This is a genomic window from Gilvibacter sp. (assembly GCF_965601605.1).
GTDB lineage: Bacteria > Bacteroidota > Bacteroidia > Flavobacteriales > Flavobacteriaceae > Gilvibacter.
In genome coordinates this window covers 1-57,671 of record NZ_CBFCWJ010000041.1, presented here as the reverse complement: position 1 = coordinate 57,671, position 57,671 = coordinate 1, and the positions used below count along the sequence as shown (strand labels likewise).

The 57,671-nt window shown below is 44.3% G+C and carries 31 protein-coding genes and 5 tRNA genes (1 of these 36 running past the window's edge); 33 read left to right on the top strand and 3 right to left on the bottom strand.

Going from position 1 to position 57,671, the window contains the following annotated elements; all coding sequences use genetic code 11:
• A protein-coding gene (locus ACSLP7_RS11950) for a DUF2059 domain-containing protein (protein WP_435579509.1) crosses the window boundary here: on the top strand, positions 1-132 show its 3' portion. Its footprint begins 372 nt before the window's first position; only the last 132 of its 504 coding nucleotides appear in the window; the start codon falls outside the window, past its left edge; it ends in the stop codon at positions 130-132.
• Here ACSLP7_RS11950 and ACSLP7_RS11945 read toward each other — a convergent pair.
• A complete protein-coding gene (locus ACSLP7_RS11945) occupies positions 119-832 on the bottom strand; it encodes a class I SAM-dependent methyltransferase (protein ID WP_435579508.1) in 714 nt (237 codons plus the stop codon). The two genes, ACSLP7_RS11950 and ACSLP7_RS11945, sit on opposite strands and share 14 nt — an antisense overlap.
• 11 nt (positions 833-843) lie before the next feature.
• On the opposite strand from ACSLP7_RS11945, the gene ACSLP7_RS11940 reads away from it, so the two are divergent.
• On the top strand, positions 844-1,347 hold the full coding sequence (locus ACSLP7_RS11940) for a YkgJ family cysteine cluster protein (protein ID WP_435579507.1): 504 nt from the start codon (positions 844-846) through the stop codon (positions 1,345-1,347).
• On the opposite strand, the gene ACSLP7_RS11935 is transcribed toward ACSLP7_RS11940, so the two are convergent.
• Positions 1,335-2,621 carry an exo-beta-N-acetylmuramidase NamZ family protein gene (locus ACSLP7_RS11935; protein ID WP_435579506.1) on the bottom strand — a complete coding sequence of 429 codons (1,287 nt, stop codon included), beginning with the start codon at positions 2,619-2,621 and terminating at the stop codon, positions 1,335-1,337. The two genes, ACSLP7_RS11940 and ACSLP7_RS11935, sit on opposite strands and share 13 nt — an antisense overlap.
• 9 nt (positions 2,622-2,630) lie before the next feature.
• On the opposite strand from ACSLP7_RS11935, the gene ACSLP7_RS11930 reads away from it, so the two are divergent.
• The 26 genes from ACSLP7_RS11930 to ACSLP7_RS11805 all read left to right on the top strand — a co-directional run bounded on the left by ACSLP7_RS11930 (position 2,631) and on the right by ACSLP7_RS11805 (position 27,295).
• Positions 2,631-3,869, top strand: a complete 1,239-nt coding sequence (locus ACSLP7_RS11930; protein WP_435579505.1) for an ABC transporter permease — start codon at positions 2,631-2,633, stop codon at positions 3,867-3,869.
• A 77-nt stretch (positions 3,870-3,946) separates the two neighbouring features.
• Positions 3,947-4,927 carry a PLP-dependent cysteine synthase family protein gene (locus ACSLP7_RS11925; protein ID WP_435579504.1) on the top strand — a complete coding sequence of 327 codons (981 nt, stop codon included), beginning with the start codon at positions 3,947-3,949 and terminating at the stop codon, positions 4,925-4,927.
• A 75-nt stretch (positions 4,928-5,002) separates the two neighbouring features.
• Positions 5,003-5,230, top strand: a complete 228-nt coding sequence (locus ACSLP7_RS11920) for a PspC domain-containing protein (protein WP_435579503.1) — start codon at positions 5,003-5,005, stop codon at positions 5,228-5,230.
• Between the two features lie 33 nt (positions 5,231-5,263).
• Positions 5,264-6,295: a potassium channel family protein gene (locus tag ACSLP7_RS11915; RefSeq protein WP_435579502.1), complete on the top strand. Its 1,032-nt coding sequence runs from the start codon at positions 5,264-5,266 to the stop codon at positions 6,293-6,295.
• A gap of 89 nt (positions 6,296-6,384) precedes the next feature.
• Positions 6,385-8,034, top strand: coding sequence for an alanine/glycine:cation symporter family protein (locus tag ACSLP7_RS11910; protein ID WP_435579501.1), 1,650 nt, complete (start codon positions 6,385-6,387; stop codon positions 8,032-8,034).
• Positions 8,035-8,083: 49 nt separating this feature from the next.
• Positions 8,084-8,938 (top strand): helix-hairpin-helix domain-containing protein, encoded by an 855-nt coding sequence (locus ACSLP7_RS11905; RefSeq protein WP_435579500.1) that lies wholly within the window; start codon positions 8,084-8,086, stop codon positions 8,936-8,938.
• 75 nt (positions 8,939-9,013) lie between these two features.
• On the top strand, positions 9,014-10,180 hold the full coding sequence (locus ACSLP7_RS11900) for an acyl-CoA dehydrogenase family protein (protein WP_435579499.1): 1,167 nt from the start codon (positions 9,014-9,016) through the stop codon (positions 10,178-10,180).
• A 72-nt stretch (positions 10,181-10,252) separates the two neighbouring features.
• Entirely contained in the window at positions 10,253-11,686 is a 1,434-nt protein-coding gene (locus tag ACSLP7_RS11895) for a carboxypeptidase-like regulatory domain-containing protein (protein ID WP_435579498.1), read from the top strand.
• A gap of 75 nt (positions 11,687-11,761) precedes the next feature.
• On the top strand, positions 11,762-11,956 hold the full coding sequence (gene rpsU / locus ACSLP7_RS11890) for a 30S ribosomal protein S21 (protein WP_087523086.1): 195 nt from the start codon (positions 11,762-11,764) through the stop codon (positions 11,954-11,956).
• A 68-nt stretch (positions 11,957-12,024) separates the two neighbouring features.
• Complete coding sequence (locus ACSLP7_RS11885) at positions 12,025-12,918, top strand: tyrosine-type recombinase/integrase (RefSeq protein WP_435579497.1); 894 nt, start codon at positions 12,025-12,027, stop codon at positions 12,916-12,918.
• Positions 12,919-12,953: 35 nt separating this feature from the next.
• Positions 12,954-13,256, top strand: a complete 303-nt coding sequence (hpf, locus tag ACSLP7_RS11880; protein WP_291184306.1) for a ribosome hibernation-promoting factor, HPF/YfiA family — start codon at positions 12,954-12,956, stop codon at positions 13,254-13,256.
• A gap of 103 nt (positions 13,257-13,359) precedes the next feature.
• Positions 13,360-13,433, top strand: a tRNA-Thr gene (locus ACSLP7_RS11875).
• Between the two features lie 35 nt (positions 13,434-13,468).
• Positions 13,469-13,551: transfer RNA gene (locus ACSLP7_RS11870), tRNA-Tyr, on the top strand.
• A gap of 360 nt (positions 13,552-13,911) precedes the next feature.
• Positions 13,912-13,984, top strand: a tRNA-Gly gene (locus ACSLP7_RS11865).
• A 112-nt stretch (positions 13,985-14,096) separates the two neighbouring features.
• Positions 14,097-14,168, top strand: a tRNA-Thr gene (locus tag ACSLP7_RS11860).
• A gap of 126 nt (positions 14,169-14,294) precedes the next feature.
• Complete coding sequence (gene tuf, locus ACSLP7_RS11855) at positions 14,295-15,482, top strand: elongation factor Tu (RefSeq protein ID WP_291184309.1); 1,188 nt, start codon at positions 14,295-14,297, stop codon at positions 15,480-15,482.
• Between the two features lie 68 nt (positions 15,483-15,550).
• A tRNA-Trp gene (locus tag ACSLP7_RS11850) sits at positions 15,551-15,623 on the top strand.
• Positions 15,624-15,638: 15 nt separating this feature from the next.
• Positions 15,639-15,827, top strand: coding sequence for a preprotein translocase subunit SecE (secE, locus tag ACSLP7_RS11845; RefSeq protein WP_087523082.1), 189 nt, complete (start codon positions 15,639-15,641; stop codon positions 15,825-15,827).
• Positions 15,828-15,837: 10 nt separating this feature from the next.
• Positions 15,838-16,392, top strand: coding sequence for a transcription termination/antitermination protein NusG (nusG, locus tag ACSLP7_RS11840; protein WP_291184313.1), 555 nt, complete (start codon positions 15,838-15,840; stop codon positions 16,390-16,392).
• A gap of 74 nt (positions 16,393-16,466) precedes the next feature.
• Positions 16,467-16,904, top strand: a complete 438-nt coding sequence (gene rplK, locus ACSLP7_RS11835; protein WP_087523080.1) for a 50S ribosomal protein L11 — start codon at positions 16,467-16,469, stop codon at positions 16,902-16,904.
• 20 nt (positions 16,905-16,924) lie between these two features.
• A complete protein-coding gene (rplA, locus tag ACSLP7_RS11830) occupies positions 16,925-17,620 on the top strand; it encodes a 50S ribosomal protein L1 (RefSeq protein ID WP_435579496.1) in 696 nt (231 codons plus the stop codon).
• Between the two features lie 15 nt (positions 17,621-17,635).
• Complete coding sequence (rplJ, locus tag ACSLP7_RS11825) at positions 17,636-18,157, top strand: 50S ribosomal protein L10 (protein ID WP_291184321.1); 522 nt, start codon at positions 17,636-17,638, stop codon at positions 18,155-18,157.
• A 54-nt stretch (positions 18,158-18,211) separates the two neighbouring features.
• Positions 18,212-18,589, top strand: coding sequence for a 50S ribosomal protein L7/L12 (gene rplL, locus ACSLP7_RS11820; protein WP_087523077.1), 378 nt, complete (start codon positions 18,212-18,214; stop codon positions 18,587-18,589).
• A gap of 138 nt (positions 18,590-18,727) precedes the next feature.
• Positions 18,728-22,540 (top strand): DNA-directed RNA polymerase subunit beta, encoded by a 3,813-nt coding sequence (rpoB, locus tag ACSLP7_RS11815; protein ID WP_435579495.1) that lies wholly within the window; start codon positions 18,728-18,730, stop codon positions 22,538-22,540.
• Between the two features lie 68 nt (positions 22,541-22,608).
• Positions 22,609-26,910, top strand: a complete 4,302-nt coding sequence (gene rpoC, locus ACSLP7_RS11810) for a DNA-directed RNA polymerase subunit beta' (RefSeq protein WP_291184328.1) — start codon at positions 22,609-22,611, stop codon at positions 26,908-26,910.
• A 67-nt stretch (positions 26,911-26,977) separates the two neighbouring features.
• Positions 26,978-27,295, top strand: a complete 318-nt coding sequence (locus ACSLP7_RS11805; RefSeq protein WP_272832613.1) for a DUF3467 domain-containing protein — start codon at positions 26,978-26,980, stop codon at positions 27,293-27,295.
• On the opposite strand, the gene ACSLP7_RS11800 is transcribed toward ACSLP7_RS11805, so the two are convergent.
• Positions 27,292-28,890, bottom strand: a complete 1,599-nt coding sequence (locus ACSLP7_RS11800) for a peptide chain release factor 3 (protein WP_435579494.1) — start codon at positions 28,888-28,890, stop codon at positions 27,292-27,294. The genes ACSLP7_RS11805 and ACSLP7_RS11800 overlap by 4 nt on opposite strands.
• A 394-nt stretch (positions 28,891-29,284) precedes the next feature.
• Between ACSLP7_RS11800 and ACSLP7_RS11795 the strand changes: the two genes are divergently transcribed.
• From ACSLP7_RS11795 to ACSLP7_RS11775, 5 genes are all read left to right on the top strand, one after another.
• Complete coding sequence (locus ACSLP7_RS11795) at positions 29,285-29,785, top strand: hypothetical protein (protein ID WP_435579493.1); 501 nt, start codon at positions 29,285-29,287, stop codon at positions 29,783-29,785.
• Between the two features lie 99 nt (positions 29,786-29,884).
• A complete protein-coding gene (locus ACSLP7_RS11790) occupies positions 29,885-44,878 on the top strand; it encodes a DUF7507 domain-containing protein (RefSeq protein WP_435579492.1) in 14,994 nt (4,997 codons plus the stop codon).
• A gap of 57 nt (positions 44,879-44,935) precedes the next feature.
• On the top strand, positions 44,936-45,883 hold the full coding sequence (locus ACSLP7_RS11785) for a PorP/SprF family type IX secretion system membrane protein (RefSeq protein ID WP_435579491.1): 948 nt from the start codon (positions 44,936-44,938) through the stop codon (positions 45,881-45,883).
• 11 nt (positions 45,884-45,894) lie between these two features.
• Positions 45,895-47,865 (top strand): OmpA family protein, encoded by a 1,971-nt coding sequence (locus ACSLP7_RS11780; RefSeq protein WP_435579490.1) that lies wholly within the window; start codon positions 45,895-45,897, stop codon positions 47,863-47,865.
• Positions 47,866-48,527: 662 nt separating this feature from the next.
• On the top strand, positions 48,528-57,671 hold a 9,144-nt coding region (locus ACSLP7_RS11775), incomplete at its 3' end, for an Ig-like domain-containing protein (RefSeq protein WP_435579489.1).

Sequence of the window (57,671 nt, the reverse complement as noted above, 5' to 3'; positions counted from 1 at the left end):
CAAAAACTGGTTGCGGTGCAACAAAGTCTGATCCAGAATATTTCTGCAGCCTCTGAATCCTGGAGTCGAGATTTATATCTCGCCACTTTAGATGAGTTAAAGGGAATGGGTTTTACCCCTAAACAGCAGTAAGCCGAGCGAGATAGTCGAAGTTTTCTCCCTCTTCAATCAGTTCAAAATGCAAACCCGCTAATTGGGCTAAGATCCCAAAGGTTTCGGGGTCAAGATATAACCAGTAGTAAGGTTCTGATTGTTGGTCTTTATAATGCAATACGCACTCCAGCTCTCCGTAGTATTTTAAATATTCAGGCACCATCAGCACTCCAGCCTCGTCGTAATCATACATATACTGCAAGTCACTAGAGTCTACAAGGATTTGCCCGTTGGCCGCTAATAAGGAGCGTAAATGTTCCAACGCTTTTTTAGTCTGATCCAAACGTCCAAAGAGCCCGGTGCCGTTCATCAGCAATAATAAAGTATCGAACTTCTCGTGCTCTAAATCGTAGATGGATTCACAGCGTGTTTGTTTTACCCCTCGGGCTTGTGCCACTTCAATATTGTCTGCGCTTCTGTCTAACGCGGTCACTTCATGACCTTGCTTTTGGAGGTATAAACTGTGGGAGCCTGCTCCGCAGCCAACGTCCAAAATTTTACCACGAGCCAGCTCCAAGGCCTTTTGCTCAATTAAGGGCATAGCATCAAAGCCGCGGAACAAATGTTTTAAGGGCAAAACATCCTTTTCACTAATGGAGGTCTCGTTCCAGAGGTCTTCTGTATCTTTACCCGCAAAGTGGTCTTTTATGGCCTGGCCCATGAGATCGGTTACACGCATCCGCAGAAACTATGAATAAGCAGCTCGAACAGCTGGCAGAAAAAGCCAAAGTTAACCATAAAGCGAACAAGAAGTTCTTCGCCAAGCTCAAAAAGCGTCCGCCCAAGCAGTTGGACAGTTTAATGCAAGAGCTGCATGCCGATGAATTTACGCGAACCGATTGTTTGGAGTGTGCCAACTGTTGCAAGACCACCGGCCCATTGTTTACCGATAAGGACATTGATCGCTTAGCCAAGCTGTTTAAAATGAAGCAGCAGCAATTTATTGAAACCTATTTGCGGATCGATGAAGACAACGACTATGTTTTGCAATCGGTTCCCTGTCCTTTTTTAGGAGCTGATAATTACTGTTCCGTTTACGACCATCGTCCTAAGGCCTGTAGAGAATTTCCACATACGGATCGTAAAAAATTTCAGCAGATCTCCAATCTAACTTTAAAGAATGTGGCCATTTGCCCGGCAGCGTACAACATCGTGGAGGAAATGAAAAAGCGCCTGCCCAATTACTCTTCGTAAAGCAAGTATTTAGCGCGGATCTTTTTAAAGGCCTCGATCTCAGGCTGCCAGCTCGCGCGAATTTCTTCAGCACTTAAACCCTGCTGAATTTGCTGTTGCAATAGCGGCGTACCTGCGTGAGTAGTGAAATTGGCTGTATTGAAGAATTCGTCTTTTTTGGTGTGATTGCGATACGCTTGTACGATCCATTGTAGATCCACCATGCTTAAATAGGGCTCTTGCCCTAAGAACAAACCGTTGCAGTCTGTATCTTGATGTTTTGGGTATTTGGATCCAAAATTGGGTTGAGGCGTATATTGATAGGTGTATTTTTCCTGAGGTAAATAAGGCGATCCCAGAAGTTGAAACTGATAATCGGTTCCACGCCCTGCATTGAGGTTGGTGCCTTCTAACAGGCCTAAACTGGGATATAGATTAACTGCCGTGGCATTCGGCAAATTGGGTGAGGGCCGTACGGGTAGTACATATTTAGAACGGTGGTTGTAATAGGTGTTTTGAATAACCGTTAAATCTGCTTTGACCCCGTCTTTTAACCAGCCTTCTCCATTAACCATTAAAGCGTATTCGCCTATGGTCATACCGTATACTAGTGGAACGGTATGCATGCCCAAAAAACTGGTGTGTTCTGCAAGCATGGTCGGGCCGTCAATATAATGTCCGTTGGGATTGGGTCGGTCCAAAACAATTATTGGAATGCCTGCTTCTGCCGCCGCTTCCATAACCAAACTCATGGTAGAGATGTAGGTGTAAAAACGCACGCCCACATCTTGAATGTCAAAAACAATGATATCCACATCCGTCAATTGCTCTGGCATTGGTTTTCTGTGTTTGCCGTGTAAGGACAACAAGGCTAAGCCTGTTTTTGTATCTACTCCGTCTTTAACAGATTCTCCTGCATCTGCTCGGCCTCTAAAACCGTGCTCCGGAGCAAATACCTTTACAATATTAACGCCTCTGGCTAGTAAGCTGTCCACTAAATGGGTCCGCTCAGTTCTCTTGTTAAATATGGTGTCACCCGTGACTGTATCAGTAGCACGTATTAAATATATCTTACCGTCATTGATACCGCTGGTTTGATTGGCGACTACAGCCACGCGTTTGCCTTCAAGTAGCGGTAAATAGGCTTCGGTTTTATTGGCTGCCGGAATTGGAGTGATCTGTGGCTTCGGGTTTTCCTCCGGGCAGCAATCCTCAGATTCTTGCGATTTGGATCCGCAGGAGCACATAACAATCAGAAGGAATAAAAGCGTATTTTTGAGACTTAGAACAGTCATAGATCTGGAGTGAATTTCGAATATTTTATAGCCCGCCGCATTGCGCGTTCCAAGGATCATAAAAGTAGCGTATCGGGTCCAATTATAAAAATAGCCATAGCCGCAATTGCCATTGGCACCATAGTGATGCTTATTGCTATTGCTACGGGTATTGGCCTTCAACGCAAGATCAAGGAAAAGGTCTCTGCCTTTCACGGGGATATCATCATCTCCAATTATGATACCAACTTTTCTTTTGACTCTCAGATTCCCATAAGCATTAATCAAGAGTTCTATCCGGAGTTCAATTTAGTTTCGGGCATTAAGGATATTCAGGTCACGGCTTTAAAAGGAGGAGTGATCCGTACGGAAGAAACCTTTGAAGGCATTGTGGTCAAAGGGGTAGATGCCGATTACGACTTCTCACATTTTGAGGAGTACCTCAAAGAAGGTCGTCTACCAGATTACAGCGGTAATTTAAATGCAGAAATTCTCATTTCAGAATACCTGGCCAATCGATTGGATCTCAAAGTTGGAGATAAAGTGGCGACCTATTTTGTCAATAACGACAGCGAGCGCCCTACTAGAACTCGTGGCTTTGATCTGGTTGGTATTTACAACAGCGGCTTTCAGGAATTTGATGAGCAATTCTTAGTAGCGGATATTCGCCACATTCAACGCTTGAACAAATGGGAGCCGGATCAGATCGGAAGCTTTGAAGTCTTTGTGGAAGATTTTGACAAGCTTTCTGAAACCAGCGCAGCGGTTTATGAAAATATTGATTCTGAACTCAACGCCATCAGCATTAGAGAAAAATACTTCTCCATTTTTGAATGGCTGGACCTTTTTGATTTTAATATTTACCTCATTATTGGAATCATGATCGTGATTGCTGGGATCAACATGATCACCGCTTTGTGGGTGCTTATTTTAGAACGCACCCAAATGATAGGAACCTTGAAAGCCTTGGGCAGTTCTGACTGGAGCATCCAAAAGGTTTTCTTGTACAATGCGGGATACATTATTCTTCTCGGTTTGTTTTGGGGGAATTTGATCGGTTTGGGACTCATAGCCATTCAATGGCAATTTGGTGTTTTTGAATACCCGGACCCAGAGATCTACTACATGAAAGAAGCGCCTGTTTATCTCAATGCATTTTACATTTTAGCGCTCAATGCCGGAACACTAGCGCTGTGTTTGCTAATGCTTTGGGGAGCTTCTTATACCGTAACCAGAATTGCGCCTATCAAGGCCATCCGCTTTCAATAATCCATTTGGAATTAACAAGGCCTTAGGGATTTAAAATCTGAGGGGTTTTGTACCTTTGCACTGTCTTAAACACACAGATGGAATACGCAGAAAATATATTGGGAACCATAGGGAATACACCTTTGGTAAAGATCAATCACCTGGCCAAAGAACTGCCTTGTTTGGTACTGGCGAAGTATGAAACTTTCAATCCTGGAAATTCAGTGAAAGACCGAATGGCTCTTAAGATGGTAGAAGATGCTGAGGCCGACGGACGCCTGCAACCAGGAGGAACTATCATTGAGGGAACTTCTGGGAATACGGGAATGGGCTTGGCACTTGCAGCCGTGGTAAAAGGTTACAAAAGCATTTTTGTCACTACTGATAAGCAGTCTAAAGAAAAAGTAGACGTGCTTAAAGCTATGGGGGCAGAAGTGATTGTTTGTCCTACGGATGTGGCTCCTGATGATCCTCGATCTTACTATTCTGTTTCTAAGCGTTTGGGAGAGGAAACCCCGAACAGCTGGTATGTGAATCAATACGACAATCCGAGCAACGCGGTGGCGCATTATGAAAGCACCGGTCCTGAGATCTGGAAGCAAACCGACGGTAAGGTCACACATTTTGTAGTAGGTGTTGGTACTGGCGGAACCATTTCTGGAGTTGGGAAATATTTAAAAGAACAAAATCCGAATGTAAAAGTTTGGGGAATCGATACCTACGGAAGTGTATTTAAGAAATACCACGAGACCGGAATCTTTGATGAGAAAGAGATCTATCCTTACGTCACAGAAGGAATCGGTGAAGACATCTTGCCAGAGAATGTAAATTTCGATGTTATTGATGGCTTTACTAAGGTCACTGATAAAGACGCAGCCGTTTACACCCAACTCTTGGCCAAGATAGAAGGGATGTTCTTAGGGAACTCTGCGGGTGCTGCCATGAAAGGACTGTTACAGCTCAAGGATGAATTTAATGAAGACGATGTGGTGGTGGTTCTGTTCCACGACCACGGCAGCCGTTATGTGGGCAAAATGTTCAATGACGATTGGATGCGAAAAATGGGCTATATCGAATAAGTCCACGACTGAAAAAATACAAACCCTCGACCTAAAAATCGGGGGTTTTCTTATCTTGCATTAAGGCAGAAAGCTATGAAATGGGTTTATGATTTAAGACACTATTTTGAGCGACGCGGATTCTACGTTTCTTCGCGTTTGGCGGAGCGTTTAGGGATGCGTGCTAAGAGTGTCCGACTGTTTTTTATCTATGTGAGTTTTGCAACCCTCGGTGCGGGTTTTGCTATTTATCTCACCCTGGCTTTCTGGCTTAAATTAAAAGACTTAATTTACACCAAGAGAAGTTCTGTTTTTGATTTATAGCAGGCTTTGATCGTATCAGATTTAAATCAGTAAATGCCCAGAGTTACTTTATTCAGAAGGTACTTTAGATCCAAAATGGCCGTTGCCTTGGTCCTTTTGCTGGCTGTGTTTATGACTGGAGTTCTCGGCTTTAAGTTTTATGCAGATTACAGCTGGATCGATGCGGTCTACATGACCATCATCACCATTACTACGGTTGGTTTTCAGGAGGTTCAACCCCTTGGGCCAAGTGAAAAGATATTCACTTCAATATTGATCCTATCCAGTATCTTTATTGTTGGATATGCCATCACGGTCATCTCTGAATACCTCTTGGGCAAGAGCAATATTGGTAACATTAGACAGAAAAGAGTGAAAAAGCAGATCGAATCATTGAACAGACACGTCATTGTCTGCGGTTACGGAAGAAACGGAAGACAGGCCGTGCAAAAGCTTAAGGCGTATAACAGACCATTTGTGGTTGTTGAGATCGATGAGGAGATTGTGGCACGAGCACTTTTAGACGATGATATTTTGATTATCAATGGCAATGCCGATGAAGATGAGGTTTTGTATCAAGCCGGAATTGAGCGCGCCGCAACAGTGATTTGTGCCTTGCCGAGTGATGCCGACAATTTGTTCATTGTACTTTCTGCCAGACAGATCAATCCCAAACTACGCATAATAAGCCGTGCTACGGAAGAGACCAGTTATCAAAAACTCAAATTAGCGGGTGCGGATAATGTGATCATGCCCGATAAGATCGGTGGCGATCATATGGCCTCACTAGTAGTAGTTCCTGACTTGGTTGAATTTCTAGACAACCTAACCGTTTCTGGTGAAGAGGACAGCATCAATGTAGAGCAAGTTTCCTTTGAAAATATTTGCCCCGATGGCAAAGAAATGGCCATTCGCGATCTGGATCTGCGCAAGCGAACGGGCTGTTCCATTATCGGATACAAATCCCCTAATGGTGAGTACATTGTGAATCCAGAACCGGAAATGGTCCTCCAGAAACAATCCAAACTTATCCTCATTGGCAGACCGCCTCAAATCGAGCGTTTAAAGGAGGTTTACAAGGTTTAAGCCCAGACTTTTTAACGGCTAAAAATTTGAATTCGCTATTTTTTTTAGCATCTTGTGAGCTGGAAAAATCGCAAACTAAAACAATTCTTATGTACAAAAAAGTACTTCTGTTAGCATTAGCAGTATTATCACCCTTATTTTCTTTTGCTCAAGACGCTCAAGAAGCTGGTCTAGATGAAAAGATCAACGACGCGGTAATGCCTGCCGCGGTTTGGTGGGAAAACCTAGTTCTTACTACGGTCCCCGTGGGCGAATTCAATATACCTGTAGTGGTGATTCTATTGGTTATAGGAGCTACTTTCTTTACTATTTATTTTAAAGTACCGAGCATCAGAAGATTTCCTTTGGCGATCAATACGGTGCGTGGAAAATATGACGACATTGAAGGCGCAGAAGGTCACGGTGTTGAAAAATCTGACGTAAACATCGTAGATGGCGATTTGCCAGATACCATTCGTGACGAGAGTGAGGAAGGGGAAGTATCTCACTTCCAAGCTTTGGCAACTGCAGTTTCTGGAACCGTTGGTTTAGGAAACATTGCCGGGGTTGCTGTAGCTATCGCTTTGGGTGGTCCTGGAGCTACCTTTTGGATGATCGTTTGTGGTCTTATTGGAATGGCTACTAAGTTTGTCGAATGTACTTTGGGTGTTAAATATCGTGATGTGGGTCCTGATGGAACCGTTTACGGTGGACCTATGTACTATTTATCTAAGGGGCTAAAAGAGCGCAATATGGCTGGGCTAGGAAAAGTATTGGCTGTTGTGTTTGCAGTGCTTTGTGTGGGAGCTTCTTTTGGTGGAGGTAACGCCTTCCAATCCAACCAAGCTACAGTTCAATTGCTTTCACTGATCCAGATTGAGGGTGGAGCTACCAAAACTATCATCGGTATTATCCTAGCTGTTTTAGTAGGTATTGTAATTATTGGTGGAATTAAGCGTATTGCTAAGATTACTGAGAAGATCGTTCCATTTATGGCAGGTATCTATGTGTTGGCTGCCTTAGTGATCATCTTTGCTAACTTCTCTTACATCGATGACGCATTCGGACTGATCTTTAAAGGAGCCTTTACGCCTATGGCAGGACTTGGAGGTTTCCTTGGAGTACTGATCGTCGGATTCCAGCGCGCTGCTTTCTCTAACGAGGCTGGTGCAGGATCTGCAGCTATTGCGCACTCCGCAGTAAAAACAAAATATCCAGCCAGTGAAGGTGTTGTTGCCTTGTTGGAGCCATTCATTGATACTGTAGTGATCTGTACAATGACTGCCTTGGTGATCATCTTCTTCAATATTGACGGAACCAACTTGCAAAGTGTGTTTGAATACGGAGCTGTAGAAGGATCCAACGTGATCCTCAACGGAACCGGAGAGCAACTCGGTGGAGTAGATTTGACCTCTCGAGCATTTGATTCGGTGATCCCCGGATTCTCATATGTGTTGACCATTGCGATTGTACTGTTCGCATTCTCAACAATGATCTCTTGGTCTTACTACGGATTACAATCTTGGAAATATTTGTTCGGTAAAGGAAAAGCTGCCGATCTTACTTATAAAATCATGTTCCTATTGTTCGTGATCATTGGAGCGGCTGCTACTTTGGATGCGGTGATCAAATTCTCCGACGCGATGATTCTCGCTTTGGTATTCCCGAACATGATCGGACTGTTCTTCTTGTTCCCTAAAGTACGAGATGAAATGAAGAAATACCTGGACGCTATTAAAGGATTAAAGTCTTCTAACTAGACGACCAGACTAACTTTTTTACTAATACCCCTATGCAAAACTATATGACATGGGGGTATTTTTTTTGGCCAAAAGGCTGCTACTATTTTACGCGAAGGATCACCTAAGCATTTTTCTATTTTTAAGTTCGATTTTGGGCATTATTGCATTGAGTCTCTTCCGGAGTCCAAAGTATAATACCACGGCAGAAGCAGTGCTTGAGACACGCGCAACAGAATTGGCGCTTATCGATTCCTTGAGAGCCGTTGCGGCTCAACCCAAACGTTACCGTTTTAATCCTAATTTTTTAAGTTCGTACAATGCATACCTCTGGGGTTTAAGCGACTCTTCTTTAACGGCCTTGGAACAATTTAGAGCGAAGAATCTCTGGTTGCGTTCTGCAGCCGACTTTCAAAGAGTTACTGGAGTTTCTGATTCTCTTTTAGAGGCAATGGCACCTTACTTTAAGTTTCCTGCTTGGACGCAGCAAGCAAAGAAAGTTTCCAGTTTTAATAAAAACATAGTCAAAAAAGATCTCAATAAAGCCAGTGCCGCAGCGCTTGATTCTGTTTATGGAATTGGCCCGGTCTTAGCTGGGCGAATACTGGGTTTCAAAGAGCGTTATGGAAATTTTGGCGATAGCTTGCAGCTGCGATTGATCTACGGCTTAAAACCCAAAACTCGAGCTGAACTTTTAAAGCACTTTTATATTGAGGAATCCGTTGTTGAGCCGCAGTTGAACTTTAATGAAGTTGCTGCATCAGACTTGGCTACATTACCAGGGATCAACTTTGAAATGGCAAAAGAGCTGGTGATTTTCAGAAGGTTACGTGGAAGGGTCTCTGAGCCTACAGAATTGCTCAAGTTGGATGGGGTCACTGCGGATTGGTTAGCGGGAATTGCCGTATATTTGCAATTCAATTAAGCACCCGATTTGGTCTTTTTTTAATAGCGAACTCAAACGTTTGAGTTCTGGAAAAACGAAAGCATAATACAATCCATGAGTACAACTTATTTTACCGAAGAACACGATCTTTTTAGAGCCAGTCTCCGCGATTTCTTGCAAAAGGAAGTTGCGCCTCATATTGAAGCCTGGGAGGCTAGTGGAACTATTGACCGATCCATTTGGGGTAAAATGGGGGAGATGGGCTTTTTTGGGATTGCCTATCCAGAAGCTTATGGAGGTATGGGCTTGGACTTTTTCTACACCGTGATCTTCCTAGAAGAACTGCAACGTGTGCAGTCTGGTGGTTTTGCAGCCGCCATGTGGGCACATGCTTATTTGGCTATGACGCACCTCAATGCAGAAGGAAACGAAGAACAAAAGCAGCACTACCTCGCCAAGAGTATCACGGGTGAAATGATAGGTTGTTTATGCGTGACCGAACCTTTTGGAGGATCTGATGTTTCTGGAATGCGTTCTACGGCCGTAAAGCAAGGTGATCATTACATCTTAAACGGGTCCAAGACATTTATCACCAATGGTGTCTACAGCGACTATTTGATTGTTGCAGCCAAAACGGATCCGTCTTTAGGTAATAAAGGGATCAGCATGTTTATTGTTGATCGTGATTGGGATGGAGTAGCGGCCACCAAGTTAGACAAACTGGGTTGGCGTGCCAGTGATACCGGTGAGATCTCTTTTACCGATGTGAAAATTCCTGCTACACATCTTTTGGCAGAAGAAAACAAAGGTTTTCAATACATCATGCAGCACTTTGCCAGCGAGCGGTTGATCATGGGAATCAACGCCCACGCACGCTCAGAATGGGCTATTGAATACACCATTCAATACATGAAAGACCGCAAGGCCTTTGGTAAGTCAATCTCCGAATTTCAAGCCTTGCGCCACAAAATTGCACAACTGGCCTCTGAGGTGGAAGTGTGTAAAACCTTCAACTACGCCATTGCCAAACGTTTGGGTGATGGAGAATACGTGGTAAAAGAAGCTAGTATGTCTAAGTTGATCTCTACCAAGATCGCCGATGAAGTAGCTTATGACTGTTTACAGATGTTAGGCGGATACGGTTATATGGAAGAATATCCAATGGCACGTTTGTTGCGTGACAGCAGACTGGGCCCTATTGGTGGCGGTACTTCAGAGATATTACGTGAGATCATCGCAAAAATGGTCATTGACGGTAAGCAGTACAAACCGGCTACATAATTCGCCGATTTATGTAACTTTGAGCTACAATAGGTCTCCCTTAGAATAAATTGGAGATTTAAACCTACATGCATGCAGCTCAATCTATTTAAAAAATTACTTTTTGCAGGCGTCTTCTTGGCCTGTGGATTCACTTACGCGCAACAAGAGAAAGTTCTCAATGGAAAGATCGTGGATTTTGCCACCTTCATGCCTATTGAGAGTGCCAGTGTTTATGTTCAGGATTCCTATATCGGAACCGTGAGTAATAGCGATGGTAAATTTTCTTTGGTAGTCCCGCCTAAGCACGTTAATGATACTTTGGTGATCTCTTCCATCGGATTCAAGAGTTTTAAAACGGCCATCGCAGACTTTGATCCGGCAGAAGACATCTTTTTAGAAGAAGACATTGCCTCATTAGATGAAGTAGTTGTCGTGGCAGACCCAAGACCCACTACTGGGAACGATATTGTGATCCGTGCCTTGGAGCGTTTGCCTCGTAATTTACCAGACAGCTCATACATTCAAAAAGGATTCTTAAGACATAAAGAACGCAATCAGATCGAATATAAATGGCTTATTGAAAGTGCCATCAGCCTTTATGACTCCACATATGTGGCAGGCGGTTCGGAATACCTCAAAGTCAATGTCGATGAAAACCGAAAGAGCTATGACCTGCGAGACGTAGATAGTTTGTTTACGTACTACTCCTATCTGCGTGATGAAAAAGGGATGCGCATTAAAGCCGATAACTTAAGACGAGACACCATTAAAACGGCTTCATTGGTAGAAGCTATTAAGTGGAATGACAACCGCGTGAACGGTTTGGGCAACCTCTTTAACGGAAAGCTCAATATGGTGCGCAACGCTGGAGACCGTTTTGCGATCTTGGGCGACAAGATGTTGGATCGTCATCAGTTTACTTTGGATACTGTCTTGGTAGACGATGGGCGGAAGGTCTATAAAATCAGAATTGAGAAGGGTGCGGATTACGTCGGACTCAATACTCCTGGGATCTACAATGAAGGCTTTGAGCCCAAGGGATGGATCTATATAGACTGGAAAACCTATGCCATAAAACGTATTGAATACGAACTGATCGCTGCCTCTGATGCTCAGCGAAGACGTTCCAAAAGTTTGTTCGGCACCACCCTCAATCACAAACTGGTGATCACTTACAAAGAGTTTGAGGACAAGTGGTATCCCAACTATATTTATTACGAAACACCCAAACTGGTCAATATTGGGAATCGTTCCTCAGATCAACAAGAGAAGACTGCTGAACAGATCAAAAAGGAGCGGGAAGAGCAGTTCTATTATACGGTTCAAGAAATTGTCTTTACGGAGATTATACGTGATGACATGGTTATCGACCAAGCGCTCAGTAAAGAGTGGTCCGATGATATCTTCATCCCGAGACCCTATAACCAAGCCTTTTGGAAGACTTACAATGTACTTTTAGAAAGTGAGGAGGAGGAAAAACTCATTCGCGATCTCAGTACGCGAGCATCGCTATTCAAGGAATAATTTTAGAAAGAAGTTGCAGATATAAAAATTAACTTTCTATCTTTGCATCCGCAAAAGAGAGGAGGTGATGACACTATGTTAATTATACCAGTTAAAGACGGAGAAAATATTGATAGAGCGCTAAAGCGTTTCAAGCGTAAGTTTGACAGAACAGGAACTATGCGTGCACTACGTTCACGTCAGCAGTTTACAAAACCTTCTGTAAAGCGCAGAGCGCAAATCCAAAAAGCGCAATACATCCAACATCTTAGAGATCAGGAAGAGATCTAGATCGTTAGGATCACCACATAAACAATCCGCTGGAAAGTGTACCTTTACATTGATCAGCGGATTTTTTTATGGCCCTTACCGAATTCATCGCCTACCTCAGTCTGGAGAAGAAATACTCCCAGCATACCCTTACCGCTTATACAAGAGATTTAGAGGCCTTCGCCATTTTCTTGGATGCGGAGTATGGTCAGCAAGATTTTGCAACAGTACATTATCCGCAAATCAGAAGTTGGATCGTCTCATTAGTTGATTCCGGCATATCTAATAGATCTGTAAATCGGAAGGTCGCTTCATTAAAAGCTTACTACAAGTTCCTTTTAAAAACGGGTACTATATCTGTGAGTCCATTGGCGCAGCATAAGGCCCTAAAAACTCCTAAGAAATTGCAGGTGCCATTTTCGCAAGCAGAGATTGCAGCCACCATTGAAGCGCTAAATAGCCAAGACGGTTTTGAAAGTGTGCGAGACAAGTTGATTGTGAGCCTATTTTACGCCACGGGAATGCGTCGCAGTGAGCTCATTAATCTCAAGGTCTCTGATATCGATTTTGGACAAGCAGCGGTCAAAGTATTGGGAAAGCGCAACAAGGAGCGCATTGTGCCGCTTTTGCCTGGGGTGCTCAATGATCTGAAGTCTTATTTGGATGGTGAGCGCGCTGAGGTTGTAAATCAGCCAGATACACCTTGGCTGTTTCTTACCGCTAAGGGTGCTAAATTATACGAAACGCTTGTTTACCGAATTATAAATTCGTATTTTAGTATGACGTCCTCCAAGGTAAAGAAGAGTCCACATATATTGCGGCATTCCTTTGCAACTCACTTATTGAACGAAGGTGCAGACCTCAATGCTGTTAAAGAACTGCTCGGACATGCCAGTTTGGCTTCCACCCAAGTCTACACACACAACAGTGTGGCAGAATTAAAGAAAATCCACAGCAAGGCGCATCCGCGGAATAAATCTTAGAGGACAAATCTTTGTCTAACTTAAATTACCCGTGTATGAAAGTTAATGTGCAAACTCCAAACTTTGACGCAGACATCAAGCTTATTGAATTCATCAAAAAGCGTTTGTCAAAACTCGAAACTTTTTACGACAAGATCATCTTTGCAGATGTGTTTTTGAAAGTGCAAAACACTAGTCAGAAGGAGAATAAGATCGTTGAGGTCTTGCTCAGTATCCCTGGTGATGATGTCATTGTAAAAAAGGAGTGTAGGAAATTTGAAGAAGGTATTGACGAATGTGCAAATTCTTTAGAGCGCCAGCTCAAAAAGCGAAAGCAAAAACAACGTGCCCATCTTTAGGGTAAATTTTCTCAAAAAGTTTTTTTCAAAAGAAAATTATTATACATTTGCAGTCCGTTAGAAATAGCGGACTTTTTTTTGATCAAAAAGGAAGTATAAAAGCGCCGATGTAGCTCAGCTGGCTAGAGCAGCTGATTTGTAATCAGCAGGTCGTGGGTTCGAGTCCCTCCATCGGCTCTTATGTTCTTTAAAATCGATGTTTTAGAGCTATCGGGGAGATACTCAAGCGGCCAACGAGGACAGACTGTAAATCTGTTGGTTTTTACCTTCGCAGGTTCGAATCCTGCTCTCCCCACTTTATTTTTTGAAAGTCGGCGTCAAAAGCTCGCTTTTGTAAGCCGACGAAAAAAAAATAAAGATGGTTCACCACCGAGGATCAGCGAGCGAGAGCGAGCTAATCCGAATGGTGAAACATGAAAGTGTTTCAATAGGATATCAGTGAACGAGAGTGAGCTAATCCGAATGGTGAAACAAAAAAGTGTTTCAGAAGGATAATGCGAGGCGACGGCCAAGTAATCTTTAAGGAAAACACAGCGCAAAATAAAGTCGCAATGAAAACTCATTTTGCTTGTTTTATTTCTAGTAAAATTTCATTAATTTTGCAGCACTAAAATTTCGACGTACTGAAAACCAATCTTGCATAGCAAGAAAAAACGCGGGAGTAGCTCAGTTGGTAGAGCGTCAGCCTTCCAAGCTGAATGTCGCCGGTTCGAACCCGGTCTCCCGCTCAAAAGTCAAGCCGAAATCGCATCTTCATTAGAGGGTGCGATTTTTGCTGTACTTATCGGTCAGTAAAATGATGGATAAGGCAGGCGGGGCTAGACGGCCCAACCCGCATAAGCCGATGTAGCTCAGGGGTAGAGCGTTTCCTTGGTAAGGAAGAGGTCACGGGTTCAATTCCCGTCATTGGCTCTAAGTAGTTTGAAAGAACTGCTTCTTTGGATTAGTCAACAGGATACACTGTGTATCGGAAGGTCTTAATTCAACAGTAAACAAGAATTTGAACACTAATATAATTAAGATTAAAAATTAATAAACATGGCAAAGGAAACTTTTGATCGTTCCAAACCGCACTTGAACATCGGTACTATTGGACACGTTGATCACGGGAAAACTACCCTTACTGCCGCTATTACAACTGTACTAGCCAACGCAGGATTGTCTGAGTTGCGTTCTTTCGACTCTATCGATAACGCTCCAGAAGAAAAAGAAAGAGGTATTACTATTAACACCTCTCACGTAGAGTATCAGACGGCTAACCGTCACTACGCACACGTTGACTGTCCAGGTCACGCCGACTACGTTAAGAACATGGTAACTGGTGCTGCACAAATGGACGGTGCTATCCTTGTAGTAGCTGCTACAGATGGTCCAATGCCACAAACACGTGAGCACATCCTTCTAGGACGTCAGGTAGGTATTCCACGTATCGTTGTATTCATGAACAAAGTGGATATGGTAGACGATGAGGAACTACTTGAACTAGTAGAGATGGAAATCCGTGACCTATTGAGCTTCTACGAGTATGACGGAGACAATGGTCCTGTTATCGCTGGATCTGCTCTTGGTGCACTTAACGGTGAGCAAAAGTGGGTTGACACTGTAATGGAGCTTATGGAAGCTGTAGACAACTGGATTGAGCTACCTAAGCGTGACGTAGATAAAGACTTCTTGATGCCAATCGAGGATGTATTCTCTATTACTGGTCGTGGTACTGTTGCTACGGGTCGTATCGAGACTGGAGTTGCCAACACTGGTGACGCTGTAGACATCATCGGAATGGGAGCTGAGAAATTGACTTCTACTATTACTGGTGTTGAGATGTTCCGTAAGATCCTAGATCGCGGTGAAGCTGGTGATAACGTTGGTATCCTTCTACGTGGTATTGAAAAGACTGAGATCAAAAGAGGTATGGTAATCTGTAAGCCAGGTTCTGTAACTCCTCACGCTAAATTCAAAGCCGAGGTTTATATCCTTAAGAAAGAAGAAGGTGGACGTCACACTCCATTCCACAACAACTACCGTCCTCAGTTCTACGTACGTACAACTGACGTAACTGGAAACATTGTACTTCCTGATGGTGTTGAGATGGTAATGCCGGGTGATAACCTTACCATTACTGTTGACTTGATTCAACCTATCGCACTTAACGTTGGATTGCGTTTCGCTATCCGTGAAGGTGGTAGAACTGTTGGAGCTGGTCAGGTTACTGAAATCATCGACTAAGTACACAGTAGATAAACATAAATAAGTCAAAGGTGTCCCGTTTTCGCGGTACACCTTGACTTTTATCTACGGGTTTAGCTCAGTTGGTAGAGCACTGGTCTCCAAAACCAGGTGTCGGGAGTTCGAGTCTCTCAACCCGTGCAAAACACAAGAACAATGATAGAATATATTAAAGAGTCGTATAACGAGCTAAGAAATCACGTCACTTGGACACCTTTATCTGAGGCTCAACGACTTACTGTTATTGTTGCAGTTTTTTCTGTTGTATTGGCATTGGCCACTTGGGGAGTAGACACAGTCTTCTCTGGAGTGATCGAGCAGTACTTTAAACTAATCAAGGGATAAACGCTGCAGAATGACGGAGACAAAAAATACTAAGAAGTGGTATGTTGTTCGTTCGGTTAGCGGACAAGAGAACAAGATCAAGAACTACATCGAAAGTGAAGTGGTGCGCTTGAATCTGCAAGATTATATCGAGCAAGTTCTGGTTCCAACCGAAAAGGTTATTCAGATCCGCAACGGAAAAAAGATAAGTAAAGAGCGTGTGTACTTTCCAGGATATATCATTATCAATGCGAATATCACAGGAGAGATTCCACACATCATTAAATCCATAAACGGTGTTATTGGTTTCTTAGGAGAGACCAAAGGGGGAGACCCAGTGCCGTTAAGACAGTCTGAAGTGAACAGAATGTTAGGTAAGGTAGACGAATTGGCTATCGAAGATGAAAACCTAAACATTCCTTATGTAGTAGGAGAGACTGTAAAAGTGATCGATGGTCCTTTCAACGGATTCAACGGAACCGTAGAGAAGATCAACGAAGAAAAACGCAAGCTAGAAGTAATGGTGAAGATCTTCGGTCGTAAGACTCCACTTGAGCTCAGCTATATGCAAGTAGAAAAAATTTAGTAAAAAACTGTTACGCGAATAAAGTGATTCTTCCGGAGCTTCCAACTGTGAAGAATCGACCTAAAATGTAAACAATGGCAAAAGAAGTAGATAAAGTCGTAAAGTTACAGGTTCGAGGTGGAGCGGCTAACCCGTCACCGCCAGTAGGACCCGCTTTAGGTGCCGCAGGTGTTAACATCATGGAGTTCTGCAAGCAATTCAACGGTAGAACTCAAGATAAGCAAGGTAAAGTATTGCCTGTTGTGATTACGGTTTATAAGGACAAATCTTTCGAGTTTGTAATTAAGACCCCTCCAGCAGCTGTACAGATCCTTGAGGCAGCCAAAGTCAAAAAAGGCTCTGGTGAACCACACGTGCGTAAAGTAGCCACAATTTCCTGGGATCAGGTGAAAACTATTGCAGAAGATAAAATGCCGGATTTGAACGCATTTACAATCGAGTCTGCCATGAAAATGGTAGCTGGTACTGCACGATCTATGGGAGTTAAAATTAAAGGGACAGCCCCTTTTTAATGATTTAAAGAAAACAGATCATGGCAAAAATGACCAAAAAGCAAAAGGAAGCTCGCGCGAAGGTAGACGTTAATAAGGACTACAGTTTGACCGAAGCTTCTGCTTTAATAAAAGAGATCACCAACGTGAACTTTGACGCCTCTGTAGATCTTGCAGTTCGTTTGAATGTTGACCCTCGTAAAGCTAACCAAATGGTTCGCGGGGTTGTAACACTTCCACACGGTACTGGTAAAGATGTAAAAGTATTGGCCTTGGTTACTCCAGATAAGGAGGCCGAAGCTACTGCTGCAGGAGCTGATTTCGTTGGTTTAGACGAATACCTCGATAAGATTAAAGGAGGATGGACGGATGTTGACGTAATTGTTACCATGCCAAGCGTAATGGGTAAGTTAGGACCACTAGGACGTATTCTAGGACCTCGTGGACTTATGCCAAACCCTAAGACTGGTACAGTAACAATGGACGTTGCTAAAGCGGTGCAAGATGTGAAAGGTGGTAAGATCGACTTTAAAGTTGAGAAGACCGGTATCGTTCACGCTGCGATTGGAAAGTCGTCTTTCGACGCTGAAAAGATCGCTGGAAACGCCCGCGAATTAATAACCACTTTAGTAAAGTTAAAGCCTCAAGCGGCCAAAGGTGTATATATCAAGAGTATTTACATGTCCAGTACTATGAGTCCTGGAGTAAGTATCGACACCAAGAGATTTGCTGAGTAGTAAAACCCAAAGACAATGACAAGAGAAGAAAAATCACAAGTTATTCAGGATTTGACTGCACAGCTAGCTGAGAACTCCGTAGTATATCTAGCGGATATCTCAGGCTTGGACGCAGGAACTACAACCAACTTGAGACGCGCTTGTTTTAAAGCGGGAGTTAAGTTGTCTGTAGTAAAGAACACTTTGCTTGAGAAAGCAATGGAGAGTAGTGACAAGGACTTCGGAGAATTATCTGGTGTTCTTAAAGGCAACACTTCATTGATGTTCTCTGAGACTGGAAACGCTCCAGCTAAAGTGATCAAGGAGTTCCGTAAGAAAGCGGACCGTCCAATCCTTAAAGGTGCTTTCATCGAAGAAGCAGTTTTCATTGGCGACGACCAATTGGATGCTCTCGTTGAGATCAAATCTAAAGAGGAGCTTATTGGCGATATCATCGGATTGTTGCAATCGCCTGCTAAGAACGTTATCTCTGCTCTTAAATCGAGTGGTGGAACGATTGCAGGAATTGTTAAGACACTTTCTGAGCGCGAAGGATAAGCACAACAAGAAAAATCAAACACTTAGAATACAATTTTATTAAAACGATAGAAAATGGCAGATTTAAAAGAATTCGCAGAACAATTAGTTAACCTTACTGTAAAAGAGGTAAACGAGTTAGCTGACATCCTTAAAGAAGAGTACGGTATCGAGCCTGCTGCTGCAGCTGTAGCTGTTGCTGCTGGTGGTGGTGCTGCTGGTGGAGACGCCGCTGAGGAAAAGTCAGAATTCGACGTAATCCTTAAAGCCGCTGGAGGTTCTAAACTAGCTGTAGTAAAACTAGTTAAAGAATTGACAGGTGCTGGTCTTAAAGACGCTAAGGAACTAGTTGATAACGCTCCTTCACCAATCAAAGAAGGTGTAGCTAAAGATGAAGCTGAAGCACTAAAAGCTCAGTTAGAAGAAGCTGGCGCTGAGGTTGAGCTTAAGTAAGCTCCCGGCAGTTAGCCAACCCTAAGGTTTAGGCCTTCCCGAATACCGGGATGGGCCTAAACCATTTTGCGTATATAAAGGTTTGATTTTAAAACCTTTGCGCACCCTAGTTTTTTGTTAATTAAATTCCGTTCGTAGATGTCCGCAACGAAAACTGAAAGATTGAATTTCTCTTCTGTGCAAAACAAGCCGGATTATCCAGACTTCCTGGACATTCAGGTAAAATCCTTCCAAGATTTTTTCCAGTTAGAGACCAAATCAGAAGAACGAGGAGACGAAGGTTTGTACAACACCTTCATGGAAAACTTTCCAATTACAGATACCCGCAATCAATTTGTACTGGAATTTTTAGATTATTTCGTTGATCCGCCACGCTACTCGATTTTAGAGTGTATTGAGCGCGGATTGACCTACAGCGTTCCGTTAAAGGCCCGCTTAAAATTATACTGTACCGATCCAGAGCACGAAGATTTTGAAACCATCGTGCAGGACGTATACCTGGGAACTATCCCGTATATGACACCTTCTGGAACTTTTTGTATCAACGGTGCTGAACGTGTAGTTGTTTCTCAGCTACACCGTTCACCAGGGGTGTTCTTTGGACAGTCCTTCCACGCCAATGGTACCAAATTGTACTCGGCACGTGTGATCCCATTCAAAGGATCATGGATTGAATTTGCGACCGATATCAACAGCGTAATGTACGCTTATATCGATCGTAAAAAGAAATTACCAGTAACTACGCTTTTCCGCGCCATCGGTTTTGAGCGCGATAAAGATATCCTAGAGATCTTTGACCTTGCAGAAGAGGTGAAGGCCACTAAAACAGGACTTAAGAAATATATGGATCGCAAGTTGGCGGCTCGTGTACTTAAGACCTGGCACGAAGATTTCGTAGATGAAGATACTGGAGAGGTTGTATCTATCGAGAGAAACGAGATCGTTTTGGATCGTGATACCATCCTTGAAAAAGAACATATTGACGTAATTCTTGAGTCCGGAAGTAAGACCATCTTGCTTCACAAAGAAGATAATCAGCAGGCGGACTACGCGATTATCCACAACACTTTACAAAAGGACCCTACCAACTCTGAAAAAGAAGCGGTAGAGCACATTTACCGTCAATTGCGTAACGCTGAACCGCCCGATGAAGAGACCGCTCGCGGAATCATCAACAAGTTGTTCTTCTCAGATCAACGATACAACTTGGGTGAGGTAGGACGTTACAGAATGAACAAAAAACTTGGTCTTGATATTGAAATGGATAAGCAAGTTCTTACCAAACAAGATATCATTACCATCATCAAGTATTTGATTGAATTGATCAACTCTAAAGCTGAGATTGATGATATCGATCACTTGTCTAACCGTCGTGTACGTACCGTAGGAGAGCAGCTTTCTTCACAGTTTGGAGTAGGTTTAGCGCGTATGGCCCGTACTATTCGTGAGCGTATGAACGTTCGTGACAACGAGGTATTTACACCGATTGACTTGATCAACGCGAAGACCCTATCTTCTGTGATCAACTCCTTCTTTGGAACCAACCAGTTGTCTCAGTTCATGGACCAGACCAACCCACTTGCAGAGATTACGCACAAGCGTCGTCTATCTGCACTAGGGCCTGGAGGTCTATCACGTGAGCGCGCCGGATTTGAGGTTCGAGACGTACACTACACCCACTACGGGCGTCTGTGTCCTATTGAAACTCCTGAAGGTCCAAACATTGGACTGATCTCTTCTCTTTCTGTGTATGCCAAGGTGAATAACCTCGGATTCATTGAAACTCCTTACCGCAAGGTGGAGAACGGTAAAGTTGACTTGAAGACAGAGCCGATCTACTTATCTGCAGAAGAGGAAGAAGAGAAACTAATTGCTCAGGCAAACATTCCGCTTAAAAAAGACGGAACTATTGAAAACGATCGTGTAATTGCTCGTATGGAAGGTGACTTCCCAGTAGTAGATCCTAAGGAGGTACACTACACGGATGTAGCGCCAAACCAGATCTCTTCGATCTCGGCTTCGCTTATTCCTTTCTTGGAGCACGATGATGCGAACCGTGCCTTGATGGGATCAAACATGATGCGTCAGGCGGTACCGCTTCTTATTGCAGATTCTCCAATTGTGGGAACTGGATTGGAGCGTCAAGTAGCGTCGGATTCACGAGTGTTGATCAACGCAGAAGGTGACGGAGTAGTTGAATACGTGGACTCTCGCGAGATCACGATCAAGTACGATCGTAATGATACCGAGCGTTTGGTAAGTTTTGATGGAGACTCTAAGACTTATCAATTGATCAAATTCCGCAAGACCAACCAGAGTACTTCGATCAACTTGAAGCCTATCGTTCGCAAAGGTGACCGTGTGGCTAAGGGCCAGGTACTGTGTCAAGGTTATGCAACAGAAGACGGAGAATTGGCACTAGGACGTAACATGAAAGTGGCCTTTATGCCATGGAAGGGTTACAACTTTGAGGATGCGATTGTGATCTCAGAAAAAGTGGTGCGTGAAGATATCTTTACGTCTATCCACATTGATGAGTACTCACTAGAAGTTCGCGATACCAAATTAGGTAACGAGGAATTGACTAGTGATATCCCTAACGTATCTGAAGAGGCTACTAAAGACTTGGACGAGCACGGTATGATCCGCGTTGGTGCCGAGGTGAAGCCTGGTGATATCCTTATCGGAAAGATCACTCCTAAAGGAGAGAGCGATCCGACTCCGGAAGAAAAACTACTACGCGCCATCTTTGGTGACAAAGCAGGTGATGTAAAAGATGCTTCTTTGAAAGCTTCTCCTTCACTGAGCGGGGTAGTAATTGACAAAAAACTATTTGCACGCGCTATTAAAGACAAGCGCAAACGTGCTAAAGATAAAGAAGACATCAACGAGCTTGAATTGAAGTACGAGACTAAGTTCTCTGCTTTGAAAGACGTGCTTGTTGAGAAGCTCTTTGAGATCGTGGGTGGTAAAACTGCTCAAGGTGTAATGAATGACTTGGGTGAAGAGATCTTCCCTAAAGGAAAGAAATACACCCTTAAAATGCTTAACGCTGTAGACGATTATACGCACCTTACACAAGGAACGTGGACTACAGATAAGGACACCAACAAATTGGTTGCCGAGTTGTTGCACAACTACAAGATCAAAGAGAATGACCTACAGGGTAACCTAAGACGTGAGAAATTTACCATCTCTGTTGGAGATGAGCTTCCTTCTGGAATCTTGAAACTGGCTAAAGTTTACATCGCTAAGAAACGTAAGCTTAAGGTAGGTGATAAGATGGCAGGACGTCACGGTAACAAAGGTATTGTTGCACGTATTGTACGTGAAGAGGATATGCCATTCCTTGAAGACGGTACTCCTGTAGATATCGTACTAAACCCACTTGGGGTACCATCTCGTATGAACATCGGACAGATCTACGAAACGGTACTAGGATGGGCTGGTCAGAAATTGGGTCGCAAGTTTGCTACTCCGATCTTTGACGGTGCTACTCTAGACCAGATCAACGAATTGACTGATGAGGCAGGTATTCCACGATTCGGACACACTTATCTATATGATGGTGGAACCGGAGAGCGTTTTGATCAGCCGGCAACAGTTGGTGTGATCTACATGCTTAAGTTGGGTCACATGGTCGATGACAAGATGCACGCCCGTTCTATTGGACCTTACTCGCTCATTACGCAGCAGCCACTTGGTGGTAAGGCACAATTTGGTGGTCAGCGTTTTGGAGAAATGGAGGTTTGGGCGCTCGAAGCATACGGAGCATCCAGCACCTTGCGCGAAATTCTAACGGTTAAATCCGATGACGTTATTGGACGTGCCAAGACTTATGAAGCTATCGTGAAAGGCGAAAGCATGCCAGAACCTGGTCTGCCGGAGTCATTCAACGTATTGATGCACGAATTGAAAGGTCTTGGATTGGATATCCGTTTAGAAGAGTAATTGCCCTTTTGGGGATAAGATAAAGTGTAGCTCACTTTAGCATTAAATTAGCATAGCATATTAGCATTATGGCAAGAAATAAAGATAACAACACGGTAAAGAAATTCAACAAGATTTCTATTGGTTTGGCTTCGCCGGAGTCTATTTTGGCAGAATCTCGCGGAGAGGTATTAAAACCAGAAACCATCAACTACCGTACCCACAAACCCGAGCGCGACGGTTTGTTCTGCGAGCGTATTTTTGGACCTGTAAAGGACTACGAATGTGCCTGTGGAAAGTACAAGCGTATCCGTTACAAAGGAATCGTTTGTGACCGTTGTGGGGTAGAAGTTACCGAAAAGAAAGTGCGTCGTGATCGTGTAGGTCACATCAACTTGGTTGTACCTGTTGCGCATATTTGGTACTTCAGAAGTCTTCCGAACAAGATCGGATATCTTCTTGGATTGCCGTCCAAGAAGTTGGATATGATTATCTATTATGAGCGTTATGTGGTTATTCAACCAGGTATCGCCAAAAACGAAGAGGGAGAGCCGTTGCAAAAGATGGACTTCCTTACTGAAGAGGAGTATTTGAATGTATTGGATACCCTTCCTCAGGAGAATATGTACTTAGAAGATTCTGATCCTAACAAATTCATCGCGAAGATGGGAGCAGAATGTTTGATCGAATTGTTGAACCGCATTGATCTAGACAGCTTGTCTTTTGATCTGCGTCACAAGGCGAACAACGAAACTTCTAAGCAACGTAAAACAGAAGCCCTTAAGCGTTTGCAAGTGGTGGAAGCTTTGCGTGAGGCTAACAACAACCGCGAGAACAAGCCTGAGTGGATGATCATGAAGGTAATTCCGGTGATTCCACCAGAATTGCGTCCATTGGTACCACTAGATGGTGGACGTTTCGCAACTTCGGATTTGAACGACCTTTACCGTCGTGTGATTATCCGTAACAACCGTTTGAAGCGTTTGGTAGAGATCAAAGCTCCGGAAGTGATCTTACGTAATGAAAAGCGTATGCTGCAGGAATCTGTGGACTCGCTATTCGATAACACCCGTAAGTCATCCGCAGTAAAAACAGACTCTAACCGTCCACTGAAATCACTTTCTGACTCGCTTAAAGGTAAGCAAGGACGTTTCCGTCAAAACTTACTTGGTAAGCGTGTGGATTATTCAGCGCGTTCGGTAATTGTTGTTGGACCAGAATTGAAACTATACGAATGTGGTCTGCCTAAGAACATGGCCGCAGAACTATACAAGCCGTTTGTGATCCGTAAACTGATCGAGCGTGGTATCGTGAAAACGGTAAAATCGGCTAAAAAGATCATCGATAAGAAAGAGCCTGTAGTTTGGGATATCTTGGAGAACGTTCTTAAAGGACACCCAGTACTCCTGAACCGTGCTCCTACGCTTCACCGTTTGGGTATCCAAGCGTTCCAGCCTAAGCTTATCGAAGGGAAAGCGATTCAGCTACACCCGTTAGTGTGTACGGCATTTAACGCCGACTTTGATGGTGACCAAATGGCGGTTCACCTTCCACTAGGGCCAGAAGCAATTCTGGAAGCACAGCTGTTGATGCTTGCCTCTCACAACATTTTGAACCCAGCAAACGGTTCTCCAGTAGCGGTACCGTCTCAGGATATGGTATTGGGTCTGTACTACATGACCAAGCCACGTAAATCCACCAAAGAGCACCCAATTAAAGGGGAAGGTTTGACCTTCTACTCTGCGGAAGAGGTTGTAATCGCTTACAACGAAAAGAAAGTTGACTTGAACGCGATCATCAAGATCCGTACAAAAGACTTTAACGAAGCTGGAGAATTGGTATACCAAGTTATTGAGTCGACTGTAGGTCGTGTGATCTTTAACCAGGAAGTACCAGAGGCTGCAGGTTACATCAACGAAGTATTGACCAAGAAATCCCTACGTGATATCATTGGTGGTATTTTGAAAGTAACTGACGTGCCTACTACTGCTGATTTCTTAGACTCCATTAAAGACCTTGGATATAAGTTCGCCTTTGAAGGAGGATTGTCGTTTAGCCTTGGGGATATCATTATTCCACAGGAGAAGCACACCATGATTGACGACGCGAACCAACAAGTAGACGGTATTATTGCCAACTACAACATGGGTCTTATCACCAACAACGAGCGTTACAACCAGGTAATTGATATCTGGACTGCAACCAATGCGAACTTGACGGAGCTTTCTATGAAGCGTATCCGTGAAGATCAGCAAGGGTTTAACTCGGTGTATATGATGCTTGATTCTGGAGCGCGTGGTTCTAAGGAGCAGATCCGTCAGTTGACGGGTATGCGTGGTCTGATGGCCAAGCCGAAGAAATCCAACTCTGGAGGTGGTGAAATTATTGAAAACCCGATCCTTTCTAACTTTAAGGAAGGACTATCGATCTTAGAATACTTTATCTCTACGCACGGTGCGCGTAAAGGTCTTGCGGATACGGCCCTTAAAACGGCGGATGCGGGATACTTGACACGTCGTTTGGTAGATGTTTCTCAGGATGTGATCATCAACGAGCACGACTGTGGTACGCTACGCGGAGTAGAGGTAACCCCACTTAAGAAGAACGAAGAAGTAGTGGAGTCACTAGGCGAGCGTATCGTTGGACGTACTTCACTAAACGATGTTTACGATCCGCTTAGCAACGAACTATTAGTTGCTGCAGGAGAGCATATCGACGAGGTTGTTGCCAAGAGAATCGATGCGTCTCCAGTGGAAAGTGTAGAGGTTCGTTCTGCTTTGACTTGTGAGGCTAAGAAAGGAATCTGTGCTATGTGTTACGGTCGCAACTTAGCGACTGGTAAGATGGTTCAGATCGGTGAAGCTGTTGGTGTTGTGGCTGCTCAGTCAATTGGAGAGCCTGGTACACAGCTTACACTACGTACCTTCCACGTGGGTGGTATTGCCGGAAACATCTCCGAAGAGAACAAATTACAAGTGAAGTTTGACGGTAAGGCCGAGATCGAAGACTTGAAAACTGTTAAGGGAGAAGACGCAGAAGGAAACGAAGTTGATATCGTGATTTCTCGTACTTCTGAGATCAAAATGGTTGACAAGAAAACTGGAATTGTCCTAAGTACAAACAACATCCCTTACGGTTCATCCATCTTTGTAAAAGACGGACAGACCCTAAAGAAAGGTGATGTAGTATGTCAATGGGATCCATATAACGGTGTTATTATCTCTGAATTTGCTGGTAAGATCAAGTACGAGAATATCGAACAAGGTGTTACTTATCAAGTAGAGATTGATGAACAAACCGGATTCCAAGAGAAAGTGATCTCTGAATCGAGAAACAAGAAACTGATCCCAACGCTTCAGATTTGTGGAGCTAAAGGAGAAGTGATCCGTTCATACAACTTGCCAGTAGGGGCTCACCTTATGGTAGACGATGCTGAGAAGATCAAGGTTGGTAAGATCTTGGTTAAGATTCCACGTAAATCTGCAAAAGCGGGTGATATTACAGGGGGTCTACCACGAGTTACTGAGCTCTTTGAAGCGCGTAACCCATCGAACCCTGCAGTTGTAAGTGAGATTGACGGTGTTGTTTCCTTTGGAAAGATCAAGCGTGGTAACCGCGAGATCATTGTAGAATCTAAATTAGGTGACATTAAGAAATACTTGGTGAAGCTGTCTAATCAGATCCTGGTACAGGAGAACGATTACATCCGCGCCGGTATGCCACTTTCTGATGGTTCTATCACTCCAGAGGATATCTTGAAGATCAAAGGCCCATCTGCAGTGCAGCAATACTTAGTGAACGAAGTTCAAGAAGTATACCGTCTGCAAGGGGTGAAGATCAACGATAAGCACTTTGAGGTAGTAGTACGTCAAATGATGCGTAAGGTGAAGATCAACGATCCGGGAGACACTATCTTCTTAGAGAACCAATTGACGCACAAATACGACTTCATTGAAGAGAACGATAAGATCTTTGGAATGAAGGTAGTATCTAGCGCTGGTGATTCTGAAACTTTGAAAGAAGGTCAGATCGTATCGCCACGTCAGTTGCGTGATGAGAACTCTATCTTGAGACGTGCAGACAAAGCCTTGGTTGAAGCTCGTGATGCAGTACCTGCAACAGCGACTCCAATCCTACAAGGGATCACACGTGCATCGCTACAAACTAAGTCCTTCATCTCTGCGGCTTCCTTCCAGGAAACTACTAAGGTGTTGAACGAAGCAGCGGTAAGCGGTAAAGTAGATACCCTAGAAGGCTTGAAAGAGAATGTAATTGTAGGTCACCGTATTCCTGCCGGTACTGGTATGCGTAATTACGATCATATCATCGTCGGTTCTAAAGAGGAATTGGAACAAATGACTGAAGAAAAACAAGAGGTTAACTACAATTAATCCTTGTTCAATAAATAATTAGCAGAATCCCGTTTTATAGCGGGATTCTGTGTTTATAAACTCTATTATGAACGATAATAATAACGATCAGAAAAAAGGACAAATCAACATTGAGTTGGATGAATCTGTAGCCCAAGGAATCTATAGCAACTTGGCGATCATCAACCATTCCATCTCAGAATTTGTAATTGATTATGTTTCCATCATGCCCGGTACTCCTAAGAGTAAGGTTAAGGCGCGTATCATCTTAACGCCTCAGCATGCCAAGCGTTTTCATAAAGCTTTGGGTGAGAATATCAAGCGTTTTGAAGCGGCGAACGGCGCTATTAAGGATGTGGAGCAGCCTCCAATCCCCTTGAATTTTGGACCTACAGGAGAAGCTTAATTAGCAGACTCAAATTCGCTGACAAAATGCAGCGTCACATTCGGATATTTCTGCTGCGTCATTTGCAAGGTAAAGGAAGAATCGGCAAAGAAAACCAATTGTCCGCGTTTGTCTTTTGCCAAGTATTTTGACTTGACTCTCTTGAATTCTGCGAACTCTTCACTCTTTGGATCTTTTGGATCTACCCAACAGGCTTTGTGTACATTTAAGGTCTCGTAAGAACATTTAGCACCGTATTCGTGTTCCAATCGGTATTGTATCACCTCAAACTGAAGCGCTCCCACAGTTCCAATCACCTTTCTTCCATTGAGTTCCAAGATAAAAAGCTGAGCAACTCCTTCATCCATCAATTGGTCAATACCTTTTTCCAATTGCTTGGATTTCATAGGGTCTGCATTGTTGATGTATTTAAAGTGCTCTGGAGAGAAACTCGGAATACCTTTGTATTGCATATTTTCCCCTTCAGTCAGCGTATCACCGATCTTGAAATTCCCAGTATCGTGAAGACCAACGATATCTCCAGGATAGGAAAAATCTACAATCTGTTTCTTCTCTGCAAAGAAGGCATTCGGGCTTGAGAATTTGAACTTCTTTCCCTGTCTAACGTGTAGATATGGTTTGTTGCGTTCAAAGGTTCCCGAAACGATCTTTACAAACGCTAATCGGTCACGGTGTTTGGGATCCATATTGGCGTGGATCTTAAATACGAAGCCACTAAAGGCATCTTCCGAAGGTTTCACCAAACGCGTATCACTTTCTTTTGGGCGCGGAGTAGGAGCAATGCTCACAAAACAATCCAAGAGTTCGCGTACTCCAAAGTTGTTTAATGCAGATCCGAAGAATACAGGCTGCAATTGCCCATCCAAATAAGCCTCTTTGTCAAAGCTCGGATAGATTCCGGTTACCAGTTCAAGTTCTTCGCGCAGCACTCCTGCAGCATCTTCGGAGATCAAAGCGTCAAGAGCCGGATCATCAAGATCATTGATCTCTACAGTCTCTTCAATGTTCTTCCTAGAATCTCCGCTGAAGAGATTGACATTGTTCTCCCAAATATTGTAGATCCCTTTAAAGTCATATCCCATACCTATTGGGAAGCTCATTGGAGTCACTTTGAGCTGTAGCTTCTGTTCAATCTCATCCAATAACTCAAAGGCATCCTTACCTTCTCGATCCAGCTTGTTTATAAAAACAATCATCGGGATATTGCGCATGCGGCAAACAGAGACTAGCTTTTCTGTCTGTTCCTCAACCCCTTTTGCCACGTCAATAACGACTATCACGCTATCGACAGCAGTAAGCGTTCTAAACGTATCTTCTGCAAAATCCTTGTGACCGGGAGTATCCAGGATATTGATCTTGGTTCCTTTATATTCGAAAGCCAAAACAGAAGTCGCCACAGAGATACCACGTTGGCGCTCGATCTCCATAAAGTCAGAAGTAGCACCCTTTTTGATCTTGTTGGATTTAACTGCTCCAGCCTCCTGAATCGCACCTCCAAATAGAAGGAGTTTTTCAGTCAAGGTAGTTTTACCTGCATCCGGGTGAGAGATAATTCCAAAAGTGCGTCTTCTCGCGATTTCTTTGTTTAGACTCATAATTCAGAAAGTGTTCTTTATCGGGTGCAAATATACATTTTGTAGTGCGCAGAATTCAGCGTCCGTAGTGTAAATGTTCCTACACAAACTGAAAATTGACGTTTTCTGACATTTTAAAAGGGCTTGAGGCCTTATATAGGTATAAATACCTGTATACTAGGGTACTATTCTCCTACAAAAAAGTGGTAGTAAACTACGGTTTTAGTGTAATTCAACGATATTATTCGCCCATTGAGCTAAAAGATGTTAAAATTCGATTTTAGTAGTGTAATTCCTACTTAAATTTAACCATCAGCTAATTAAGTATAAACCATATAAGTGAATCGATTTCAATGAGATAAAACTTTGGCAAGGACACTCTTAGTTCAAACCGATTCCTATTAATAGCTAAATTATGACAACCTCACACCCCTCGCTAGCGTGCAGACTTCGTTTGCTCGTTACCCTAGCAGTCTTGCTCTTTTCGCAAGCAACTTTTGCACAGGACTGCAGCGCTGATCTTATAGCACAAAATCAAAAGAATGTCGGTACGGCAGATGAAGATGGAACAGCATTTACGCTGGAATTATCCAATCCAACTTTGCGCACCAAGAGCTACCGATTTACTGCAACTTTTTCAAGCACTCCTTGTTCCACTCCTAATAAAGCGAATTTAGGGGAGAATGTGGTTTTGGATGTCAGTTTCGCCGATACCTCTTTTTCAAGTCAGGTGATCACGGGAATGGAAGTGAGTCCAAGACAAATGAAAACCTTCAAGGTCGATGTGCAAGTACCAGCGGGTACTCCTTTTAATCGATGGAGTTGTATCGAAATTAATGCCATAGATATGGAATGCGGGACAGTTGCGGCGACGCAATTGCTTCGTGTATTCGTACCGGACCCTTCTGAGGAATAGTCCGTTTTTCTCCCTCCGGAATCGATCCGGATCAAATCTTTACTACCTACAAATAACGCTTTAATCGGTTTCGTTGGCCGTTAATGAAATAGAACACTTATGAAACAACCAATACCTCACACCAACCTCAAGAAATCTCTTGGAGCCGTCTTGTTCACGCTGCTCTTTTTCTTGTTATCTGCAAATAGCGTTGTGGGCCAAGAGATCACGATCAACAAAGTCGCGGTCGAAAACGGTACTATTTGTAATCAGTTCGATATTACTTTAGAAATCACAGGTGATCCACCAGCTAGACCGCAAGAAGTTGTGTTGATCATTGACCGTTCCGGTAGTATGGATGACGGTCCTGTTCCAGAGCCAATTGACTTTGCTCAGGAAGCAGCAATCGATTTTATCGAGAACTTCTTTGATCCTGCTAATAACCCAACTGGTTTGAACCGAGTAGCAATTGTTAGTTATGCCGGTTCTGCAACTTTAGATCAAGGTCTTACAGGCAGTAGTGGAGAAGCCTCTCTGATTTCAACAATTAACTCCATAACCATCGGTGGAGCGACCAATATCGCTCAGGCAATTCAAGTAGCAGATAATGAATTGATCAACAACGGTACCTTTGATTGTGCCACATCAAGAAGCATCATTCTTTTAACGGATGGGGTTCCAACCCGAAACGCCTCTGGAGGATCTTGTAGTAGTTCAGCGACATCCAGTAGCTGTATTAACGATGCGATCACCGCTGGGGTTAACGCGCAAACCACTACTGTTGGTGGAGAAGTATTTGAACAAAACGTATTTACAATTGGCCTTATTGGGGCCATTTCTGGTACTCAGGAGGCAACGGCTTTGTCTACTTTGGACGGGATTCAGAATTCTGGAGCCTTTTCTACAGAAGACAATGCGGATCTTTCTGGGATCTATGATGTAATTCTTGGACAATTGGTCGCTGCGGCGCGCCAGCTTCCAGGTGAAGCTTTAGTGTCTGATGTGATCGACTCGAATTTTGCCTTTGTTCCTGGTTCTTTTGTGGCCAGTAAAGGTTCGGCGACCAATGCCGGTCAATTGGTGTCCTGGTTTGTGGATGAGGTGGTTGCAGAGACCATAACCCTGCAATATTCCATAGTTTCAGCGACCTCCGATGTCTGCGGAATTAATACCTCTGGAGTCGGAGTTATCAATTATGAAGACTCTAATTGTGAGGTAGCCTCTCAGGTCTTTAACAATCCAAATATTTGTGTGCCTTGTCCTGAGATTACGGCAAGCATTGAGCGCGATGGGTGTACCAATGATATTATTTATACGGGAACTTTTGATGAGGGCGATTGTGCTTCATTGAGTGATAGTTTCCAATGGGAGTTCTTCCTTAATGATGTGTCCGTGGGAACGGCTACTTCTTTAAGTGGAACTTTTACTTATTCTGGAGCAGCTCCTTTTGAAGGAGACTTCAGAGGAGAGTTGACTTACACAGGTACTTATGGAAGCGGATGTATTTTAGATCCACTTGAAGCGGATTCTACCATTAACATTCCTTCACCGCCGCAAGTAGCGTCTGTAGTAACAGATGTATTGTGTTTTGGTGATTCTACCGGTGCTATTGACATTACCGTGACCGAGGGAACTCCACCTTATACCTATTCGTGGAGTAACGGTGCAACTACTGAAGATATCAGCGGCCTTGCTGCTGGTTCCTATACCGTAACTGTTACTGATGCTGATGGTTGTAATAATGTAACTACTTCTGCGATTGTTGTTTCTGAGCCAAACGAGCCTTTGGAAATTACAGCGGATATTACAGATGTGGCCTGTTTCGGAGAAAATACAGGTGCCATAGACGTTTCCGTTACTGGTGGGACTGCTCCTTATACCTATTCTTGGGATTCTGGAGAGACCACACAAGACCTTAGCGGCTTGGCTGCAGGAGTTTATGAGCTTACAGTAACGGACGCTAATGGTTGTTCTGATGGTGTTGCGAGCTTTACTGTTGGGCAACCTATTGCTGCACTTTCTGAGTCTGCAGCTATTACTGACGCTGCTTGTTTCGGAGAAGCTACAGGAGCTATTGATCTAACCGTAGCTGGAGGCACTGCACCTTATACTTACTCTTGGAGTAATGGTGCAATAACAGAAGATATCAGTGGCTTAGCCACAGGCGACTATACCGTAGACATTGAAGATGCCAACGGTTGTATGTTGAGCCAAACTTATACCGTAGGGCAACCTGCTGCAGCACTTTCTGAATCAGCAAGCATTACTGATGCTGCTTGTTTTGGAGAAGCAACTGGAGCTATTGACCTAACGGTAGCTGGAGGAACAGCTCCTTATACTTACTCATGGAGTAATGGTGCATCTACAGAAGACATCAGTGGTTTGGCTGCCGGTGATTATACGGTAGACATTGAAGATGCCAACGGTTGTATGTTGAGTCAGACTTACACAGTAGGTCAACCAACTTCAGCACTTTCTGAGTCTGCAACTATTACAGATGCTGCTTGTTTTGGAGAAGCAACTGGAGCTATAGATTTAACAGTAGCTGGAGGAACAGCTCCTTATACTTATTCATGGAGTAATGGCGCTTCTACAGAGGACATTAGCGGCCTAGCAGCAGGTGATTACACAGTAGACATTGAAGATGCCAACGGTTGTATGTTGAGCCAAACTTATACAGTCGGACAGCCTGCTGCAGCACTTTCTGAGTCTGCAACTATTACAGATGCTGCTTGTTTTGGAGAGACAACTGGAGCAATCGATCTAACAGTAGCTGGAGGAACCGCACCTTATACCTACTCATGGAGTAATGGTGCATCTACAGAAGACATCAGCGGCTTAGCAGCAGGTGATTACACAGTAGACATTGAAGATGCCAACGGTTGTATGTTGAGCCAAACTTATACAGTCGGACAGCCTGCTGCAGCACTTTCTGAGTCTGCAACTATTACAGATGCTGCTTGTTTTGGAGAGACAACTGGAGCAATCGATCTAACAGTAGCTGGAGGAACCGCACCTTATACCTACTCATGGAGTAATGGTGCATCTACAGAAGACATCAGCGGCTTAGCAGCAGGTGATTACACAGTAGACATTGAAGATGCCAACGGTTGTATGTTGAGTCAGACTTACACAGTAGGTCAACCAACTTCAGCACTTTCTGAGTCTGCAACTATTACAGATGCTGCTTGTTTTGGAGAAGCAACTGGAGCTATAGATTTAACAGTAGCTGGAGGAACAGCTCCTTATACTTATTCATGGAGTAATGGCGCTTCTACAGAGGACATTAGCGGCCTAGCAGCAGGTGATTACACAGTAGACATTGAAGATGCCAACGGTTGTATGTTGAGCCAAACTTATACAGTCGGACAGCCTGCTGCAGCACTTTCTGAGTCTGCAACTATTACAGATGCTGCTTGTTTTGGAGAGACAACTGGAGCAATCGATCTAACAGTAGCTGGAGGAACCGCACCTTATACCTACTCATGGAGTAATGGTGCATCTACAGAAGACATCAGTGGATTAGCTGCCGGTGATTACACTGTAGATATTGAAGATGCCAACGGCTGTATGTTGAGTCAGACTTACACTGTAGGGCAACCAACTGCAGGACTTTCTGAATCAGCAGCTATTACAGATGCTGCTTGTTTTGGAGAAGCCACAGGAGCCATTGACCTAACGGTAGCGGGTGGAACAGCTCCTTATACCTATTCATGGAGTAATGGTGCTTCTACTGAGGACATCAGCGGATTGACTGCTGGTGATTACACGGTAGATATTGAAGATGCTAACGGCTGTATGCTGAGCCAAACCTATACGGTAGGACAACCAACTGCAGGACTTAGCGCAGGAATTGATTCTCAAGTAAATATTGTTTGTGGATCTACTTTAGGATCTGTTGTAGTAAGCGCCTCAGGCGGTACTGCACCATACCAGTACAGTCTTAATGGAGGTGCTTTTGTGAGTTCTGGATCTTTTGTTGATCTAGCTCCAGGTAACTATACGGTAGACGTTGAGGATGCTAACGGTTGTACTACTTCAGTCCCTGTATTTATCATTAACAGTTGTATCGCTATCGTGAAGACTGGCATCGTAGTAGATACCGATGCCGACAATTGTGCCGATGACGGCGAATCCATCAACTATACCTTTATCGTAACTAATGAAGGAAATACGCCAATTACTGGAGTAAGTGTTACGGATCCATTGGTTGCTGGAATTTCATTCTCCAGTGGTGATACCAACGGAAATAACGAATTAGATATTGCAGAAAGCTGGGTATATACCGGAAGCTATGTAATTGATCAAGATGATATTGATCTTGGAACAGTGACCAACCAAGCGACTGCAAACGGAACAACTTCAGACACCGCAGTAAGCGATGATTCTGATGACAGCAGCGTTCTTGAAGATGATCCAACGGTAACTACGCTTTGTCAAGGAGCTGCCATTGCTATTGTAAAGACAGGTGTCTTTGTAGATGGTGATGCAGATAACTGTGCGGATGAGGGAGAATCCATCAACTATACCTTTACTGTTACCAACCAAGGAAATGTTAGCCTTACGGATGTAAGTGTAACGGATCCTTTAATTGCGCCAATTGCTTTTGTTTCTGGTGATACGGATGCTGATGGCGAATTGGATGTAACGGAGACTTGGATTTATTCCGCCTCATACACCATTACTCAAGGTGATATTGATGCCGGTCAGGTAAGCAATCAAGCTGAGGCTGAAGGAACATCACCAACAGGAATTGTGCGTGACTTTTCAGATGACGATTCTGTTTTAGAAAATGAACCAACAGTGACTCCGCTGTGTCAAAACCCAGCAATTGCAATTGTAAAATCTGGCGTATTTGTAGACGGTGATGCAGACAGTTGTGCTGATGAGGGAGAATCCATCAACTATACCTTTACTGTTACTAATCAAGGAAATGTTAGCCTTACGGATGTAAGTGTAACGGATCCTTTAATTGCGCCAATTGCGTTTGTTTCTGGTGATACGGATGCTGATGGCGAATTGGATGTAACGGAGACTTGGATTTATTCCGCCTCATACACCATTACTCAAGGTGATATTGATGCCGGTCAGGTAAGCAATCAAGCTGAGGCTGAAGGAACATCACCAACAGGAATTGTGCGTGACTTTTCAGATGACGATTCTGTTTTAGAAAATGAACCAACAGTGACTCCGCTGTGTCAAAACCCAGCAATAGCCATTGTAAAATCTGGCGTATTTGTAGACGGTGATGCAGACAATTGTGCTGATGACGGTGAGTCTATCAACTATACCTTTACAGTAACTAATCAAGGAAACGTTAGCCTATCGAGCGTAACGGTGACTGATCCTCTAGTGGGAACCATCACTTTCGCTTCTGGAGATACGGATTCTGATGGAGAACTCGATGTAACCGAAACTTGGACATACACCGGTTCATACACCATCACTCAAGATGATATTGACAATGGGTCAGTGAGCAACCAGGCGCTTGCGCAAGGAACGGCTCCAGACAGCTCTGTAGTAGAAGATGATTCTGATGACTCTTCTGTATTGGAAGACGACCCAACAGTAACTGATCTTTGCCAAAACCCAGCAATAGCCATTGTAAAATCTGGCGTATTTGTAGACGGTGATGCAGACAGTTGTGCTGATGATGGTGAGTCGATTAACTATACCTTCACGGTAACTAACCAAGGTAACGTTAGCCTTTCCAGCGTAACGGTGACTGATCCTCTAGTGGGAACCATCACTTTCGCTTCTGGAGATACGGATTCTGATGGAGAACTCGATGTAACCGAAACTTGGACGTATACAGGTTCTTATACCATCACTCAAGATGATGTAGATAACGGTTCTGTGAGCAACCAAGCACTGGCGCAAGGAACTGCTCCAGACAGCTCAGTTGTAGAAGATGATTCTGACGACAACAGTGTACTTGAGAATGATCCAACGGTGACTACGCTTTGTAACAATGCAGCAATTGCAATTGTTAAGACCGGTGTATTTGTGGACGGTGATGCAGACAGTTGTGCTGATGACGGCGAGTCCATCAACTATACCTTTACAGTAACTAACCAAGGTAACGTGAGTCTTTCTAGCGTAACGGTGACTGATCCACTTGTTGGAACCATCACTTTCGCTTCTGGAGATACGGATGCCGACGGAGAATTAGACGTAACTGAGACTTGGACATACACAGGTTCATACACCATCACTCAAGACGATATTGACAATGGTTCTGTGAGCAACCAAGCGCTTGCGCAAGGAACGGCTCCAGACAGCTCTGTAGTTGAAGACGATTCTGATGACTCCTCTGTATTGGAAGACGATCCAACAGTAACTGATCTTTGCCAAAACCCAGCAATTGCTATTGTTAAGTCTGGCGTATTTGTAGATGGAAACGGAGATAACTGTGCTGATGACGGCGAGTCGATCAGCTATACCTTCACAGTAACTAACCAAGGAAACGTGAGTCTTTCTAGCGTAACGGTGACAGATCCACTTGTGGGAACCATCACTTTTGCTTCTGGAGATACGGATGCTGACGGAGAATTAGACGTAACTGAGACTTGGACATACACAGGTTCATACACCATCACTCAAGATGACATTGACAACGGCTCTGTAAGCAACCAAGCGCTAGCACAAGGAACGGCTCCAGACAGCTCAGTTGTAGAAGACGATTCTGATGATTCTTCTATCTTGGAAGACGATCCTACGGTAACTACACTTTGTAACAATGCAGCCATTGCAATTGTTAAGACCGGTGTATTTGTTGATGGTGATGCAGACAGTTGCGCTGACGATGGCGAGTCTATCAACTATACCTTCACAGTAACTAATCAAGGAAACGTTAGCCTATCGAGCGTAACAGTGACAGATCCACTTGTGGGAACTATCACTTTTGCTTCTGGTGATACAGATGCTGACGGTGAGTTGGATGTAACTGAAACTTGGACATACACAGGTTCATATACCATTACTCAAGACGATATTGACAATGGTTCTGTGAGCAACCAAGCGCTTGCGCAAGGAACGGCTCCAGACAGCTCTGTTGTAGAAGATGATTCTGACGACTCTTCTGTTTTGGAAGACGATCCAACCGTAACTGATCTTTGCCAAAACCCAGCGATCGCTATTGTGAAAACTGGAGTTTTTGTAGATGGAGACGGAGACAATTGTTCCGATGACGGCGAGTCTATTGATTACACCTTTGTGGTGACCAATGAAGGAAACGTAAGCTTATCTTCTGTAAGTGTTACCGATCCGCTGATTGCCTCAATTACATTTGTAAGCGGTGATACCGATGCTGATGGCGAACTCGATGTAGATGAGACTTGGACCTATACGGGGTCTTATACTATTGATCAAGACGATATCGATGCAGGACAGGTTGCTAACCAGGCCACGGCTTCTGCTTTAGATACTAATGATAATCCGGTGAGTGATCTTTCTGATGACAGCAGTGTGCTGGAGGATGATCCAACCGTAACTCCGCTTTGTAATGGTGCTGCCATTGCAATTGTAAAATCCGGAGTATTTAATGATGAAAACGCAGACAGCTGCGCAGATCCAACAGAGACCATTACCTATACCTTCACGGTAACCAATGCAGGTAATGTGAGTCTGTCCGATATTACAGTAACTGATCCGCTAGTATCGCCTATTACCTTTGTAAGTGGTGATACTGATGCCGATGGAGAACTTGATGTAGACGAGACTTGGATCTACACAGGATCTTACGTTATTACTCAAGACGATATTGACGCAGGTCAAGTGACTAACCAAGCAACAGCGGCTGGTCAGGATCCTAGTGACAATATAGTAGATGACCTTTCTGATGAAAGTTCTGTGGCGGGTGATGATCCAACAGTGACTCCACTTTGCCAAGATCCGATCATTGCGATTGTAAAATCCGGAGTATTTAATGATGAAAACGCAGACAGCTGCGCAGATCCAACAGAGACCATTACCTATACCTTCACGGTAACGAATGAAGGTAATGTGAGCTTGTCTGATATTACTGTAACTGATCCGCTAGTATCGCCTATTACTTTTGTCAGTGGTGATACTGATGCCGATGGAGAACTTGACGTTGATGAGACTTGGATCTATACGGGATCTTACGCAATCACTCAAGACGATATTGACGCGGGGCAAGTAGTGAATCAAGCTACTGCTGCTGGATTGGATACCAATGATAACCCAGTGAGTGATGAGTCTGATGATACTTCAGTATTGGAGAATGATCCGACCACAACACCATTGTGCCAGCAGCCTGTAATTGCTATTGTAAAAACAGGAGTCTTTGTGGACGGAAACGGTGATAACTGTGCTGATGATGGTGAGTCTATCAACTATACCTTCGTAGTGACTAATGAAGGTAACGTGAGCCTTACGAGTATTTCTGTGACTGATCCACTAGTGGGAACCATCACTTTTGCTTCTGGCGATACGGATGCGGACGGTGAATTGGATGTTGATGAAACTTGGACCTATACGGGTTCTTATACCATCACTCAAGATGATATCGATGCTGGAATGGTAACTAACCAAGCTTTAGCGCAAGGAACGGCTCCAGACGCATCAGTAGTAGAAGATGAGTCTGATGACAATTCTGTTCTTGAGGACGATCCTACCGTGACGGATCTTTGTCAAGCTCCAGCAATTGCGATCGTGAAAACGGGCGTATTTGTAGATGGTAACGGAAATAACTGTGCTGATGACGGTGAGTCTATTGACTACACTTTTGTGGTGACCAATGAAGGCAATGTGAGCCTAGCTAGTATCTCCGTAACGGATCCGCTAATTACTACGATTACTTTTGTCGATGGTGATACGGATGCTGATGGTGAGCTTGACGTGACCGAGACTTGGACTTATACTGGTTCCTATACCATTGATCAAGATGATATTGACGCTGGTGGGGTAACTAACCAAGCGCTTGCGCAAGGAACTGCTCCAGACGCCTCTGTAGTAGAAGACGAGTCTGATGATAGCTCTGTACTGGAAGATGATCCAACAGTAACTCCATTGTGTAATGGAGCCGCTATTGCTATAGTGAAGACAGGGATCTTTGTGGATGGTAACGGTGATAACTGTGCCGATGACGGGGAGTCTATCAACTATACATTCGTAGTGACCAATGAAGGTAACGTAAGCCTTGCTAGTATTTCCGTGACAGATCCACTTGTGGGAACCATCACTTTTGTAGATGGTGATACGGATGCTGATGGAGAATTGGATGTGACTGAGACTTGGACCTACACCGGTTCTTATACCATCACTCAAGATGACATCGATGCTGGAATGGTGACTAATCAAGCCTTGGCTCAAGGAACTGCACCAGACGCTTCCGTTGTGGAAGATCAGTCTGATGACAACTCGGTATTAGAGAATGATCCTACGGTGACTGACCTTTGTCAAGAGCCAGCGATTGCAATAGTAAAAACTGGAGTCTTTGTAGACGGTAACGGTGACAACTGTGCCGATGACGGAGAATCTATCAATTATACCTTTACTGTAACCAACCAAGGTAACGTAAGCCTTGCTAGTATTTCCGTAACAGATCCACTTGTGGGAACCATCACTTTTGTAGATGGAGATACCGACGCTGATGGTGAATTGGATGTTACAGAAACTTGGACGTACACTGGTTCTTATACCATTACTCAAGATGATATTGATGCCGGTCAGGTGACTAACCAAGCGATTGCTCAGGGTACCGCACCAGACGCTTCAGTTGTAGAAGATCTTTCAGACAACGCCAGCGAATTTGACAACGATCCTACGGTTGTAGAGTTGTGTCAGAATCCAATCATTGCCATTGTGAAGACAGGAGTCTTTGTAGACGGTAATGGCGACAACTGTGCGGATGAAGGTGAAACGATTAACTACACTTTTGTAGTAACCAATGAGGGTAACGAATCCTTGTCTGCAATTCTAGTGACAGATCCACTCGTATCGCCAATTACCTTTGTGGGCGGAGATACTGATGCGGACGGTGAACTGGATGTTGATGAGACTTGGATATACACAGGAACTTATACAATCACTCAAGATGATATTGACGCTGGACAGGTGACCAATCAGGCTTCTGCTGCGGGTGATTCATCTAGTAGAACAGTCTTTGATGATTCCGATGATACTTCGGTATTGGAAGACGATCCGACGGTTACTGACCTTTGTCAGAACCCTGCAATCGCTATTGTGAAAACAGGTGTGTTTGTAGATGGAGATGGAGATAACTGTGCCGATGATGGCGAGTCTATTGACTATACATTTGTAGTAACTAATGAAGGTAATGTGAGTCTGGCAAGCATCTCGGTAACAGATCCACTTCTTGCAACCATCACTTTCGTAGATGGTGATACGGATGCTGACGGGGAGTTGGATGTTGATGAGACCTGGACATACACTGGTTCCTACACTATTGATCAAGATGATATTGATGCAGGTGGGGTAACCAACCAAGCGCTTGCGCAAGGAACGGCTCCAGACGCTTCTGTAGTGGAAGATGAGTCTGATGATAGCTCTGTATTAGAAGACGATCCAACAGTAACTCCATTGTGTAATGGTGCTGCTATCGCAATCGTAAAAACTGGAATCTTTGTAGACGGTAACGGTGACAACTGTGCTGATGACGGAGAAGCTATCAACTACACCTTTGTTGTTACCAATGAAGGTAACGTAAGTCTTTCTGGAATCACGGTAACTGATCCATTGGTAGGAACCATAACTTTTGTTGATGGCGATACAGATGCTGACGGAGAACTTGATGTAGATGAGGTTTGGACTTACACAGGTTCTTATACAATAACTCAAGATGATATCGACACTGGAATGGTGACCAACCAAGCTACGGCAGAAGGTACAGCACCAGACGGTACTGTAGTTAGTGATCTTTCAGACAATGATACTGTTGTTGAAGATGACCCAACCATCACAGAGTTGTGTCAAGAGCCAGCAATTGCAATCGTAAAATCTGGAATCTTTGTAGACGGTAACGGCGACAACTGTGCTGATGACGGAGAGTCTATCAACTATACATTCGTGGTAACCAATGAAGGTAACGTAAGCCTTGCGAGTATCACAGTAACTGATCCATTAGTAGGAACCATCACATTTGTAGATGGAGATACCGACGCTGACGGAGAACTGGATGTAGATGAAGCTTGGACGTACACAGGCTCGTATGTGATCACTCAAGATGATATCGACGCTGGAATGGTGACTAACCAAGCGCTTGCGCAAGGAACGGCTCCAGACAGCTCAGTAGTGGAAGATGAGTCAGACGACAACTCTGTGCTTGAGGATGATCCAACAGTAACTGATCTGTGTCAAGAGCCAGCGATCGCAATCGTGAAAACTGGAATCTTCGTAGACGGTAACGGTGATAACTGTGCCGATGATGGAGAAACCATAGAATATACATTTACCGTAACCAATGAAGGTAACGTCAGTCTATCTGATATCACAGTAACTGATCCATTAGTAGGAACCATCACTTTCGTAGATGGTGATACGGACGCTGACGGAGAGTTAGACGTGACTCAGACCTGGACGTATACTGGCACTTATATTATTACTCAAGATGATATCGACGCTGGAATGGTGACTAACCAAGCGCTTGCGCAAGGAACGGCTCCTGACAGCTCAATAGTAGAGGATGAGTCTGATGATGCTTCGGTATTGGAGAATGATCCTACTGTAACGGAGTTGTGTCAAGAACCAGCGATTGCTATTGTGAAGACAGGAATCTTTATAGACGGTAACGGTGATAACTGTGCTGATGCTGGAGAGACCATTGAATATACATTCGTAGTAACTAATGAAGGAAACGTAAGTCTATCTGGAATCACAGTAACTGATCCGTTAGTCGGAACCATCACTTTTGTGGATGGAGATACTGACGCTGATGGGGAGCTTGATGTTGATGAGACTTGGACCTATACGGGAACATACACAATTACTCCGGCAGACATTGATGCTGGAGAAGTTGTAAACCAAGCAACGGCAGAAGGTACAGCTCCAGATGGATCTGTAGTGACTGATGAATCAGGTACAGCCGTAGATGCTGATGATCCTACCGTAACCGAGCTTTGTCAGAACCCTGCAATTGCTATTGTGAAGACTGGAATTTTCGTAGATGGTGATGGAGATGACTGCGCCGATGACGGAGAAACCATTGAGTATACATTCGTAGTAACCAATGAAGGAAACGTAAGCCTCTCTGGTATCACAGTAACTGACCCGCTAGTAGGAACCATTACTTTCGTGGATGGTGATACTGACGCTGACGGTGAGCTTGATGTAGATGAGACTTGGACGTATACAGGTTCTTATACGATCACTCAAGATGATATCGATGCTGGCGAGGTTGAAAACCAAGGTACGGCAGAAGGTACAGCACCAGACGGTACTGTAGTTAGTGATCTTTCAGACAACGATACAGTTGTTGAAGATGACCCAACCATCACTGAGCTGTGTCAAGAACCAGCAATTGCGATCGTAAAATCTGGAATCTTTGTAGATGGAAACGGTGATAACTGTGCCAATTCAGGAGAGACCATTGAATACACCTTTGTGGTGACCAATGAAGGTAATGTGAGTCTATCTGGCATCACAGTTACTGATATCCTAGTGGCTCCGATTACTTTCGTAGATGGAGACACCGATGGTGACGGCGAATTAGACGTGGACGAGACTTGGACATACACAGGTACTTATACCATTACTCCAGATGATATTGACGCTGGAGAAGTTGTAAACCAAGCAACTGCAGAAGGTTCTGCGCCAGATGGTACGGTAGTAACTGATGAATCAGGTACTGCAGTTGATACAGACGATTCAACAATTACAGAGCTGTGTCAGAACCCACTCATTGCAATTGTGAAAGCTGGGCTGTTTGTAGACGGTGACGGTGATGACTGTGCAGATGATGGAGAGACCATAGAATACAGTTTTGTAGTGACCAATGAAGGAAACGTGAGCCTTTCAGGTATCATTGTAACTGATCCGCTAGTGGGAACCATCACGTTTGTAGATGGTGACACCGACGGTGACGGAGAACTGGACGTAGATGAAACTTGGACCTATACTGGAACTTATGTGATCACTCAAGATGACATCGATGCCGGAGAGGTTGAAAACCAAGCTACCGCTGAAGGAACAGCTCCTGATGGAACGGTAGTAGACGATCTGTCTGATAATGACTCTGTCTTGGAAGACGATCCAACAATCACCGAGCTGTGTCAAGATCCAGCAATTGCTATTGTGAAGACTGGTGTCTTTGTGGATGGCAACGGAGATGACTGTGCCGATGAGGGAGAGATCATTGAATACACTTTTGTAGTGACCAATGAAGGAAACGTAAGTCTTTCAGGAATCACTGTGACTGATCCACTAGTTGGAACCATCACTTTTGTGGATGGAGACACTGATGGAGACGGAGAATTGGATGTTGATGAGACCTGGACATACACAGGAACTTATGTGATCACTCAAGACGATATCGATGCTGGTGAGGTTGAAAACCAAGCTACAGCAGAAGGTACGGCTCCAGATGGCACTCTAGTTTCTGATCTGTCTGATGACGACTCCGTATTGGAAGATGATCCAACGATCACGGAGCTTTGTCAGAACCCAGCAATCGCCATTGTGAAGACTGGAGTCTTTGTAGACGGTGATGGAGATGGTTGTGCCAATGAAGGCGAGATCATTGAATACACCTTTGTGGTGACTAATGAAGGAAACGTAAGCCTTTCTGGAATTACAGTTACTGATCCACTGATTGGAACCATCACTTTTGTAGATGGAGATACCGATGGAGATGGTGAACTGGATGTAGACGAGGCTTGGACATATACAGGAACTTATGCGATCACTCTTGCAGATATTGATGCCGGTGAGGTTGAAAACCAAGCTACGGCAGAAGGTACTGCACCAGATGGAACCCTTGTTAGCGATGAATCTGGAGCAACAGTGAGTGATGATGATCCAACAATTACAGACCTATGTCAAGGTCCTGCAATTGCGTTGATCAAAATAGGAACCTTGAACGATGAGAACGGAGACGGTTGTACTGATGTTGGTGAGACGATCACGTATCAGTTCATCGTAACCAATACTGGAAACGTAACCTTGACAGATATCAATATTGTTGACGTACTTGTCGCTGTAGACGGTGGACCAATCACATTGGCTCCTGGAGAAGTGGATGATCTAACCTTCACTGCAACCTATACAGTGACTCTAGATGACGTGAACAACGGCTTTGTGATCAACCAAGCTGAGGTGTTCGGTACGGCTCCAGATGGAACTGAAGTAAGTGACTTGTCGGATGACAACTCTAATGTTGAGGACGATGTGACTGAAGTAGATCTGTGTCAGAACGGTTCTATTGAGGTTGAGAAGATCGGAGTGTTTAACGATGACAACGGGGATGGTGAGCCACAAGTTGGTGAAACCATTACCTACACCTTCATCGTAACAAACACCGGTAACGTAACTGTCTTTGATATTGTGATTGAAGATCCACTTGTAGCGGTTACTGGAGGCCCAATTACGCTAGAGCCAGGAGAGGTTGATGATTCTACCTTTACTGCGACTTACGCCTTGACTGAGGCCGATATTGAAGCCGGTCAGGTAGTAAATCAAGCAATTGGTATTGGAATGGATCAGAACGGAAATGAAGTTCGCGACCTTTCTGATGATCCGATGGACACCACAGATAATGATGCAGAAGGTGATGGAGAACCAGATGATCCTACCGTAGTAATTCTGCCAGAAGTACTCGGTGTTGACTTTGAGATTTTCAACGCGGTAAGTCCTGATGGAAATGGCTTGAACGACTTCTTTAGAGTTCAGGGTATCGAACAGTTCCCAGATAACAATATGCAGATATTTAACCGTTGGGGAGTATTGGTATACGAGACCGATGGATACGGTGGCGCTGATGGACAGACCAATGTATTCCGTGGTATTTCTGAAGGACGTGTAACGGTCCGTCAGAGTAAAGAGTTGCCAACAGGAACCTATTACTATGTCCTCAGACGTTTTGTTGACGGCGAGACATTGACAAACGCAGGTTATTTATACGTAAATAGAAAGTAAATTGAATAGACCCCTGCAGTAGCACTTGTCTGCACTGCAGGGGAATAAAACACACAGATGATGGTCAAACAATATTCTTTAGTACTACTTCTGATTCTGGTATTCGGTTTTCAAGCTGAACTCAACGCTCAGCAAGATGCTCAGTATACGCAGTATATGTACAATACGCAGATCGTGAATCCAGCTTATGCAGGATCTCGAGGAAGTCTTGACTTTTCCGCGCTTTACAGAACACAGTGGGTCGGATTAGATGGTGCGCCAGAAACAGGTACATTCACCTTCAACTCTCCAATTGGTGTTGCAGAGAACATGGGAATCGGGATGAGTATAGTTATGGATCGATTGGGTCCGGCAAAAGAGTCTAACATTACCGTAGACTATTCCTATACCATCAATACCTCAGAGGATTATAAACTCGCCTTTGGACTTAAAGCGGGTATCGATCTTCTAGATGTCGATTTTACACTTTTGAACATTTTTGATGAAGGAGATGTTTTTGAGAACAATATTGACAACCGTTTGCAACCGCAGATCGGAGCGGGTATTTACTATTACTCCAATAAGTTTTATGCAGGACTTTCTGTGCCTAACTTTTTAAACACCAAACACTTTGATGAAAGTGAAATAGGACCGACTTCCGCTCAGACCATCGCCGCGGAGCGTTTACACTATTTCTTCATCACGGGATATGTATTTGATCTCAACGAGAACTTAAAATTCAAGCCAGCTGTTTTGACCAAGTTGGTTAGTGGTTCTCCTTTGCAAGTGGATTTATCCGCGAACTTGTTGATCAACGAGAAATTCACTCTCGGAGCGGCCTATCGCTGGAGCGCGGCCCTTAGTGGAATGGTAGGATTTCAAGCCACAGAAGGACTATTCCTCGGATTTGCTTATGATGGAGAAACCACGGATCTCAGTGGATTCAACGATGGGTCTTACGAATTCTTCGTTCGATTTGAAATATTCAATAAACCGGAGCGTATCCTTACGCCTCGATTCTTTTAAATGCAGCAATCATGACAAGAACCTCACTCAAAATCTTATTGTTTGTTAGCGGCTTTCTTTTAACCGTCGGGCCAACAATTGCTCAAAAGACCAAAGAACTAAAAGCCAACAAAGAGTACAGTCAATACGCCTATATCGATGCGCAACAGGTTTACCTGGATGTCATTGAGCAGGGTAGGGAAAGTGCTCAGATATACCAAAACCTGGGAGATACGTATTATTTCAATTCCCAGTATAAAGAAGCGGTTTCTTGGTATGAAGCCTTGGTAGAAAAATTTCCAGAACAAGCAACGCCTGAATATCTATTCAGGCTTTCGCAGTGTTATAAGAGTACTCAAGATTACGCCAAAGCGAAGGAGGCAATGGACCTCTACAAAGCGAAAGGAGGAGATACCACGGCCATTGCAAGAGTATATGCCGGCGATGATTACTTAGAGCAAATTGCGGCAAATGCCCGCAATTCTGAGCTTGTTGGAGTTACTGTTAACTCTGCGTTCTCTGACTTTGGGCCGAAATACTTTGGAGAGCGCTTGGTATTCTCTTCAGTGTCAGATACGATCCGTGATGAGAAGCTCGCGGTACACGAATGGAACAACCAACCGTATTCAGACCTCTATATCGTTGATATCGATGAAAACGGAGATCTGAGCAATATGGAACGTTTTGACAACGGTCCCATCAATACAAAATTCCACGAGTCAACACCAACCTTCTCAGAAGATGGAAAGACCATGTATTTTACCCGTAACAACTTCTTAGAAGTAGGGAATAAGACCGGGAAGCGCGCCATTGGGAAAGACGATCAAGGAACCGTTCGTATGAAGATCTATCGCGCTACTAAGTTGGCCAACAGTTGGTCAGATGTTCGCGAGGTTAAATTTGAAGACGGCTCGCTTAACGGTGATAATTACAGTATGGCGCATCCGCAATTGAGCTTGGATGGTAAGCTGCTGTATTTTGTTTCTGATATGGACGGTACTGTAGGTATGAGTGATATCTGGTATGCGCCGATCAATGAGGACGCAACCTTGGGAGATCCTGTAAATCTAAAATCCATCAACACAGAAGCCCGTGAGAGTTTCCCATTCATCAGTTCAGACAACACACTGTATTTTTCCAGCGATGGACAAACCGGTTTGGGAGGTTTTGACGTATTCTCAACTGAACTTGACGATGCAGGAATGGCATCTGAAGTAAGTAACCTTGGAGAACCGACTAACAGTGAAAAAGATGACTTTGGATACATTTACAATCCAGAAACCAAAACAGGTTATGTAGCTTCCAATAGATCTGGAGACCAAGGTTTTGTAAGTGATAATATCTACCGCGTTCAGCCTTGTTTAGTGAAGCTCACTGGAGAAGTAACTGATTTGGAGACCGGTGCCTTATTACCAGGAGCGAAGGTGGAACTGCTTGATGATCAAGGGAATCCTTATGGTGAGCCGATCGTTGTTGGTGATGACGCGGCCTACAGTTTTGATATTGACTGTAGTCAATCGTATCGCTTACGCGCCACAAAACAGGACTACAATCCAAATGAGATTGCAATTGTAGCACCAGAAACTTCTGGGGATCTCTATCAACCTATCCAACTAGAGCGCGCTTGTCCTTATGAGAATACTTTGAACTGTATTCTTGAGTTACAAACGATTTATTTCGATCTGGATCGATTCAATATCCGCCCTGACGCTGAAATTGAGTTGGCTAAAGTACTTGCGGCCATGAAGCGTTATCCGGAATTGGTGATTCATATTGAATCGCATACAGACAGCCGTGCAACAGACCAATACAATATGGTACTTTCTGACAGACGTGCACAGTCCACCATGCAGTGGTTGATCGAAAATGGAATTGAAGCATCCCGATTATCGGCCAAAGGATACGGAGAAACCCAATTGGTTAATGAATGTGCCAACGATGTTCCTTGTAGTGAAGAGGAGCACCAACTCAACAGAAGATCGATATTTATCATCGTCGATTAACGGCACTTCTTCCTACAAAATTAAAAAAGCAGCTTTGGCTGCTTTTTTTTGTGAATGGCATTTGGTGATCTCCCAATATGACAGGTATATGTGTTGCTCTTATGTGAGTTTTGCCGATATTCATTCGGTCTAAAGGTTTAAAAATGAACAATTGTTAGTCTTACAGCTTATCCTCCCGTAACCCCTTGTTTATTAGTCTATCTACGTAGGTATACGTACAATTGTCCTACATATTGATGCGGTTAAACCGTAAAAATAAGGTTGTTCGTCGATATTAACTTACCGTTAGTAGAAAAAGGAAATATTTATAGTTACATAATAAAAAGTCGGTCTACCTTTGAGTCAAAAGATATAGTTTTTACCGCATAAAAACGTATTGATTTAAACTTAATTAACAACGCTAACTATTCAATCATTTAATCCTCAATTTTATTCGCTTTAGACGTAAATTTTATTGGTTTTTTTGCTGAAAATAGTCCGAGTTGGGACTCGACTTTTTTGAGATTTTATGATTCGAAGCGTTAGGCTGCGATCTTAAAAGTTATATGAGAGAAAATTACTTTACCCCCGCAAGTAACTCCACTTTAAACGCCAAAACAACATATAGTGCACTGCCATGGAAACAGGCAAAAGCATTTGTTGTTCTTTTGGTTTTAGCAATAATGGCAATCGCGCCATCTTTTGCTCAAATTGGAACCCAATCACCGTCCATTCGTGACGGAGTTACCTTTCAATGGTCAGACGAACAAGATACCAACGGCAACGGTGATATCGATTCTTCGGAAAACAACAATCCGGCAACAATCGAATCCATCACCATTGGTTCTACAGTGTACAATACCTTCGCTGTACCTTCTGGATATCAGTTAACGCGTCTTGGGCCTGCAGGCCATAACACCAACAACATTAAGTTGAATGGAACGGAACCCATTGGAACCTCAGTTACTGCCACTTTTGATATTACGGATTCAACGCCTTGGGATGATGCTGCACTAGCAACCTTTCAAGATCAAAACCTGAACCACTACTTTGAAGCATCTTCAGGTCAAGGGGATAATATTTGCGGTGATTTTGATGAGGCTAACGGAACTGGCGGTGAAGAAGAGACCGATGCTCAGTTGCAAACAATTTTCTACGACCCACCATTGCCTTCTAATGCGGATGGTGTTTTAGCAGTTACAGAGCGCGGTGGAAATAACTGTTACTATGTTAGAATGGTTGGATTTCCAGCCGGCGGAGGTGCAGAACAAGTATTGGGGGATACTTTTGTGCGTACTTCAGGAAACTTGACTGGGGGAGGATTCAGTGCTCCTGCTAATGACGGAACCGATTATTGGGGGTCAGGAAGAGAGCAGGACAATAGCCAAACGATCGCCATCGCTCTTTTTGAATTGAATAGTATTGCTCCTACGGGATCTAGAATATCAAGAATTGAATTTGTTGCCGCTTCCAGTGACCATGGGGACGGCAAATTTTTTATTCTACAAACTTACGCAGTAGACCAAACGAAGCTTGGATGTATTGATACCACTATTGAAGGAGATCTAAACATTGACAATAATGTTCCTGATGGATCTACTTATACAGTGCTTTCAGGACCATCTCCAGCTGGTTTGGCGTTTACATTGAACACTGATGGTACGTATTCTTATACTCCGCCAGCAGGATACACAGGAGATGTGACCTTTACTTATGAGGTTTGTCTTCCTGCACCCAATGATGATATCTGTGGAACGGCAAGTGTTACTTTAACGGTAAATAGTCTTCCAGATAATCCGACTGTTGAAGTTTATTGTAATACGGACGGAACCTATACCCTAGAAGTAACTGCTCCACTAGGCGCAGACTTTGAGTATGTGATCAATGACGGTGCTTACCAAGCATCACCGATATTCTCAGGTTTAGGTGAAGGAACGTATATCTTCGGAGTTCGCAACAACTTTACTGGTTGTGAGAACAGACCGAGTTTCACTGAAGTTGTGATTGAGGATCTCGCAATTGAGACCGATATAACTGATGTAGACTGTTTTGGTGAAGATACTGGAGCTATTGACATTACAGTAACTGGAGGTTTCCCTCCATATACATACTTGTGGAATACCGGCGCAACCACAGAAGACATTTCTGGTCTAACTGCCGGCACCTACACGGTAACGGTAACCGATTCTGCTGGATGTGAGGTAGATTCTGGTTCAGGTTATGTAGTTGGTGGTCCTGATGCAGAGCTTTGGGTAGATGCTGATATCAGCGACGCTGCTTGTTTTGGAGAGTCTACAGGAGCCATTGACCTAACAGTAACTGGAGGTACAGCGCCTTACAGCTTTGTTTGGAGCACAGGAGCTACTACTGAAGATATTTCAGGTTTAGCTGCTGGTGATTATTCTGTTGACGTTACTGATGCCAACGGATGTTTCTTTAAAGATACTTATACGGTTGGTCAACCGGATGAATTGACCAAGAGCGTTAAGATTGATAATGTTCTTTGTTTTGGTGAAGCTACAGGTTCAATCGAATTGACTGTCGAGGGTGGAACACCTCCTTACAGCTACAGCTGGAACACAGGAGCAACCACATCAACCATTACTGGTTTGGCTGCAGGAACCTATTCTGTAGTGATCACTGACGCCAATGGTTGTGAATTGGAATCAGATTTTGAGATCTTCCAACCAGACAGCGCTATCGCTGTTTCAGAAGTGATCACCGATGTTGCTTGTTTTGGAGAAGCCTCTGGAGCTATTGACATTACTGTTTCTGGTGGAACGGCTCCTTATACTTACGTATGGACTACTGGAGCAACAACTGAGGACATTTCTGGCTTGACTGCTGGAACCTATGCCGTTATTGTAACGGATGCTAACGGTTGTGATGATGAATTCACTTTTATGATCGATCAACCAGCTGCTGGATTGGAATTAAGCGCTGTTGCTGCAGACGCTGCTTGTTTTGGAGAAGCCTCAGGTTCTGTAGATTTAACAGTGAGTGGTGGAACACCTCCTTATACATACTTATGGACTAACGGAGCAACTACGGAGGATCTTCCTGCTGTAGGTTCTGGAAGCTATAACGTAACTGTGACTGATGCCAACGGTTGTGAGGCCAGCTTGAGTGCTGCCGTTACTGTTGACGAGCCAGAGCCGATCAGCATCGTTATCACTAAAGAAAACGCGACTACTGCTCAAGGATGTAATGATGGAGAAGCAACAGCTACTCCAGACGGAGGAACACCTCCTTATACTTACTTGTGGAGCGCCTCCGCAGGTAGTCAAACTACTGCTACTGCAACTAACCTTCCATCTGGAACGCACACCGTTACGGTAACTGATGCCAACGGTTGTGAATTGGAGCAGGGGGTAGTTATTGATTGTTCAAATACCTGTGATGCCGTTATCGCAGTTGATGATATTGTTGATGTACTTTGTACTGGAGATAACACGGGTAGCGCTACTGTAAGTGCTAGTTCAGTGGCTAACCCAGGAGCTACATTTACCTTCACTTGGGACACTACACCTCCAACTGTGGAAAGCGGAGTGACTTCAAGTACTTTAAGCGGATTGCCTGCTGGTATTTACACCGTGAGTGTAACTATTGATGGAACTGTTTGTTTGCCTGTTGAGCAAAGTGTAACCATCACTGAGCCAGCGAGCGCATTAAACGTGAGCGCCACTGCTACGGATGAAAGCGGTCCTTCAACAGGAGACGGTACTGCGACTGCGGTAGTGAGCGGAGGAACTCCTCCTTATAGCTACAGCTGGTCTCCAGGTGGAGAAACTACAGAAGGAATTACAGGACTTAGCGCTGGTACTTATACTGTAACAGTAACTGACGCTAACGGTTGTGTGGAATCTGCTACCGTAACAGTGAACCCTGGAACTTGTTTAGATCTAGCGGTAACTGCTACTTCAACTCCGGTAACTTGTAATGGAGATTCAGACGGAACAGTAACTGCGGCAGTTACTGGAGGTTCTGGAAGCTTTACATATTTGTGGAGTACTGGAGACACAACTGCTACAGTAAGTGGTCTTCCTGGTGGATCTTACACAGTGACTGTAACGGATACGGTTACCCTTTGTGAGCAAATGGCCACAACTACTGTGGATGAACCAAACGTATTGGATTCTGGAATTGCCGTGACCAATGTGCTTTGTTTCGGAGAAGCCACAGGATCTCTTGATTTAACTGTAACTGGTGGAACAGCTCCATATACTTTTGCATGGAGTACCGGAGCGACTACGGAAGATATTTCTGGATTAACTGCCGGAACTTATGACGTAACTATTACTGATGCCAACGGTTGTATCGCTACTGATTCAGCTACTATTTCGCAACCAACACGCGGATTGGACATCAGCATTGATACTCAAAATGATATTGTTTGTACAGGTTTAGGCGACGTAACCGTTGCGGTTCTTGGTGGAACTGCTCCTTACACCTATAATATTGACGGTGGAGCATACGGAGCATCTGCAACATTCAGTGATCTTGAAGCTGGTTCTTATGTGATCGGAGTTTTAGATGCCAATGGTTGTACTGCAACTATTGATGTAAACATCTTGTTCAACTGTACAGATGCAATAGACGATATTAATAACACCTTTGAAGACACAGCAGTTAGCGGTAACGTACTGACTAACGACGAGGACTTTGAAGGAGATACTCAGACAGTAACTGGAAACACAGATCCTGCAAACGGAACGGTAGTGGTTAACCCTGACGGTAGCTATACCTACACTCCAAACCCAGGATACACTGGAGAGGACAGTTTTGAGTACACGATTTGTGACGATGGAACGCCACAGGCATGTGATACGGCTACGGTATACATCGAGGTATTGCCAGACAGCGGCCCAGAGAATGAAGCTCCAGTGGCTAATGCTGATACGAACACGACTGAGGTAGACACTCCAGTATCAGGAACAGTACTTGCAAACGATTACGATCCAGACGGAGACCCAATCGTAGTGACAGGAAACACAGATCCTGCCAACGGAACGGTAGTGGTTAACCCTGACGGAACGTATACCTATACTCCAAACCCAGGATACACGGGAGAGGATACTTTTGAGTACACGATCTGTGACAACGGAACCCCAGCACTTTGTGATACTGCAGTAGTGACCATCACCATCAACGATGACAATGGAAACATCACAGTAGCTAACGATGATGCTTACAACACGACTCCAGATACTCCGGTAACTGGAAACGTATCGGACAACGACAACGACCCAGAGGGTGACAACCAAACGGTGAACACCACTCCGGTAAGCGGCCCATCAAACGGTACTTTAGTACTTAATGCTGATGGTAGCTTTGAATACACGCCAAACCCAGGCTTTGAAGGAACGGATCAGTTTGTATACTCGGTATGCGACGACGGAACTCCAGTAGCTTGTGACGAGGCCACGGTATACATCACTGTAGGTGGTATTTTGAATACTACAGACGCTATTGATGATATCAACAACACTTTTGAGGACACAGCAGTTAGCGGTAACGTACTGACTAACGACGAGGACTTTGAAGGAGATACTCAGACAGTAACTGGAAACACAGATCCTGCCAACGGAACGGTAGTGGTTAACCCTGACGGTAGCTATACCTACACTCCAAACCCAGGATACACTGGAGAGGACAGTTTTGAGTACACGATTTGTGACGATGGAACGCCACAGGCATGTGATACGGCTACGGTATACATCGAGGTATTGCCAGACAGCGGCCCAGAGAATGAAGCTCCAGTGGCTAATGCCGATACCAATACTACCGAGGTAGACACTCCAGTATCAGGAACAGTACTTGCAAACGATTACGATCCAGACGGAGACCCAATCGTAGTGACTGGAAACACGGATCCTGCCAACGGAACGGTAGTGGTTAACCCTGACGGAACGTATACCTATACTCCAAACCCAGGATACACGGGTGAGGATACTTTTGAGTACACGATCTGTGACAACGGAACTCCAGCACTTTGTGATACTGCGGTAGTGACCATCACCATCAACGATGACAATGGAAACATCACAGTAGCTAACGATGATGCTTACAACACGACTCCAGATACTCCAGTAACTGGAAACGTATCAGACAACGACAACGACCCAGAGGGTGACAACCAAACGGTGAACACCACTCCGGTAAGCGGACCATCTAACGGTACCCTAGTACTTAATGCTGATGGTAGCTTTGAATACACGCCAAACCCAGGCTTTGAAGGAACGGATCAGTTTGTATACTCGGTATGCGACGACGGAACTCCAGTAGCTTGTGACGAGGCGACGGTATACATCACTGTAGGTGGTATTTTAAATACTACGGATGCTATCGATGATATCAACAACACTTTTGAAGACACAGCAGTTAGCGGTAACGTACTGACTAACGACGAGGACTTTGAAGGAGATACTCAGACAGTAACTGGAAACACAGATCCTGCCAACGGAACGGTAGTAGTTAACCCTGACGGTAGCTATACCTACACTCCAAACCCAGGATACACTGGAGAGGACAGTTTTGAGTACACTATTTGTGACGATGGAACGCCACAGGCATGTGATACGGCTACGGTATACATCGAGGTATTGCCAGACAGCGGCCCAGAGAACGAAGCTCCAGTGGCTAATGCTGATACGAACACGACTGAGGTAGACACTCCAGTATCAGGAACTGTTATTGCAAACGATTACGATCCAGACGGAGACCCAATCGTAGTGACTGGAAACACGGATCCTGCCAACGGAACGGTAGTGGTTAACCCTGACGGAACGTATACCTATACTCCAAACCCAGGATACACGGGTGAGGATACTTTTGAGTACACGATCTGTGACAACGGAACTCCAGCACTTTGTGATACTGCGGTAGTGACCATCACCATCAACGATGACAATGGAAACATCACAGTAGCTAACGATGATGCTTACAACACGACTCCAGATACTCCAGTAACTGGAAACGTATCAGACAACGACAACGACCCAGAGGGTGACAACCAAACGGTGAACACCACTCCGGTAAGCGGACCATCTAACGGTACCCTAGTACTTAATGCTGATGGTAGCTTTGAATACACACCAAACCCAGGCTTTGAAGGAACGGATCAGTTTGTATACTCGGTATGCGACGACGGAACTCCAGTAGCTTGTGACGAGGCGACGGTATACATCACTGTAGGTGGTATTTTAAATACTACGGATGCTATCGATGATATCAACAACACTTTTGAAGACACAGCAGTTAGCGGTAACGTACTGACTAACGACGAGGACTTTGAAGGAGACAATCAGACAGTAACTGGAAACACAGATCCTGCAAACGGAACGGTAGTGGTTAACCCTGACGGCAGCTATACCTACACTCCAAACCCAGGATACACTGGAGAGGACAGTTTTGAGTACACGATTTGTGACGATGGAACGCCACAGGCATGTGATACGGCTACGGTATACATCGAGGTATTGCCAGACAGCGGCCCAGAGAACGAAGCTCCAGTGGCTAATGCTGATACGAACACGACTGAGGTAGACACTCCAGTATCAGGAACAGTACTTGCAAACGATTACGATCCAGACGGAGACCCAATCGTAGTGACTGGAAACACGGATCCTGCCAACGGAACGGTAGTGGTTAACCCTGACGGAACGTATACCTATACTCCAAACCCAGGATACACGGGTGAGGATACTTTTGAGTACACGATCTGTGACAACGGAACTCCAGCACTTTGTGATACTGCGGTAGTGACCATCACCATCAACGATGACAATGGAAACATCACAGTAGCTAACGATGATGCTTACAACACGACTCCAGATACTCCAGTAACTGGAAACGTATCAGACAACGACAACGACCCAGAGGGTGACAACCAAACGGTGAACACCACTCCGGTAAGCGGCCCATCAAACGGTACTTTAGTATTGAACGCAGATGGAAGCTTTGAATACACACCAAACCCAGGCTTTGAAGGAACGGATCAGTTTGTATACTCGGTATGCGACGACGGAACTCCAGTAGCTTGTGACGAGGCGACGGTATACATCACTGTAGGTGGTATTTTGAATACTACAGACGCTATTGATGATATCAACAACACTTTTGAGGACACAGCAGTTAGCGGTAACGTACTGACTAACGACGAGGACTTTGAAGGAGATACTCAGACAGTAACTGGAAACACAGATCCTGCAAACGGAACGGTAGTGGTTAACCCTGACGGTAGCTATACCTACACTCCAAACCCAGGATACACTGGAGAGGACAGTTTTGAGTACACGATTTGTGACGATGGAACGCCACAGGCATGTGATACGGCTACGGTATACATCGAGGTATTGCCAGACAGCGGCCCAGAGAATGAAGCTCCAGTGGCTAATGCCGATACCAATACTACCGAGGTAGACACTCCAGTATCAGGAACAGTACTTGCAAACGATTACGATCCAGACGGAGACCCAATCGTAGTGACAGGAAACACAGATCCTGCCAACGGAACGGTAGTGGTTAACCCTGACGGAACGTATACCTATACTCCAAACCCAGGATACACGGGTGAGGATACTTTTGAGTACACGATCTGTGACAACGGAACCCCAGCACTTTGTGATACTGCAGTAGTGACCATCACCATCAACGATGACAATGGAAACATCACAGTAGCTAACGATGATGCTTACAACACGACTCCAGATACTCCGGTAACTGGAAACGTATCGGACAACGACAACGACCCAGAGGGTGACAACCAAACGGTGAACACCACTCCGGTAAGCGGCCCATCAAACGGTACTTTAGTACTTAATGCTGATGGTAGCTTTGAATACACGCCAAACCCAGGCTTTGAAGGAACGGATCAGTTTGTATACTCGGTATGCGACGACGGAACTCCAGTAGCTTGTGACGAGGCCACGGTATACATCACTGTAGGTGGTATTTTGAATACTACAGACGCTATTGATGATATCAACAACACTTTTGAGGACACAGCAGTTAGCGGTAACGTACTGACTAACGACGAGGACTTTGAAGGAGATACTCAGACAGTAACTGGAAACACAGATCCTGCAAACGGAACGGTAGTGGTTAACCCTGACGGTAGCTATACCTACACTCCAAACCCAGGATACACTGGAGAGGACAGTTTTGAGTACACGATTTGTGACGATGGAACGCCACAGGCATGTGATACGGCTACGGTATACATCGAGGTATTGCCAGACAGCGGCCCAGAGAATGAAGCTCCAGTGGCTAATGCTGATACGAACACGACTGAGGTAGACACTCCAGTATCAGGAACAGTACTTGCAAACGATTACGATCCAGACGGAGACCCAATCGTAGTGACAGGAAACACAGATCCTGCCAACGGAACGGTAGTGGTTAACCCTGACGGAACGTATACCTATACTCCAAACCCAGGATACACGGGAGAGGATACTTTTGAGTACACGATCTGTGACAACGGAACCCCAGCACTTTGTGATACTGCAGTAGTGACCATCACCATCAACGATGACAATGGAAACATCACAGTAGCTAACGATGATGCTTACAACACGACTCCAGATACTCCGGTAACTGGAAACGTATCGGACAACGACAACGACCCAGAGGGTGACAACCAAACGGTGAACACCACTCCGGTAAGCGGCCCATCAAACGGTACTTTAGTACTTAATGCTGATGGTAGCTTTGAATACACGCCAAACCCAGGCTTTGAAGGAACGGATCAGTTTGTATACTCGGTATGCGACGACGGAACTCCAGTAGCTTGTGACGAGGCCACGGTATACATCACTGTAGGTGGT

Excerpts from the sequence above, each read along its gene's own strand:
- ACSLP7_RS11945 (WP_435579508.1), bottom strand. The coding sequence starts at position 832 with ATGCGTGTAACCGATCTCATGGGCCAGGCCATAAAAGACCACTTTGCG.
- ACSLP7_RS11940 (WP_435579507.1), top strand. The coding sequence starts at position 844 with ATGAATAAGCAGCTCGAACAGCTGGCAGAAAAAGCCAAAGTTAACCAT.
- ACSLP7_RS11935 (WP_435579506.1), bottom strand. The coding sequence starts at position 2,621 with ATGACTGTTCTAAGTCTCAAAAATACGCTTTTATTCCTTCTGATTGTT.
- ACSLP7_RS11925 (WP_435579504.1), top strand. The coding sequence starts at position 3,947 with ATGGAATACGCAGAAAATATATTGGGAACCATAGGGAATACACCTTTG.
- ACSLP7_RS11920 (WP_435579503.1), top strand. The coding sequence starts at position 5,003 with ATGAAATGGGTTTATGATTTAAGACACTATTTTGAGCGACGCGGATTC.
- ACSLP7_RS11915 (WP_435579502.1), top strand. The coding sequence starts at position 5,264 with ATGCCCAGAGTTACTTTATTCAGAAGGTACTTTAGATCCAAAATGGCC.
- ACSLP7_RS11910 (WP_435579501.1), top strand. The coding sequence starts at position 6,385 with ATGTACAAAAAAGTACTTCTGTTAGCATTAGCAGTATTATCACCCTTA.
- ACSLP7_RS11905 (WP_435579500.1), top strand. The coding sequence starts at position 8,084 with ATGGGGGTATTTTTTTTGGCCAAAAGGCTGCTACTATTTTACGCGAAG.
- ACSLP7_RS11900 (WP_435579499.1), top strand. The coding sequence starts at position 9,014 with ATGAGTACAACTTATTTTACCGAAGAACACGATCTTTTTAGAGCCAGT.
- ACSLP7_RS11895 (WP_435579498.1), top strand. The coding sequence starts at position 10,253 with ATGCAGCTCAATCTATTTAAAAAATTACTTTTTGCAGGCGTCTTCTTG.
- rpsU (WP_087523086.1), top strand. The coding sequence starts at position 11,762 with ATGTTAATTATACCAGTTAAAGACGGAGAAAATATTGATAGAGCGCTA.
- ACSLP7_RS11885 (WP_435579497.1), top strand. The coding sequence starts at position 12,025 with ATGGCCCTTACCGAATTCATCGCCTACCTCAGTCTGGAGAAGAAATAC.
- hpf (WP_291184306.1), top strand. The coding sequence starts at position 12,954 with ATGAAAGTTAATGTGCAAACTCCAAACTTTGACGCAGACATCAAGCTT.
- tuf (WP_291184309.1), top strand. The coding sequence starts at position 14,295 with ATGGCAAAGGAAACTTTTGATCGTTCCAAACCGCACTTGAACATCGGT.
- secE (WP_087523082.1), top strand. The coding sequence starts at position 15,639 with ATGATAGAATATATTAAAGAGTCGTATAACGAGCTAAGAAATCACGTC.
- nusG (WP_291184313.1), top strand. The coding sequence starts at position 15,838 with ATGACGGAGACAAAAAATACTAAGAAGTGGTATGTTGTTCGTTCGGTT.
- rplK (WP_087523080.1), top strand. The coding sequence starts at position 16,467 with ATGGCAAAAGAAGTAGATAAAGTCGTAAAGTTACAGGTTCGAGGTGGA.
- rplA (WP_435579496.1), top strand. The coding sequence starts at position 16,925 with ATGGCAAAAATGACCAAAAAGCAAAAGGAAGCTCGCGCGAAGGTAGAC.
- rplJ (WP_291184321.1), top strand. The coding sequence starts at position 17,636 with ATGACAAGAGAAGAAAAATCACAAGTTATTCAGGATTTGACTGCACAG.
- rplL (WP_087523077.1), top strand. The coding sequence starts at position 18,212 with ATGGCAGATTTAAAAGAATTCGCAGAACAATTAGTTAACCTTACTGTA.
- rpoB (WP_435579495.1), top strand. The coding sequence starts at position 18,728 with ATGTCCGCAACGAAAACTGAAAGATTGAATTTCTCTTCTGTGCAAAAC.
- rpoC (WP_291184328.1), top strand. The coding sequence starts at position 22,609 with ATGGCAAGAAATAAAGATAACAACACGGTAAAGAAATTCAACAAGATT.
- ACSLP7_RS11805 (WP_272832613.1), top strand. The coding sequence starts at position 26,978 with ATGAACGATAATAATAACGATCAGAAAAAAGGACAAATCAACATTGAG.
- ACSLP7_RS11800 (WP_435579494.1), bottom strand. The coding sequence starts at position 28,890 with ATGAGTCTAAACAAAGAAATCGCGAGAAGACGCACTTTTGGAATTATC.
- ACSLP7_RS11795 (WP_435579493.1), top strand. The coding sequence starts at position 29,285 with ATGACAACCTCACACCCCTCGCTAGCGTGCAGACTTCGTTTGCTCGTT.
- ACSLP7_RS11790 (WP_435579492.1), top strand. The coding sequence starts at position 29,885 with ATGAAACAACCAATACCTCACACCAACCTCAAGAAATCTCTTGGAGCC.
- ACSLP7_RS11785 (WP_435579491.1), top strand. The coding sequence starts at position 44,936 with ATGATGGTCAAACAATATTCTTTAGTACTACTTCTGATTCTGGTATTC.
- ACSLP7_RS11780 (WP_435579490.1), top strand. The coding sequence starts at position 45,895 with ATGACAAGAACCTCACTCAAAATCTTATTGTTTGTTAGCGGCTTTCTT.